A 56,951-nucleotide genomic window follows, 5' to 3' on the forward strand; every position below is an offset into this window, starting at 1 on the left:
CGACAGCAGGCTGGAAAACGGTCACCTGCTGGTGCTGGACAGCGGTGGGCAATATCTGGACGGCACCACCGATATCACCCGCACAATTGCAATCGGCGATGTTGGGGATGAGGAGAAGGCCTGCTTTACACGCGTCCTCAAAGGCATGATCGCCATGTCGATGCTACGCTGGCCTGTTGGCTTGGCAGGACGCGATATCGAATGCGTAGCACGCCTGCCGCTGTGGCTGGCCGGGCAGGATTTCAACCATGGGGTCGGTCATGGGGTCGGTACCTATCTCAGCGTGCATGAGGGCCCTCAGCGCCTATCTCGGGTCAGCCATGTCCCGCTTGAGCCGGGTATGATCCTGTCGAACGAGCCGGGATATTACCGCGAGGGTGCTTTTGGCATCCGGCTTGAGAACCTTGTCGTAGTGGAAGAGGCCCCAAACCTGCCCAGCGGTGACGACGAACGCGCCATGCTGAACTGGCGTACGCTGACTTATGTCCCAATCGACAGGCGTTTGATTGTAGTCGATATGCTGTCACGAGAGGAACGTGCTTGGCTGAACGCCTATCACCGCGACGTGGCGGAAAAAGTCCGGCCAAGGCTGGGCGACGCCGCTCAACTGTGGTTGGATGCCGCAACCGCACCGGTCTGACACCGGATTGATACATAGTTTGGGCAGAGGAGAAGCCCTGACACGACGAGGGAAGGAACAGGAATGACAGACACCATCACGATCCGCAAAGCACCGGGCAAATGGAGCGTCCGTTCAGGCGGCGCGATTTTGGGTGAAACCAACAACGCGCTGGAACTTCTGGAAGGCGACAAAGACCCGGTTATCTACTTCCCGCGTGCGGACATTGCGATGGCCTTTCTGGATCGGACCAACAAAGTCACCCAATGCGCAGGCAAGGGAGACGCCACGCATTTCTCGATCGTAAACAAATCCTCAGTCACCGAAAACGCCGCTTGGAGTTATGAAAACCCGATCGACGCGGTGGCCGAAATCAAGGATCACTTGGCCTTTTATCCCGCAGACTCGATCAAGGTGGAACAACTCTGATCCAAGTATCCGCGCAGGACCGGATCGATCTGCAAAACGGCGAAAATCCTCAGAACCTGCCCTGTCCACAATGTTGCGAGGTGACCATGACAAAGCGTCTATTGAATTCCGCAGGCCCGATTGCGGCCCTGACGATGGCCTTTTCAATGGCCCTGCCCGCCGCAAGCTCTGCCAACACTGGTCTGGCCAATCCCGCGGCAACATATTGCATCGCGCAAGGCGGGCTCTACGGTATACATGACGGCCCGGACGGTCAGAGCGGTATCTGCCAATTGCCCGACGGCACCCGGATCGATGCCTGGACCTATTTTCGCGAACACCATGCGGGCACGGATGGCAGCAAGCCGGTCGGCCTTGCAAATCCCGCCGCCGTGTACTGTGGCTCAATTGGAGGCGAATATGACCTGACCACGTCTCGCTGCGCACTGAGCGACGGTACGTCCGCCGATGCATGGGAGCTGTACCGCAAGGCACATGAAAAAACGCATCAGGTGGTGAACCCAGCAGCAGCCTACTGCCTTGAGATCGGCGGCAGCTACAAGATCAAAGACACTGGTTCGGGTCAGGTAGGCATATGCACCAAGCCGGACGGCACCTCGCAGGACGCATGGGCCCTGTTCCGTGCGGAAAATCCCGAGTGATCCGATCCGGTAATCAAGCCCGACATCCACACCCAAAATGAACTTGAAGCCCCGATTGAGCCGCAGTTTACTGACGATCAGAGCGCGTGTTAGTGACCGTTTTGCGACAGCCTGATCGCGTCCATTAAGTCGCCTTGGCTAATTTTCAGGTTTTCCTGCGACGGAAGCACATCATCTGGCTGTAGATTTCACTAGGATTTGCCTTCCTCGCTTTCGATGAAGGGTTCGAGATTCACGAAAGTCTGGACAGGGCATTTCACCGCTTTTTCGGGATTGCACAAACCAGCCTGACCGACCGGATCGACGACATACCTGATCTCCGGATTTGCCCTTCAGACCGCATCCTTGGTGCTCGATGCCGTTACAAATGACAGCGCCTTGTTTCCGTGAGCCGATATCCCCGGGGCCAATGTTCTTGATGTAAAACTGCCCCTTCGCACGCTTGAAGAACTTGAAAAACTGATGCCCGAGGTGGAGTTCCTTGCCTGTTTCGTTCAGGTTCTTCGATAGGTCAAATCGACCTCTGATCAGCCATTCGATGCAATCTCTGCACCGGCGGCCGAGAAAACCTGCCAATAAACACACACCCGCATCGAAACAGTAAGTCGCAACATAGGTTTCAGAATCACCCGTGCCGCGATTGCAGTAGCCCTGGACGATCTGCTGTTCTAGTGTCGCGCAGCGACCAGACATAGGACTTGGGAATGAAAATCGCCACCGCCGCCTACGACCTCGATTGGCTCGATAGTTGGGCTCAATATGAAGACAAGCTTGAGGCATGGGTTTCCGAGGCCGCAGGACAAGGTGCCGACCTTCTGGTCTTTCCCGAATACGGCGCAATGGAGTTGTCGACGCTCGACGGCCCTAAGGTGGCCGGCGATCTCGAACGCTCAATCCGGGCGGTTTCCGACCGGATGGAAGATGTACAAGTTGTGCATTCGCGCCTTGCAAAGATGTATAACACATACATTCTGGGGGCTTCCGCCCCGGTCATCGACGGACCAGGGCGCCCGGTGAACCGCGCAGTGTTCTACGCTCCTGACGGTCGTCTCGATCATCAGGACAAGCAGATCATGACACGGTTTGAACGCGAGGCCTGGGACATCGCCCCGGGCGGTTCGTTGAAACTGTTTGATACCGCATTGGGTAAAATCGGCGTTCTGATCTGCTATGACAGTGAGTTCCCTCTCTTGGGTCGGGCCCTGAGCGAGGCCGACTTGATCCTCGTACCATCCTGCACCGAAGCCCTGTCCGGGTATTGGCGTGTGCGGATCGGCGCCATGTCTCGTGCCCTTGAAAATCAATGCGTTACGGTAATGTCATCGTTAGTTGGCGGCAATGAATGGTCCGAAGCAGTCGACATGAATACCGGCATGGGTGGCGTGTTTGGCCCGCCCGATATCGGGTTCCCACCGACGGGAGTGCTTGCCGAGGGCACGCTGAATACCGCCGGCTGGACCTATGCCGAGGCCGACCTGTCCACAATTGCAAACGTCCGCGCAGACGGGTGGGTGTTGAACCGCACGCACTGGACCGAGCAAGACGCTCGGGTCGATTCAGTCACAATATCACCCCTTTAGGTGACTTCGCCCTTGAAATAAGGCCGAAATAGGCTCATTTAAGCGCACGATCTGCAGATTCTGCAGGTGCAACCTAATGATGGAGACAACATGGCCAAGGAAGATACGCTCGAATTTCCCGGTGTCGTGAAGGAACTCCTGCCTAATGCGACGTTTCGGGTCGAGCTGGAAAACGGCCATGAGATCATCGCACATACGGCAGGCAAGATGCGCAAGAACCGCATCCGTGTTCTGGCCGGCGACAAAGTTCAGGTCGAAATGACCCCATATGATCTGACCAAGGGTCGGATCAACTATCGCTTCAAGTAACGCTTCGTACATGGCGTTTATCCTCGGATCGGGCAGCCCGCGGCGGCTGGACCTGCTGGCGCAGCTTGGCGTTCGGCCCGATGCGATCCGTCCGCCGGATATCGATGAAACCCCGCTGAATGGCGAACTGCCAGCCCCCTATTGCAGCCGCATCACGCGGCAAAAAGTTCAGGCTGTTCAAGCTGATAGCGATGATATCACCTTATGTGCTGACACAACGGTCGCACTGGGTCGCCGCATTCTTGGCAAACCCGAAGACGCGGGACAAGCTGCAGAGTTTCTGCACGCCCTGTCCGGCCGACGCCATCGGGTGATCACTTCGGTCGCTGTGCGGCGCGGGGATAAAATCCTCCAGCGTGACGTGGTTTCTCAGGTAAAAGTGAAACGTCTGTCCGACAGCGAAATCAATGCCTATCTTGCGACCGATGACTGGCAGGGCAAGGCCGGAGCCTATGCAATACAAGGTCCTGCCGGTGCGTTCATCCCGTGGATTTCAGGCTCGTTCACCGGTATCGTCGGCCTGCCCTTATCCGAAGCGGCTGCACTGCTGCAAGGCATCGGCTATCCCTTATATCGCGAGGTATCATGAAGGGTCGTACCATCATTCTGGATCATATTCAGGGACGCGAAGCTGCAGCTCTGATGGTGGATGGTATTCTCGACGATTTCCTGATCGCCACAGATGCCCCTGCGCCAGGTACGATCTACCGCGCCCGCGCCGATCGCCCGGTCAAAGGTCAGGGCGGCATGTTTCTCACCACACCCGACGGCCCGGCTTTTCTGAGGCAAGTCAAAGGGTTGGCACCCGGCGCTTTGCTACTGGTGCAGGTGACCGGATATGCCGAGCCCGGCAAAGCCATACCCGTCTCGAACCGTATTTTGTTCAAAAGCCGCTTTGCGATCGTGACACCTGACGCGCCCGGCCTGAACATCTCGCGCCGTATCCGTGATGAAGATACGCGCGACCAACTTCTCGAAATCGCGCATGAGCAAATGGGAAACAGCACGCACGGCCTGATCCTGCGCTCGTGCTGTCAGACGGCGGATGCAGATGAAATCGCTGAAGATATCACAGCCATGTTGGCACTTGCCGAGCAGGTATTGGCTGATACGGGCAGTGAACCAGAATTGCTGAGCGAGGGCGATGGTCCGCATATCCTGGCCTGGCGTGATTGGACGGACCCGGCAGAGGTCGTGACCGCATCCGGTGGATTTGAGGACCACGGTGTCGTTGATGCGCTCGATACAGCAAAGGGGATTTCCGAAACGCTTCCCGGTGGAGGACACCTCTATATCCAACCGACCCGCGCGCTGGTTGCGGTGGATGTGAACACCGGCGCCGACACATCTCTCGCAGCGGGAACCAAAGCTAACTTCGCCTGCGCCAAAGCCCTGCCGCGCGCCCTGCGCGTGCGCGGGTTGGGGGGGCAGATCACTCTGGACCTTGCACCGATGCCCAAGAAAGACCGGAGGGGTTTCGAATCGGCCTTGCGGGCGGCATTCAAGTCCGATCCTGATGAGACGATCCTGGCCGGTTGGACCCCGCTTGGCCATTTCGAACTACAGCGCAAACGTGGTCGTATCCCATTGACGGAGATCCTGAAATGAGCTGCCCGATCTGCGGAGAAGATACCCAGCAGGCCTTTCGACCATTCTGCTCCAAACGCTGCGCGGATATCGATCTGGCAAAATGGCTAAACGGTTCTTATGCGGTGCCATCGCAACGTGAAGAAGACGCCGAGACGACCTCGGAACCAACCGAAAGCCCCACGTCTCGCCCGCATTGAAAAAATGTCAAAAAGCCTCTGGACACTGCCTGTGGCAAGTCATAGAAGGCCTCCACCCAATGGCAAACGCCATTCCCGTGCCCGGGTAGCTCAGGGGTAGAGCAGTGGATTGAAAATCCTCGTGTCGGTGGTTCGATTCCGCCCCCGGGCACCATTCCCAACAGGTAAGCTACTGTTTCCCTTCAGCTTTAACTGAAGCTGACCAAGGGCGTAGTACATGCTGGAGAACAAAACCGTTCCCTTCTCATTTGTGAATGCAGAGGTCTTCTACTTCACACGACGGGTCCCGAAAGACCTCGATCACCACTAGCTGCAGAGAAGTGTTGCTTTCCGGCGGTCTCCGAGCGACTCAATGCGATGGCTGAACTCGTGAGGCTGGGGATTCCCGTCTCGGCGAGTCTGCAGCCGCTTGTACCGGACAACGAAGAAGACGCGGCAAGACTAATTCGCGGATTCGCTGATTGTGGTGCGAAACACGTTTCGGTCGAGTAATTGAAACTGCCTATCGAAAAAATGCTTCGCAGTCAAAAGTGTTGGAAAGAGTTCTTCCGAGCGCCCGAAAAGACTACCAATCACGGCAAGCGGTTCGCGCAGCTAGGGAGTATGTGCTACCGCCTTAGCACAAGATTGAGGGCCACGAGTATCTATCAACAACCGCCAAGAAACATGGATTAATCCATGGCTATGCTGATAACGAGTTTTTGCTTCGCAACCCCTTTCGCTCTTGCTGTAATGGTGCAGATTAGTTCCTGAGGGGCTCTGGGTCGCTAACATCACTCATTTCATTGTGGTCAAGATAGCCATAGCTCAGCCCAAAACTCAGATCCTCAGCACCTATTCCTACCGAAAATTGAAGGCATGATCTGCACCTCTCAGACCTAGTTATCACCCATACGTCGATCCATGTCATGCCTATTGCTTCACCAACGCAGGTCCATCTAGCGCGGGGGACGATCTAAATACTGAAGATTATTAGTGCGATCAATTTACACCTTTAACCGCAGAATAAAGTCGGCGAAATTTCATCAACCGTTCGGAAAGTGCAGTCATTTCAGTGGGTTCAAACCTTTCGGTTGTGGGCGGCTGATATGCCAAATCAGCTTTCGTCAACGCGCCGAGACCACACGCCGCCAGCCGGGCTGCGCCATATGCCGGACCGGAATCCGCCCCATCAGATCGTACAATGGGTTTTCCAATCACCGGTGCGATCAAACCAAGCAACAATTCTGATCGGCTGCCGCCTCCTATGGCGGCCAATTCGGGCAGGTCGTCAATTGTGTCACCAAAACTGAGCGCTGCATCGGCAAAGCTAAACGCAATTGCCTCAACTACAGAGCGGCAGATGTCAGCACGTGTTGTTGAATCCTCCAGTCCAAAGAAACTGGCCCGAATACGTGGGTCTCCGTGCGGGCTGCGTTCACCCGTCAGATAGGGCAGAAAAATCGGAACGCGATCACCGTTGACCGTTTCAGCAAGCGCGACAACTTCGGTAGAAGTCAGCCCCAACTGATCCCCAATCCATGAAATGGGCCTTGCCCCGTTCAGCATCGCAGCCATTTGATACCAACGATCGGGCAGCGTGTGTGCAAAAGCATGAACATAGCTTTCAGGGTTAGGCTTATAACTTCGATTAGCCGCAAATAGCTGACCGGATGTCCCAAGTGAGATGAACCCACGCCCTGGCTCGGTAGCACCCAATGACACCGCCCCTGTTGCCGCGTCCCCTCCTCCGGTCACGACGGGAATACCGGGTTTCAGCCTTGTCTCTGCCGCAGCACGTGCGGTCACTTTCCCAACAACCGTTTGACCGTCGAATACTGGCGGTAACCAGTCGGGCTTTACAAATGTGGCTTCGGTAACAGCGGCATTCCATTTGCGCGACGCCTGATCGAGCCACATTGTTCCGGCCGCATCGGACGTATCGGTTGCCAATTCTCCATGCAGGCATAAGCCGATGTAGTCTTTGGGCAGCAGGATATGGGCAAGTCGACCGTAATGTTCGGGCTCATGTTGTCTAAGCCATGCAATCTTAGGTGCGGTAATGCCTGGCAAGGGCAGGACACCCGCAATCTGTCCAATCTTTGGTTCGGCCGCACGCAGTTCATCACACTCGCGTGCTGATCTGCTGTCATTCCAAAGGATCGCCGGGCGGATCGGACGCAGATCGCGGTCCAGCAAAACGGCTCCATGCATTTGACCGGACAATCCGACGGCCTTGATTTCGGACAACTCAATTCGGCCCACAAGTTGGTTCAAAGCGTCTACTGTCGCCTTCCACCAAAGGTCCGGGTGCTGCTCAGACCAGCCGGGTTGGAGTGAAGATGTCTGTATCCCCACCGAAGATGTCGCGAGAATCCGGTCGCTATCCGTGTAGGCAAGCTTGACAGCCGAAGTTCCGATATCGATCCCGAGATACACTCAAACCCCTCGCCCCGTTCAACTACTCGGAGACCGTCTGGCTATTGATTTTTTAGCGCGCGCAAAGAATATGTAAAGATACGATAAAATCAAGGCGGCTATGATCCGCAGGCAGACTAGCATGACCAAGATTAAGAATATGGAAGAGTTCGCGGCCCTCAGCGGCATTTCGCGGCCCACAGTATCCAAATATTTCCATGATCCCGAAAGTGTTCGCCCGACGACAAGGGCGCGCATCGAAGAAGCGCTCGAACGGTTTGATTACCGCCCTAACATTTATGCGGTGAACCAGAACCGAAAGCTGACCAAGAATATCGGCATCGTCGTACCCTATTTGTCTGACCCTTTCTTTGCAGAAATCGCACGGTATCTGGAACAATCCTGCATCGCGGCGGGCTATCGACCGTCTCTCTTCAGCTCACATGGCGAGCAAAAGCTCGAGAACGAAATTCTGGACGGCCTGCAATCCCTGAAACCCGCCGGAGTTTTGCTAGCCCCTTTGGGGCGTATCTCGGACCGATCCGCGATCGAGAAATTCTGTGCCAACGTGCCAACGGTCTTGTTTGACAGTAACCTGGATGGTTTGGGGGCTGCCTTTGTTGGATCGGACAATTTCAGTTTTGTGTCACAAACGGTCGAATACATGACCCGCACGGGCGAACCGCCATCTTTCTTTGAAATGCGTACGCCTGCGAATCCGAACGCCAACAAACGTCGAAAAGCTTATGTTGAGGTGATGGAGCGTCTCGGGTTTGAGCCTCATATCATCAAAGTCGACGGCATAGGCTGGGCATTTGAAGAAATCGGTCACCGGGGCGCGTTGAAAGTTCTGGACGAGCGTCAATTGAGGACGAATTCAGTTCTATGCAGCAATGACCGACTGGCAATTGGCTTTCTTGCGGCCTGTTACGAACAGGGGATTCGGGTCGGACGCAAGAACGATTGCACGCTGCGCGTGGCCTCAAATGACGATCATCCGTTCGCAAAATTCACCTGCCCTTCTCTGACCACAGCTGCGCATGACTACGACAACGTAGCCGGAAGAAGTGTCGAAACGCTGTTCGAACTCATTGAAAACGGGGGAGAATTTGAGGCGCGAACAGAAACCCTTTTCCCTGCGCGGCTCGTATTAAGGAATTCGGCATAGCTCGATAATTTTAACGCGCGTAAAGTTTTTATTGACGGCGCGACAATTTACACTCTACGCTCTCTGCACCACATCCAAGCTCAGGGAGGACAGGGATGTATCTCAAGCACGCACTTCGCGCGGCGACTGCATTGACATTCGTCGCTACGGCCGCAGCCCACGCGCAATCCATCACGATCGCCACCGTGAATAATGGCGACATGATCCGGATGCAGGGCTATACTGACAAATTCACCGAAGCGACCGGTATCGACGTCGAATGGGTAACGCTGGAAGAGAACGTGCTGCGTCAGCGCGTCACCACCGACATCACGACCAAGGGCGGTCAGTTCGACATCATGACCATCGGCATGTACGAGACGCCCATCTGGGGCGCGAATGGCTGGTTGGTTCCGCTAGATGGTTTGTCCGAAGACTACGATGTCGGGGACATTCTGCCCGCAATGGCGGGGGGCCTAAGCCATGAAGGGACGCTGTACGCAGCGCCATTCTATGGTGAAAGCTCGATGATCATGTACCGCACTGACCTGATGGAACAGGCCGGCCTTGAAATGCCCGACGCGCCTACCTGGCAATTCATCCGCGAAGCTGCCGCTGCGATGACGGATCGGGACAATGACATCAACGGTATCTGCCTACGTGGCAAGGCTGGTTGGGGTGAAGGCGGCGCCTTTATCACCGTGACAGGCAATTCCTTCGGCGCGCGCTGGTTTGACGAGGATTGGAAGCCCCAGTTCGATCAGCCGGAATGGAAAGAAGCGCTCACTTTCTTCGTCGACATGATGAATGAATCTGGCCCTGCAGGCTTCGCCACCAATGGGTTCAATGAAAACCTGTCGTTGTTCCAGCAGGGCAAGTGTGGCATGTGGATCGACGCAACCGTCGCGGCATCCTTCGTGACCAATCCTGACGACTCAACAGTGGCAGACAAGGTTGGTTTTGCACTGGCACCGAACTCGGAAGGCGTAGATAAACGCGCCAATTGGTTGTGGGCCTGGGCGCTAGCGATCCCAGCGGGCACGCAGCAAGAGGACGCGGCAAAGCAATTCATCGAATGGGCGACCTCGAAAGACTACATTGAGTTGGTGGCCGAAAATGAAGGCTGGGCCAATGTGCCGCCGGGTGCGCGAACCTCGCTCTATGAGAACCCGAACTACAAGGAAGTTCCCTTTGCGAACATGACCTTAGAGTCGATCCTGATGGCCGATCCACAGAATTGCTGCGCACAGCCGACGCCATACACGGGTATCCAGTTCGTCGCGATCCCCGAGTTTGCCGGTATCGCTACGCAAGTAAGTCAGGAGTTCTCGGCAGTTTATGCCGGACAGCAGTCAGTGGACGAAGCACTCGCCAAAGCGCAGGCCTTCACCACCGAAGAAATGGAAGCCGCAGGCTACTGAGGCATCCCTCCCCGGCGGGCGGGCAGAGGTCTGCCCCCCGCTCTACCCTTCCACAACTCGCGTTTTTCTCGCAGGCTTTGGTTATGCCTGAACAGAGAGGGTTTGCGTCATGGCAACTCAACATTCCCGATCCGTCGCGCGCCTGATGATGGCACCCGCAGTGGTCCTGCTACTTGGCTGGATGCTCGTGCCCCTGACGATGACGCTGTATTTTTCCTTCAAGAAGTATCTGCCCCTTCGCGGTGGCGACTTGGGCTGGGTCGGGTTCGACAACTATGTCCGGTTCGTCTCGTCCAGCTCCTTCTGGCCCGCGGTGCAAGCGACGTTGATGATCGTAGGCGGCGTCTTGGTGATCACCGTAATTCTAGGCATTCTACTAGCGATGCTGCTGGATCAACCCATGTGGGGTCAGGGCGTTGTCCGTATCCTCGTGATCGCTCCCTTCTTTGTCATGCCCACGGTGTCTGCGTTGGTGTGGAAGAACATGTTCATGGATCCTGTGAATGGGTTGCTGGCCCATCTATGGCGCTTTTTCGGGGCCGAGCCGATCTCATGGCTATCCGAGGCCTCGATGACTTCGATCATCATGATCGTCTCATGGCAGTGGCTACCCTTCGCGACACTGATCCTGCTGACCGCAATTCAGTCACTGGACAGTGAACAGCTGGAAGCAGCCGAAATGGATGGTGCGCCAGTCCTGAAACGCTTTTATCACATCGTCCTGCCACATCTGAGCCGCGCGATAACCATCGTGATCCTGATCCAGACGATCTTTCTTCTGTCGATCTTCGCCGAAATCTTCGTGACCACCGGCGGCGCCTTCGGCACCCGAACCCTCACCTACCTGATATTCCAGCGCGTGCTGGAAAGCCAGAATGTCGGCCTTGGATCAGCCGGAGGTGTCTACGCCATCATCCTTGCCAATATCGTTGCCATCTTCCTGATGCGCATCGTCGGCAAAAACCTGGACGCGTGAGGAGGAACGACCATGGCCCGCGCCGTCACATCCCGTCGTAAATCGCTGAACACCGCCCTTGCCTGGGCCGTTGGTCTGCTGATCTTTTTCCCGATCCTCTGGACGATCCTGACCAGCTTCAAAACCGAAGCTCAGGCGATCGCCAGCCCACCGCTGTTCCTGAACTTCGATTGGACGCTCGAGAACTATGCAATCGTACAGGAACGCTCGGATTACATGCGGTTCCTGTGGAATTCGGTGATCATCGCAGGTGGATCAACCATTCTGGGCGTGATCATCGCAGTGCCCGCAGCATGGGCCATGGCCTTCGTGCCGTCCAAGCGTACCAAGGACATCCTGCTGTGGATGCTGTCCACCAAGATGCTGCCCGCGGTGGGTGTTCTCTACCCGATCTATCTGCTGTTCATCCGGTTGGGTCTACTGGACACGCGCGGAGGGCTGGTCGTGGTGCTGATGCTGATCAACCTGCCGATCATCGTCTGGATGCTTTACACCTATTTCCGTGAAATCCCCGGTGAGATTCTGGAAGCCGCCCGGATGGATGGTGCCACGCTGAAAGAAGAAATCCTCTATGTGTTGACACCCATGGCCGTGCCCGGCATCGCCTCGACCGTGCTACTGAACTTCATTCTTGCCTGGAACGAGGCATTCTGGACGCTCAACCTGACTGCCGTTGACGCAGCGCCGCTTACCGCATTCATCGCCAGCTATTCCAGCCCCGAAGGCCTGTTCTTCGCCAAGCTCAGCGCGGCATCGACCATGGCGATCGCACCAATCCTCATCCTTGGCTGGTTCAGCCAGAAACAACTTGTCCGCGGCCTGACTTTCGGCGCTGTGAAATAAGGAAGACGACTATGGGACGTATCCAACTCAAGTCAGTGACCAAAAGCTTCGGTGACGTAGAGGTCATTCCACCACTAGATTTGACTATCGAGGACGGTGAATTCACCGTCTTCGTCGGGCCCTCTGGTTGTGGCAAGTCCACGCTGTTGCGGCTCATTGCGGGGCTAGAGGACATCACTTCGGGCTCCATCGACATTGATGGCGCGGATGCAACCGACGTACCGCCCGCCAAACGTGGTCTGGCAATGGTGTTCCAGTCTTATGCTTTGTACCCGCATATGAGTGTGCGCAAGAACATCGCCTTTCCCTTGCGTATGGCCAAGCTGGATCAGGCCGAAATCGACAAGCGTGTCGAAGGCGCGGCAAGCGTCCTGAACCTGAGCGATTATCTCGACCGCCGCCCGGGGCAGCTTTCCGGTGGGCAACGCCAGCGCGTTGCCATTGGTCGCGCCATTGTTCGTGAGCCCGCGGCATTCCTGTTCGACGAGCCCCTTTCAAACCTAGACGCGGCGCTGCGCGTTGGCATGCGGCTGGAGATCAGCGAACTGCACGAACGTCTGGCGACAACGATGATCTACGTGACGCACGATCAGGTTGAAGCCATGACAATGGCCGACAAGATCGTCGTGCTTCAAGCCGGTGTGATCGAACAGGTCGGCAGCCCGCTTGAATTATATCGGACGCCGCGCAACTTGTTTGTTGCAGGGTTCATCGGCTCGCCCAAAATGAACTTCATCGAAGGACCAGAGGCGGCGAAACACGGAGCACAAACAATCGGTATTCGCCCGGAACACATCGCGGTTTCGGAAACTGAAGGCGAATGGTCCGGGATCGTCAGCGTTTCAGAACACTTGGGATCGGACACCTTTTTTCACGTCCACGAGACCGGCCTGGCCGAAACCATTACCGTCCGCGCAGATGGTGAGGTCGGCTTCCGCCATGGGGATCGAATTCACCTGACACCGCGTGCAGATGTCATCCATCGGTTTGATGCGAAAGGCTTGCGGATCGAATGACACGCTTGGCAGGCAAAACCGCCCTGATCACCGGGGCTGCGCGAGGCATCGGATTGGCCTTTGCCAAAGCTTATGTTGCAGAAGGCGCGCGTGTTGCCATCGCCGACATCGACATCCAGCGTGCGAAAGACGCCGCCGCAGAATTGGGTCAGGTTGCATTCGCCATCGAGATGGACGTGACAAACCAACAAAGCATAGATGAGGCCGTCGCAAGAGCCGCTACACATTTCGGCCCTATCGACATTCTGATCAACAATGCGGCAATCTTCACCGCCGCCCCAATCGTTGAGATTGATCGGGAAGACTACAACCGCGTGTTTGACATCAACGTCTCGGGTGCTTTGTTCACGATGCAAGCGGTCGCCCGGCACATGATCGAGCACGGGACCAAAGGTCGGATCATCAACATGGCATCTCAGGCTGGGCGAAGGGGGGAACCTTTGGTCGCGGTTTACTGCGCCAGCAAGGCGGCGATCATATCGCTGACCCAATCGGCAGGGCTGAACCTGATCGCTCATGGGATCAACGTGAACGCAATTGCTCCGGGTGTTGTTGATGGCGAGCATTGGGACGGCGTTGATGCGTTCTTTGCAAAACATGAAGATAAACCGCTCGGCCAAAAGAAACGCGAAGTGGCGGCAGCTGTTCCCTATGGGCGGATGGGTCGCGCAGAGGATCTGACCGGGATGGCTGTATTTCTGGCCTCTGACGAAGCCAGGTACATTGTCGCCCAGACATATAACGTCGATGGCGGAAACTGGATGAGCTGATGAATCCTGTGGCAAACGCAAATCCTGCAGTACATCTAAGGCGAGATAACCTTTCAAACCTGCCGACAACTGTCAGGACCCCATCTTACAGGTGCTCGGACCTGACGCCCGGCATTGTCCATATCGGTCTTGGGAATTTTCACCGCGCGCATCAGGCTTGGTATATCCATCAGTTGATGCAGCAAGGTCAGGCCCACGACTGGGCAATCATCGGAGCCGGTGTGCGAAGCTACGATTCCGAGATGCGAGGGCGTCTGCTGGCGCAGGACTGCTTGACGACATTGATCGAACTGGACCCGAAAGGGATGTCCGCCCAGGTAATTGGTCCGATGATCGATTATCTTCCGGTCGAGGCAGGCAATGCAGCGTTGATCCGCAAGATGTCCGAGCCTTCCATCAAGATTGTGTCTTTGACAGTGACCGAAGGTGGATATTACCGAGATGCCAACACGGGTGCCCTCGACACAGATCACCAAGAAATTCTTCATGATGCAGCAAATCCAAACCAGCCGCGCACGGCCTTCGGTGCGATCATTGCGGCGCTCAAGCAGCGCAGGGCGCAGGGCATCAAACCCTTCACCGCGCTGAGCTGCGATAACCTTAAGGATAATGGCGTGATCCTGAGGAACTGCGTTGTCGGTCTAGCACGCCTGTCTGACCCTGCTCTGGCCGACTGGATAGACCAGAACGGCGCATTCCCCAATTCAATGGTGGATTGCATCGTGCCCGCTACAACAGACCAAGTGATATCACAATGCCACGCACTTGGCGTCGATGACCAAGCACCCGTATCGCACGAGAACTATCGCCAATGGGTGATCGAGGACGATTTCTGCGCCGGGCGCCCACCCCTTGAACAGGTTGGCGTCACGCTGACCCGTGATGTCCAAAGCTATGAGACGATGAAACTGCGCATTTTGAACGGCGGTCACCAGTTGCTTGCTAATGTCGGCGAAATACTTAATGTCCCGACAATTTCGGATTGCATGCAGGACCGGGATATCCTGGCGTTTTTCAGAAAGGTCCAAGAAGAAGAAATTCTGCCTCATGTCGCAGCCGTCCCCGGAGCGACTGCAAATGAATACCTTGAGCAGGTTGAGACGCGATTTGCAAATACGGCCATTCACGACACGACGCGCCGGGTTGCTTTCGATGGATCGGCGCGACACCCCGGGTTCTTGCTGCCGTCACTTCGTGATGCACTTGCGGCAGGCTCTTCCATAAGCGGGCTCGCGCTGGCCGAAGCTTTCTGGTGCCGGATGTGTGCAGGATACCGTGAAGATGGCTCCGAAATCGCCCCCAATGACCCCCAATGGGAGAGTCTACAGAAAGCTTCGCTGGCTTCCAAAGACGATCCAGAACTCTGGGTCGGCCAGCAACACTATAGCGATGCTTGCGCCCTCGGCGCAGGCTTTCCCAGAGCTTTTGCCTTCTGGCTAACTACGATCTGGAAACACGGCAGTCGGGCAGCTATCGCGGAATATATCAATCGCAGTTGAGCCCTTTTCTGAACGCGCTTTGCAGAGCAGGGTCAGTCGCCGATACGAATATCGAGCGACACAGTATTCAGCCATCCGGCCTTAGCGAAGCCGTTGATTTTGATACGACCCCAATACCCACTACGCGCAAGTTTTGCGATTTTCGCCTATAAGTTCTTCCATCATGTCCACGCATCCGAGAAGTTGTCATCGAATTTAAGCGCAAACCAAGTCGGCGGAGAGCCCTTAAAGGATCAAAATGAGCGACGCCTCATTTAACGCACAGGTCGTGTAGCGGCCCTTCATTCGTGTTATCAATTGTGTCAACCAGAGGATTGGTTGCTTTTTTCGACAATAGTTGCCCGCTTAGACGAGACACTGCTTAAACTAAAAATCAGAATTACTTCGCTTTGCGTCGATGAATAAAGTAGTCAACAAGTGCGAGACCAGAACATCAGCCCAACCTTCTATTTGCTTCGTCACGGCGAGACCGAATGGAACTCCCAAAAACGGAGGCAAGGACGTCGGGACTCGCCCCTGACCGACCGAGGCATTCGTCAAGCATTGGCAAACGCAAGTAAACTACGAAGCCGCCTTTCTTTCGATCATTCGCTTTCAATATTTTCGAGCCCGCTTGGCCGAGCTGCACAGACAGCATCAATCGTGATCAAGGAACTAGGTCTGCCGCCAGAAATCATCGAGTACGAGACCAGTTTGGTGGAATGCAGTTTCGGGCAATGGGAAGGATTGACTGAAAAAGAGATCACTCGACAGTTTCCCAAGGAATGGGAAGCGCGATGCTCTGATCGCTGGAATTATCCACCCCCGGGTGGAGAGTCCTATGCTGACGTGCACAATCGTGTTTCCTCATGGTATTCGAGCAGCTCGTTCGAAGGAACAGTGATAATTGTTGGCCACGGATTAACATCCCGCGTGTTTCGAGGAATCTTCCTGGGCCTATCCGCACAAGAGGTATTTGAATTGAACGAACCTCAAGACGGCTTCATCAGGTTGCAAGACGGACATTCAGCCTACATTGAACACTAAAGCTTCGTTGATTGGGCATTTGTCCCGAGTATCCGGTTTTCCGTTGGTTGCAGGTCCAAATTATTATCTCGATGAAGCGGGGGATATCGGCTCATTCACCGCAAATTCAATACGACACTGAGTTTTCACAAACTGCGCCCCTGTAGTTGAATGCGCCACTTCAAGGATAGATTTGTTTTTCTCGGTATGTTTTTTTGTTAGTGTAACACACTGTTCACGCCGACCTCTCCAAGCGAAGCAATTTCTGCTGCACACGGATCTTAATCGCATCCATTGGCCAGCCTTTCGGCATGATCCAATGCGGCTACCTAACAATTGCACGGTGCTTTAGACGATGGTTCTTTTGCAAATTTAGGCTAGTTGATGTGTCTGATCCTTCCCAACTGCAACTGAAAAGAACATGAACGGCGTCAGCTTTTGTGGCGCGGTGCTCACCGGCAATCGACACTCCACCTCACGCCCAAATCCGACAGATGCCTTTGAACCCGCCCAGGATAATCAGATACAATTGCATCCACGCGCAGGTCGATCATTCTGCCTATTTCTTCGTGCGAATTGACCGTCCATACGGCAACACATAGGCCCAGTTCTTTTGCGCGCGCCACATTTTCAGCCGTTACATCCGTGTAGTATGGGCACCAAAGCGAACCGCCAGCTTGCTTGACCAAATTTGGAATTTCATCACGACGACCACGAAAGTCAGGGCAAACCGCTTTCGAGGAATCCTCACCAACATCCGCCGCGTTTTCCGGAAGCTGCGTCAGGTAGGAAGACGGCATGTCAGGAGCCTGCCGCTGACACTCCTCCAACAGGTTCCAATCAAAACTGTGGAGCACCGCGCGCGAAGACAATCCTTTGTCACGTACTTCTTGAAGAACCCGCCCGACAAATTTCTTCCTATAAAGCGCATCGTGAGCCAAATCCGGATCCGACTTCAGTTCGAGCATCAAATAGGCGTCGCCGTATTTTGGATCATCAACCAAATCCAGCAAATCCTGCAACTTTGGAACACGGATGCCATCCAGTTGAGCCTGGTCCGGAAACCGTTGGCCATAAGCCGAATGACCATCCAACCGCCCGATGTCAAATTGCTGGATTTGCTCGAACGTCAATGACGAGACCTTCGGCTCTTCTCCGGTCAGAAACAGGCCATTTGCGTCACGAAAGCTAGGAGCGTGCAGCCGATGGTTGTGGGTTATGATCGGTACGTCATCGGCCGTCAGGACAACATCAAACTCAAGCAGCGGGACGCCGATAGAGAGCGAAAAGTCAAAGCCAATCATACTGTTTTCGGGCAGCACACCCCGCGCACCTCGATGCCCCACAACCCGGATCAGGTTTTTGCCACCACGAAAGGCTTCAACCTGTGGAAAGACCATCAGCCTTCCAACCTCTTGCCGGATGAATGGTCAAACAGATGCATGTGCTCTGAGGCAACTGAGAACCGCATGCTCGGATGCCGGCCTTCGATTGGGTGGACACCCGGAAGACTTATCGTAATCGCGTCGCCTGCATCCGTGAGCTGGCCATGCAATAAGGTGTTTGCGCCTAGCGGTTCCGCCATCTGAATAGCGGCTTCCAACGGACCATTGTCGTCCAGAAACAGATGCTCTGGTCGGATTCCAAGCTTTAGTGGGATATCAGGCCCCGTGGATGGGCCAATCTCTAAGCCCCCTATCTTAACCGTTCCGTTTTCACGCTGAGCATCAAAGATATTCATTGCAGGGCTACCAATAAACTGAGCCGCGAAAAGGGTTCCTGGTGTTTCATATACCTCCAATGGCGTCCCAATCTGCTCAGCGATGCCTCCGTTCATCACGATCATCCTGTCTGCCATCGTCATCGCTTCGACCTGATCGTGAGTCACGTAAAGCGATGTAATTCCAAGCTTTTCCTGAAGCTCGCGGATTTCTAAACGCATCTGAACACGCAGCTTTGCATCAAGATTTGAGAGTGGTTCATCAAACAGGAAAACCGCCGGCTCGCGAACAATTGCCCGCCCCATTGCCACCCTTTGGCGTTGACCGCCTGAAAGCTGCCGGGGTTTGCGGTCCAACAAAGCTTCCAGCTGCAACAGTTTGGCGGCCTCGGTCACCTTCTGGTCAATCTGGTTCTTTGGAAGCCCCGCGATTTTCAGCCCATACCCCATGTTCTGGCGCACCGACATATGTGGGTAGAGCGCGTAATTCTGGAACACCATCGCGATATCGCGATCCATCGGCTCTTTGTCGTTGGCTCGTTCTTCTCCAATCCGGATTTCACCGGACGTTACGGTTTCAAGGCCCGCAACCATTCGCAAAAGCGTGGATTTTCCGCAGCCCGAAGGGCCAACAATCACAATGAATTCACCGTCCGCAATATCTATGTCGATGCCATGGATAACATCCGTCGGGCCAAAGCTCTTTTTGACATTCTCTAAGTTTACTGTTGCCATTTTTTATTTCTCGCTATCGACAAGGCCGCGGACAAAGAGCTTTTGCATAGACACCACCACGATGACCGGCGGGATCATCGCCAAAATCGAAGTGGCCATGATGACCGGCCATTCCGCTACGTCGTCGCCGGATGGGAACATCTGTTTGATACCCATCACGATGGTGTTCATTTCAGGATCGGTAGTGATGAGCAGCGGCCAGAGATATTGATTCCACCCGTAGATAAAAAGGATCACGAACAGCGCCGCGATATTCGTTCGGCTCATGGGGACCACGATATCAATGAAGAACCGCATCGGGCGGGCACCATCGACGCGTGCAGCTTCGGCCAGTTCATCCGGGATCGTCAGAAAGAACTGCCGGAACAGGAACGTTGCCGTGGCCGAGGCGATTAAGGGGAAGATCAGCCCATAGTAGCTGTTGAGCATGCCGAACCCGGCGACAACTTCGAACGTCGGCACAATACGAACCTCGACCGGAAGCATAAGCGTTAGGAAGATCAGCCAAAAGAACGTCGTTCGCCCGGGAAAACGGAAATAGACGATCGCAAAAGCTGACAGCAGCGAAATTATGATCTTGCCCACTGCGATTCCGATGGCCATCACAAGACTGTTGAACAACATTGTGGCGACTGGGACGTTCACACCGGAGAACAGCGCGGCCTTATAGTTTTCCCAGAATTGATCGCCGGGAAGAATGGGCATGGGCGGCGAAACGATTTCCGGCTGGGTCACAGTCGATGCCACGAACGCCAGCCAGATCGGGAAAAAGATGATTAAGACGCCAAGGATCATCATGGCATGGGTCAACCAGATCCCCATTCCACGTTTTTCGACCATTCCGTGTTGTTGGGCTGCCATCAGTAGTGCACCCTTTTTTCCACGTATTTGAATTGGATGACGGTCAGCAGACCAACGACAATAAGCAGGATGACGGACTGAGCGGAGGACGAACCGAGATCTTGTCCAACGAACCCATCCGAGAAGACTTTGTAGACTAGAATGGTCGTCGCCTGCTGTGGGCCACCGCCAGTGATCGTGTGGATGACGCCAAAGGTCTCAAAGAATGCGTAGACAACATTCACCACCAACAGGAAGAACGCGGTTGGTGACAAAAGCGGCAGCACGATTGTGAAGAACCGGCGCCAGAAGCGCGCGCCGTCAATTGCCGCAGCCTCGATCACCGATCTTGGGACCGACTGCAGCGCTGCGAAGAAGAACAAGAAGTTATAGCTGATTCGCCCCCAGGCCGAGGCTACAACCACCAGGCCCATGGCCTCGGTGCCGTTCAGAACGTGGTTCCAGTCATAACCAAGCTGGCCGAGGTACCACGACACGACACCAACACGTGTGTTGAACATGAACAGCCACAGCACGCCTGCAACAGCGGGGGCAACGGCGTAGGGCCAGATCAGCAGCGTCCGGTAAATACCCGATCCTTTGATCAGGCGGTCCGCTATGACGGCCAGAAACAACGCCGGGATCATCGAACACAGCGTGACGAGCGTTGAAAACACCGCCGTCGTCACGAAAGAAGCACGGTAGAATTTATCGCTCAGCAGGAATTCAAAGTTGCCGAACCCCACGAATTGGGACGACAGCCCAAAGGGATCAGGTATGAACAAAGACTGCCAAACCGCCTGTCCGGCCGGATAGAAAAAGAAAACGGCGGAGATAATGACCTGAGGGGCGATCAGAGCCAATGGCAGAAGCCAGCCGCGAAAGGTGACGCGTTTTTCCATCCCGATAAACCACCGAATAAAGAAGATGCGGGCCCGAAACAGGCCCGCATCGAATTAGGACTTATTGATTGGCAGACTCGAACCGGCGCAGTAGGGCATCGCCGCGTTCTTTCGCACTGTCCATTGCTTCCTGAGCGGTCTTTTCACCGGACCAGACAGCCTCGAGCTCTTCGTCGATGATGCCGCGAATCTGGTCAAACGACCCCAGACGCAGACCCTTCGAATTCGCAGTCGGCTCTTTGGCGGTCATCTGTATGACAGCAATGTCAGTACCTGGGTTTTCTTCATAGAAACCAGCATTTCGGGTCGCGACGCCAGCTTCGGCGGTGATTGGAAGATACCCTGTGTTCTGGTGCCAGTTCGCCTGAACGTCCGAAGATGACAGGAAGCTCAGGAATTCACCGACACCTTTGTATTCTTCAGGATCGTGACCCTCCATCACCCAAAGCGAAGCGCCACCAATAATGGTGTTTTGCGGCTCGCTTACGACCGCCTCCCAATAGGGCAATGGGCGCACGTCGAATTCGAACTCAGCCTCAGAGCTAATGCCGGCATAACCTGCCGAACTTTCGGTGAATAGCGCGCATTCACCTGCCCGGAAGTTCGCGCCACCTTCATTTCTGCGGCCGGTATAGATGAATTTACCATCTTTGGCCCAGTCACCCATCGCGGTCAGGTGCGCCACCTGCGTCGGTCCATTCAACATCAGTTCGGTATCAAGACCGGCAAATCCATTATCCTTCGAAGCGAATGGGACGTCGTGATAGGCCGAAAGGTTCTCAAGGTGGATCCAGCTTTGCCAAGCAGTGACCAGCGGACAGTCTTCACCCCCAGCCTTAAGCTGGTCAAGAACGTCACCAACTTTTTCCCAGGTCGACAAATCCGTGTCAGGGTCAACACCCGCCGCTTCCATAGCATCGCGATTGACCCAGAGAACGGGTGTTGACGAGTTGAAGGGCAGCGACAGCATGTCCCCGTCAGTGGTCGTATAGTAGCCTTTGACGGCACCAATGTAGGCATCAGGATCGAATGATGCACCGCTTTCAGCCATCACTTCATACACGGGTTTGATAGCCCCTTCGGCCGACATCATCGTTGCCGTGCCTACTTCGAAAACCATCAGGATATGTGGTTGTTCACCTGCTCGGAAAGCAGCAATACCCGCATTCAAGGTTTCCGAATAGTTGCCTTTATGGCTTTCTACTACAGTGAACTCATCTTGGCTGGCATTGAACTCTTCAACCTGAGCCTTCACAAGATCGCCTAGTCGACCGGTGAAGGCATGCCAGAACTGAATTTCGGTTTGCGCCATAGCCGCCACCGGCGACAGAGCAGTTGTTAAGGCGAGAGCGCCTAGAAAATTCTTTTTCATGATTCCTCCCATGCATCAGGGGTTGATGCTTCGTTGAATACCGACCGCAACGCGTAATCAGCACACATGACGATTTCACGACGTTAACGTTACAATTTTATAATTCAAGCATTTAATTTTTGAGAAAAACATAACATTACATTATAAACCAACCAGGCAAACAACGAACCAGGTTCAAAATATGAGTCAAACTTTGCGGATCCGGCAATTGGAAGCGCTCATGGCCGTTTCCACCAATGGGTCGGTCACTGCTGCAGCAACGGATCTTGGGATAAGTCAGCCCGCAGTCAGCAGACTGCTTTCTGATTTGGAAAAATCACTTGGCTTTCAGCTTTTTGATCGCCGCGAAGGTCGCTTGGTGCCCTCACAGGAGGTACGATATCTGCAACCCAGCGTAGAGCGCGTTCTGGAATTGATGAAGCAAATCTCGGATGTCAGTCAGGACATCACACAGCGCAAAGCGGGTCACATCCGCGTCGCTTGCTTACCGGGGTTCGCCACAAGTCATCTTCCCGATGTCGTCGCCAAGTTTTTGCAGGATCGGCCCGGCGTCACCCTGACGATTGAACCAGATCGACCGGAACGGATTCTCGAGTGGATGATAGGTGAGCAGTATGATTTCGGGATCACGGACAGCTTTAACGGTCACCCGGCCGTTGAAAGCAGAAACATCAATGTCCGCACAGTTTGCGTGTTTCCCACCGGGCATGAATTGGAAAGCCTCGCTGAGGTGACACCAGCGGATATTAAAGATGCTAAAATTATCCATACACGACGCGACAGCGACTTTTTTGGGCGGCTTTCCAAAGCGTTTCAGAGCGCCAACGTAGAGTTGAATTCCCACATCGAAGTCAGGCAGTTCACCGCAGCTTGTGAGTTGGCACTAAAAGGTGTCGGAGTTTCCGTGGTAAGCGAGTTGGACGCCATCCAGTATTCAACGCGTGGATTGAGCTATAGGCCGTTCAAGCCATTGCTTCCACATACACTATCGCTTGTGCGCCCAATATTGAAACAACCGTCACTGGTGACACTCGAATTCATCGAACAGTTTCAAGAAAGCTTAAAACCGTTCAAAGCCCAATGAGCCCGTCAAAAAACCACGGCACATGAAAGAGCCTTTGCGCTGCCGACAAATCACCTACCCCTTTCTGCATAAGAAACATCAGAGTTTTGAGACCTCTGGGCATCATCCGGATCCAGCACCAAAGCGATCCACACCCATTCAGCCATGATCAGTGAAACAGCCATAAATTTCGCAAAGGAGCATCAATTGCAAGCTTCCTAATCCTTGCTCGCCAAAGTCCATTTGACCGCGCAAATAGCATTCGTCTGACCAACGTGCTAGCGCTGCAGTAAGAGGCAGGCTTATCCGTAGTGCAGGTTGATCGAAATGCGGGGACCGATGTTATCGAAGGTTAAGTTTGAACAACGTAAACGCACTTATGCTGAACCAGCGCACTGTACACGAAATGATCGAGCCAGTTCAGATGCAGGTTTTACGCAGCACCAACAAAACTGTGTCCAGATAGTTCAGTTTCTCCGATCATTGGCCACCCTTAAACTTCCGCCACTAGAGCAAGGAGCAGAATAATGGACATAAGACCACTGACAGGCGGTTTGGGAGCTGAGATCATGGATGCTGACATCCGCGACAGTACCCAGTTTGAAGATATTCACGCCGCGTTTGCAAAGTACTCTGTGATCGTCGTCAGAGATCAGCAGGTCAGCCCAGACGATCACCTGGAATTTGCCCGTCGCTTCGGTCCGATCAATGTCAATCGATTCTTCAGACCTGTCGATGGCCATCCTGAGATCGCCATGGTGCTTAAGGAAAAGGATCAAAGAGAAGCGGTCGGCGAAGGATGGCATACCGACCATTCGTACGATCAAGAACCCGCCATGGGTTCTATTCTCCATGCCATCGAAATGCCGCCATACGGCGGGGACACGCTTTTTGTTTCAATGGGCGCAGCCTATGACGCACTGTCCGTGCCGGTGCGCCAGTTTCTGCATGGGCTTACAGCCATTCATTCATCGCGGCATGTCTTTGGTGCAGCTGCGCAAGAAAGCGAGGCTGCAACGAGCGGGCGTCTGAGCAACGCAGAAAACGCCGTTCAAGACGCACGCCATCCAGTAGTCATCACGCATCCCTTGAGTGGGCGTCGCGGATTATTCGTGAACCCGGTGTTTACCACGCATATCGAGGGCCTCTCCCGTGAGGAGTCCGATGCAATCCTTGCCTTGCTCTATGAACATTGCAAACAACCTGAATTCCAATGCCGCGTCCGATGGCGGACTGGAGACATCACCATGTGGGACAACCGAGCGACATGGCACAAGGCCATCAACGACTATCACGGATTTCGACGCCTGATGCATCGAGTAACTGTGGAAGGCTCAGCTGTTTCCGCCATTCAGCCGATATAGAATACAGCCCCGAGGGTGCGCAAAATTGCCTATGGTGTGAGTTCGGACCATTAAATTGCCAATGTCGCGAATGCCTGATTTGACGGACCCAACCGTCACAATGGCAACCTCAAGCAAATGGTGGGTTCGGGCTGTTCTCGATTTTGGTGTTTGCGCCCGGAAGGACAAGTTGTTGCTGAACCGCAATCAGCAGCGGGGAGCTGTCCCAATCAGGTTCCCCATAGTAACAGACGCCGGCTTTCTGTAAACTGCTCAAGTGCAAACAGGTAAAGCCTGATTTCAAGCAGAATTCGCCGCCAGGGACCGAAGCCCCTGACAGATGTTGAATTTACCAGGTTGAGTCCGGGTCAACTTTGAAAAGATGCTCCATAAACACGCGAGTGACGGCCTGCAGTTTATCGGTGCGCGCGTGGTCGCGTTGCAGTTCGGCTGGAACCACATTCCATGTTATAGGTTCAACACCAGCCTCGATCATGCGGCGCATGCCGTTTGCGTGGCTGGTCTGAGTGATCGATCCAACGGCGTCTTCCGGAACGTAGACGTCATATCCGGCCAACTCGGCCTCAATCGCGGGATAAGCCAGACACACATCCGTCCAAAGACCGCCCATTATCAGCTTCTTTCGGCCCGTTGCTTCAACTGCAGCTACAAATTCAGGCTCTTCCCAAGCGTTCACATTGGTCCGGTCAACAAATACCGCGTTCGGGGCCAGTTCGCGCAATTCTTCGATCATAGGATCATAGCCGTTCAATCCTACGGCTACATGGCTGAATATGATCGGGATGTCGTAGATCACGGCGGTCTTTATCAGACCAGTGGTGTTGTTGATCAGCTCTTCGTGGTTGATATTCTTAACCCCAGCCAAAATCGGCGGCTGGTAGTCGATAAGGATCAGCGCCGAGTTAGTCGGTGACAGAAACGGGTCATTATCTGCGGCTCGGACAGGCGTGCCTTGATAGCCGTCTGGGTATGTTGCGACACCATCCACTGTTTTGATCATAGGTATTTCTGCGGTTGCAGGGAGTGCTACGGCGCTGATCGTCAAGCTCAGGGCAGTGGCGAACGGTTTGATGAAAGTGGTCATGGGAGCATCTCCATTAATGATGGGGGTTCAACCGTGCACATGCTCGGCGATCAGTTGCGCGACAGATGGTCCGGGACCAACAAGTTCCAGGACATTACGATCCGGATCGCGGATGAAAATTGTCTTGGTACCGCGAAATTCTCGACGACCTGTTATGGCTATGCTGTGTTCGGTAACAAAGGCCTCGGTTGCTTCGGCGTCCCTTACCTTGACGGCCAGGTGCGTGATGCCGGGAAACTTCTCGACCTCATCCATCAAGACGTTTTCACCAGCTTTTGCTGTAGCGGGGCCTAACAGGTTGATGTTGATCCCGGACGGATGCAGCATCACCAACGGATGGCCATGGTCATAGCCGCCATCCGCGATCAACTCGAATCCCAGCAACTCATAGAAGGCGACTGATGTATCGCGGTCGCTGATGCGGATGCCAATGTGATCGAAGTTTCTTATATCCAACATGGTTTGGCCTTTCATTACACTGCAACCAATGTAACTATACTTGCATTGATGCTTAATAGCTCATCTGGAAGGTAATTTTTTCCAAATGGATCATAATAAGGATTTGTTCGACGGCGTGGTTCTGTTCTGCACAGTAGTGGAACAGGAAGGCATGAGCGCCGCCGCAAAACTGCTGGGCCATACGCCTAGCCATGTCAGTAAAGAAATCGGACGGCTTGAGGCCCGGCTTGGCGCCCGGTTATTGAATCGGACCACGCGTCGGATCAGCCTGACGGAATCCGGGCGCATATACTATGAAAACGCCCGCCGGATTGTGGATGACGCCCGCGCCGTACAAAACAGGTTGCATTCCATCGGCGACAGACCCTTTGGAGAGCTTCGGATGAGCGTTCCTGTGGTTTTTGCACATGGATGGCTGAACGATCGGTTGCCCGAATTTCTGCAGCGATACCCCGAAGTTGATCTGAACATTGACATATCCGAGCGCCGGGCCGACATGATCGGTGAAGGCATCGATCTGCTGGTGCGCATCGGTGATTTGCCTCCGTCCGATTTGATTGCACGCGAACTTTTTCGTACACAAGGTCTTACATTGGCTTCCCCCGCCTATCTGAAACGAAACGGCACGCCCCGCCACCCCGATGACCTAAAGGGGCATCAACTAATTGATTTTTCGTTTCACGGGGCCACCCAAAACTGGACCTACCCAGGACCAGATGGTGAGGCAATCGCGGTTCCAATCGCTCCTCGTATTCGATGCAACGATGGTCATACCGAAAAGGTGCTGGCCCTTGCTGGTCGTGGGATTACACGTCTGCCTCAGCTTTCCTGTCAGACTGAACTGGATGCCGGGGCATTGGTGGCGATCTTACCCGATTTCAGCCCGCCTTCTATCGGAGTCCATGTGATCTATGCCAGCCGCGACAACCTGCCCGCAAAGACCCGCGCTATGATCGATTTTCTGGTCGAAATGAGCGGCTGAAGTCAGGTGCCGCCGAAGTTTCACAGTCCTTCGTTTGATGTGAGCAGTCTTCTTGCAGACAGTATCGCACCTTGCAGCAATGTCTGATTTGTTCAACCACGTCATAGTTTTAGTTACGCCACGATAGGCAGCAATGAGCTGATTGATGGGAAGTAATGGGTAGAAAACTGCAATCATTACATCTTTCCCGTAAGTCCCAATCTGTCGAAACATGGAGTCCGGCAGACAGGGTCATTGAACACGTTCAAGCGTCGGGCTTAGTTGAGCCAACGCGTTGACCACGCCAAACAACTCTTTTTCGAATGAAAGCAAGGCATCGGACTTCGCATCCACGATCGGGTAAAGCAGGCCAAACGTCATCCAGCGTTCAGGCGTCACCGGTACAAGTGCTAGTTTGTCCGAATTGGTTTGGGCGACGACCAACTCGTCCGCAACAGTTACACCAGCACCCTCTGCAACAAGCGAGCACGCGAGTTGAGATGCTGCCACTTCGCAAGTTTGCTTTGGTGTGACACCAGCAGAGTGAAAAATATCGTCCAACTGGTCGCGCAACAACAGACCGTGCATCAAGCGTATGATAGTTTCTTCCGCGAGATCACTCGCCGTAATTTCTTCTCGGATGGAAAGAGGATGATCCAATGGTAAGACCGCTTGTGCTCTCACTCTCAACAAAGGTTTAGTGACAATGCCCGGATGATCGACGGGCAAAGCACCAATACCGATATCGTATTCTCGTCCGGCCAACCATTTCCCCGCTTCACGTCTTGCCCGGACATCAAGGTTGATATTGGTGCCGGGGCTGGCCTTCATGAATCGCGCTACGGCCGGGGCTGACAGCGACTGCGCAATTCGGGGCATGGTTACAATCCTCAGAGTTTCCGTGCGACCTGCCCGGATTTCGGCAGCGATCCGAGGAACTTCATCAAGGTTGTCCAGGATGCGGCCTGCCTCGCGGTAGAACGCCAACCCTTCGGGTGTCGGGGTCAGATTGCGGCCGCTGCGGTCAAACAGCGTCAGCTTGAGTTCGGCCTCGAGCCCCGAAATCAAGCGGCTGATCGCAGGCTGGCTAAGGTGCAGAATCTCGGATGCGGCGACTAGCGAGCCTTCGGACAATGTTGCGCGAAAGGCGCGTAGGGCCTTGATGTTCATCAATCCATACTTTCAATTTTTGCAAGAGTAGATAACATATTTGCATTTTTTACAATTGATGTTTTCGCGTAATTTGATCCCAAGCGAATTTGGGAGGTTACTCATGAAACGCAGAACGCTTCTTGGTGCTGTTATTGCCGCCATAGCCGTCACCACGACTGCCACCGCAACCTTTGCAGCGGATTGGCCAAAACGACCAATCAACCTGGTTGTTCCCTACAAGGCCGGGGGCGGTACTGACGCCTATGCCCGCGCCATCTCGGCCGCAGCGGAAGGCACGCTGGATGTGCCCGTTGTTGTGGTCAACAAGCCGGGGTCGGGCGGCCTGAATGGGGCCAATGCGGTGGTTGGCGCACGGCCCGACGGGTATACTCTGATGATGACATCCGGAGGATCGTTCCTTTTGTCGACGATGACCCGAGATACTGACATTGATGCATTGGAGAGCTTCGATTTTGTCGCTCAGGTAGGACAATTGCAGACGTCGCTTATGGTACCAGTCAAAAGTCCGTATCAGACCGTTCAGGATTTAATTGACGCGGCCAAGGCCAATCCCGGCGAGCTGCGTTGGGCACACTCGGGGCGTGGTGGATTCCACCACGTCGGTGGGTTGGGCTTTCTGGCCAGTAACGGGATTGACGCCCAGGATGTGCCGTTCAAAGGCGGCGGGCCGACCCGGGCTGCCCTGATCGGCGAGCAGGCTGATTTCGGGTTCCTTGGCGTTCAGCAACTTGCTGGTTTTCAAGAGCAGTTGAGGGCACTGGCCGTCAACAGTCAGGAGCGGGATGGGATCATGACTGATGTCCCCTCGTTTGGTGAGCTGGGCATTCCATTCGCTGCAGTATCATCCCCAGTGATCGTCTTTGCACCTAAGGGCACACCGGTAGAAGTGATTGCTGCGTTGGAGACCGCGCTGGAAGAAATTGCCGCCAAGCCAGAATTTGCGGAACTCCTTGCCTCACGCGGAACCGGCCCGGTCTACCAGAATGGAGCGGACGCAAAAACAACCCTATCCGCAATGAAAGAGGACGCCACTCCCTTGGTCCAAAGCCTGACCAACTAATGTCCTCATGGTCGGGTGAACAATGGTCACCCGACCCCCTTGTTCATGTTGATATCTCGGAGGAAAGACATGCGTGCCTATGCAGAAGGTCTGGTGCTTGCCCTCATCTCAATCTTTGCAATCTGGGGGGCCTGGCAAGTACCGGCCGCATCTCCGGGCGATACATGGGCCGGGATTGTGCCATTCTCCGCCGCTCTCGCTCTACTTGCTCTGTCCGGTGTTATGGTGTTGATCGCAACGCGCCAGACGGCGGGTGATACAAGTGACGATCAAGACAGCAACGCGACTTTACAGATCATAGGTCTGTTTATCATCGCTATGCTGTACCAGCAGTCGTTCCGCTGGTTCGGCTACCTGCTGCCGACTGCGATCGTGACGCCGATCGTCCTCTACATTTTCGGCGTACGCAGTCGGATCGGATTGGTTTTGTCGATCGTTCTTTGCCCGCTGGTCTTCCATCTCATCTTTTTTGTCCTGCTGGGTGTGTACCCGCCATATGGCGAAGTTTTCGACCTTCTCAGCTGGATTCAGGGGTAAAACATCATGGAGATCTTTCCTGCACTTCTGTCGGTGGTGACTGACCCTACATTGCTCTTTGCCATAGTACTTGCAGCGGCGGTTGGGATGGTGGTTGGTGCGACACCTGGCCTGACTGCCTCTGCGGCTATCGCGATGTTGCTTCCAATCACCTTTTATATGTCGCCGATCTTTGCGTTGGCATTTCTGTATGTGATCGGCAAGTCCGGTCGGTACGGCGGCTCGATCGCAGCAATCCTGTTCAACACACCCGGAACAGCGGCCAGTGCAGCGACTCAGATCGATGGCTATCCGTTGGCACGAGCGGGCAAAGCAGGAAAAGCTATGAAAGTGGCGACAATCTCGTCCGTCATCGGCGACCTGATGGGGGATGTCCTGCTGGTCATCGGTGTAGGTTTCATTGCGGCCGTCGCACTGAAACTCGGCCCGCCTGAGACTTTCGCCATCTACTTTGCCGCTTTTGTCGTAATAGGTTCTGTCATTGGCACTTCCATCGTCAAGGGTCTGGCATCGGCCTTGATGGGCATCCTGATCGCCATGGTCGGGCTGGACCCGATTTCGAGCGAAGAGCGCTATACATTCGGATCGTTCGATCTATCCAATGGCATCGGCTTGGTACCCCTGATGATAGGTGTTTTTGTATTGGGCGAAGTATTCGCGCAGCTAGAATCCCGCCGCAAGGCTACCGGAGAGACCAAAGAGAATGAAACCACAGCGGATGGCAACAGTCTGACCTGGGCGGAATACAAACCCTGTCTTCCGCACGCATTGCGTGGTGGGTTTATCGGCGCAGGCATCGGAGTATTGCCCGGCCTGGGATCGGCGATCGCGGCGTTCATCTCTTATGGAGAAGGCAAACGCCGCGCAAACAACTCCGAGATGTGGGGCAAGGGGGCACTAGAAGGCGTTGCCGCACCTGAGGCTGCCAATAATGCTGTGTCCGGTCCATCAATGGCTCCATTGCTGACGCTGGGCATTCCAGGTTCGACCATCGGGGCAATATTGCTGGGCGTTTTCCTGATCCACGGCATTCAGGTTGGTCCGACCTTATTCCTGACGGATAAGGAGCTGGTGTACAAACTTTTTGCATGCGGCATGCTGGGTATTCTGGCTTATGGCTTGATCGGTTACTTCGGCGCCACACGAGTTGCCCGCCTGATCCTGAAGATTCCGACCAATGTGCTGTATCCACTGATCTTCCTAACCGCGTTTGTGGCGGCCTATTCAGCCCGTGGATCGATGTTTGACGTAACCGTCATGACCGTAGCGGGGTTCGCCGGCTGGCTGATGCGGAAATACGACTTCAACGTTGCAGCGTTCGTAATTTCCTTCGTGCTGGCTAAGGGTGCCGAGGAAACCTTTCGCCAATCCCTACTGATGTCCGAAGGCGGCGCACTGATATTTGTCGAACGCCCCATAGCTCTTGCGTTCATCATCGTCGGCTTTGCTGCCATGGCGTTCCGAATCCGAGTTATCGTCAAGGAACGCCGCATCTCTCGTGGAGGGCTCGAAGATGCTTGAATACAGTATCTACCGAGATTGCTTTTCCAGCGCCCATATGCGGTCGATCTGGTCTGAACACGCCACGATATCCGCCTGGCTCAAGGTCGAACAGGTTCTTGCGGCGCATCAAGCTGCGGCTGGTCTAATCCCGATTGAGGCTGCTGAGGCAATTGAGGAGATTTCGATCTGCGATCTGAACCATGAGGAATTGCGGAAAGAGATGATGTTTGTTGGCCGCCCCATCGTAGGACTGGCCAAACAGTTGCGCCAACTATTGCCAGAACACTCGGCCCATGTGCACTATCGTACGACCACGCAGGATGTGATGGACACGGCGTTGGCGATGCAGATGAAACTGGGGCTTGAGCAAATACAAAGCACCCTCGGCGATGTCATGGCTGCGATCGCTCATCATGTTTCCGCCCATCCAGACACAATGATGATGGGAAGAACCAATGGTCAGCATGCTGTGCCCATTCGTCTTGCGACGAAGCTTGAAGTCTGGAGATCTGAACTGGGTCGGCGGTCTGAGGCACTTCAAGAGGCAGCAAAACGTGGATTGAATGTTCAGATTGGTGGCCCCGTCGGAGACTTGCGCGGATATGAAAATGGCATTGGTCGCCAGATTAAACAGGATGTTGCTCATTCACTCGGTCTGAGCGTCGTCGAACCGCACTGGCAGAACGCTCGTGACGGTATCGCTGACATCGTCACCGCCCTTGGCTCGCTTTGCGGGACGCTGTGCAAAATCGCCCACAACGTCAATCAACTGTCATCATCCGACATCGGTGAATTCGCCGAAGTTCATGAACCTGGCAAAGGATCGTCTTCAGCGATGGCCCACAAACGAAATCAACGCGCATCGGAATTTGGGGAGGCCGTCGCTCGGCTGGGACGCCAACGGGCCGGACAAATAGGTGAACTGACCCATCATGAGCATGAACGATCCGGTGGCGTCTGGATTGGGGAGTGGATCGTTGTTCCCGAGGTCTTTCTTTTGACTTCCGGCGCGCTGCATTGGTCGGAACGGATGTTCAAGAGTTTAGTGACCGATACTAACGCGATGGCGCTGCTGGTTTCGTCTTATCGCTCTGTGAATAGTATCTATCATCTAGATAGATCATAACTAAACACATCGCATCCTGACTTGTAGAAGCGTGGCAGAACAGGGATGCCACTATGACCAAGAAGATCACAATCATCGGTGCCACAGGCCATTTGGGGCATCGCGTGACCGCGAAACTTGTTGAGAAAGGTGCAGAAGTAACTGCCATCGTGCGTGATCCTGAGGCGGCAAAATCAATGCTTCCCACGCAGGTTCGGCTTATCCAGGGCGACGTGTCGGACTTGGCCAGCCTGAGATCAGCCCTTCACGGCACTGAGACGCTGTACATTACGCTGAATAGCGAATCTCTGGACACCACCGCACCATTTCACACAGAGCGGGAAGGCGTAATCAACATTATCGCGGCAGTAAAAGAGATCGATGTTCAGCACATCATGCAAATTGCAGGGGTCGACTACGCTTATCCGCAGTTTTCGACCGAGGGCATGGCCTATGGCACCAACGCGATACGCACGGGCGGGATCAATGCCATCAAAGCATCTGGCATTCCTTATACTTTTTTCTTTTGCTCCTTCTTTTTGGATTCATTGCCCAAGCTATTGATGGACAATCAATTGGCCGTAATCGGAAATCACATTCATCCAATCTGGTTCACCAATTCCAGCGATCTTGCAGAACTCGTCCACAATGCCATCGGTAACGATGCTGCCAAAAACATGGAATTTGCCGTGAAGGATCAACAGGCCGTCACGTATACCGAAGCGGCCAAAGAATTCTTCGATTCTTTCGCCCCCGAGGCGGAGGTGTATGAGTTACCCATGGATGCTCTTGATGAAATGGGGCTGCCGGAAGAGCAGGCCGTTTTCATCGAACACGTTTTGACGTTTGTGCAACAGTTGCGGGAAGAGCAAGTGGACAGAGAAACCCGTGGGATTCTTGGAGCGCCAAAACACACCATTACCTCATTCGCCGAGGAGCTTCGAAATGAGGCTTAAGCCACGTTGGAATTTTGAATAACGGCTTTTTCAGCGAGCAACTCCTTAAGCCTTACCGTCGCTCGACCTATAGGCCTTTCGAAAGACCAGATCATATCCACCGAGCGTTCGGCGTAGTTCTTGGTCTCGAATTGCAGTGGCAGGATTTTTAACGCTCCGGTCTGAACAAAGACGTCCACCGCGTGCAATGGCAGCGCCGACCACCCTAGGCCGGCCTGCACAAGATCAATGGCTTCCGATGCAGTGCTGACCTGCCAAATAGACGACGATGCCTTAAGGATAGCGCTGTTGGGATTATCGGCTTCCTTCAATAATATCTGACGATGTCGTCGCAATTCTTCCCAAGAGACTGACGACATTTGAGCAAGCGGACCTTCGGGATGGCTGACACACACCAGCCTGAGCGTGCCCAATGAGCAAAAGTCTAGTGCCTGGGGGATGCCCTCAGGTTCCAGAATAACCCCCAAATCCACCACACCATCGACGATCAATCGCTGAATCTCAGCGGCAGTAAAGGCACGTATCTCCACATCGACAGAAGGAAATTCTTCACTGAAGCTGCGAATGATCTCTCCCAGATTGGCCAGTTTGATGTGCGGCGCCATGGCGAGGGTAACGCGGTTTTCCAATGTCATGGACTAGGCATCTGCAACCGCTAGAAAACGGCTGCGCCGTTCCAACAGAATTTCGGCCGGTGAGATCAACGCCTCTCCTGCTTTGGTAAGCGAGGGATATCTTCGGCTGCGATCAAAAAGCTCGACATCCAGATCGACCTCTAGATTGGCGACCAAAGTGCTGATCACCAATTGTGCTTTGTTGCATTTTCTGGCTGCGGCGGAAAAGGAAACTTCATTAAGGGTAGTAACGAACGCCTCCAACTGCTCGAATGACGCGCGCATCAGAACCCTCTTTCCATCTATCTATCATCATTATGGTAATCAGCTTTATGGATCGCAACAACAGACCGTTACTTGCCCAACGACATGAATTGAGGAGAACATTCATGAGCTTTGCCGGTCGGATTGTTCACGCGGCGTTGTTCGAGATCTTTGTGCTTATAAGTATTGCCCTACTACTTCCGCTAATCACATATATCGACGCGCAGAAAACATTGATGCTTGGGGTGTTCTTCTCCTTGGCAGCGATGCTTTGGAACGTTGTCTTTAATATCACGTTTGATTGGTCGCATTTCAAACTGGTCAATCAGTCCAATTCTTCTGTTTCGAGCTATCGCAACTGACCAGTGATTACGCCCAATGCGTATGCCTTTATGCTGATGAAGGGATTCTCATCATCAGCTAAAGGAACAGATATGGGGAACCATTGGGCCAGTGATCTTCGATCCTGGTCCGTTGAGCGTCGTCAAAGTTCAGGTGTGCGACCTGAGCATTTGTGAACTCTTCTCGCATGGCATGGATTAATCCTGCGGGTTTTATGGCATCGGGAATCTCTGCCGCCTTTTCAACATGGGGCTCGACTGCTGTTTCGCCCAATTTGATCGCGGGCCCGAGCAGTGCGAATGCAGGATTGATCGACAGTGCTGCAATCGCACCAATGAATTCAGCGATGCCCGCGCCCCATTTCAATCTGACTGGTATTTTGGTGGCTGCAACAGCCTTTGCGTAGGCCTTAACCAGCGTCTCCATGCGCTCGCGCGCCTCTTGTTTGCTGGTTCCTCTCAAAGCTTCGACCGATGTCCAGGCACGCAAGGCGTTGCGGTGTTCCTGCACCTCAGGCATTGCGCAAAGATCAAGCGCGGCCTTGATCTGGTCTTGATGAGAGCGTGTCTTGCCCTCAGCAGTTTCGTGATGTGGAACCAGAAATTCCCAACCAAACGCGCGCAGCAAAGGTTCCTGCTCTGGAGTGTCATCAAGGAAAGCCTGAGGGCCATCATAGGCCGGGATAACTGCGACCTCGGTGAGAGGTATTCCCTTGATCAGCGCCCGGTTCCGTTTGGCATCCACGAAATCCTGAAGAACCCGACGGGTTAGGTGAAACGCAGGCGCATCGAAATCCTCTTCCTTTTGCGCTGCTTCGAATCCGGGCTGTTGCTGAAGATCGGCCACATCCATTTCGGCGTCCGTAGCGATCTTTCGTTTTTTCCACTCCATGTGGTGCGTGTTGTCCCAGGAAACCTCCATCAAACGTTCACTGGGAATCCAGCTTAGTATCTTGTCCTGGCGCACCGGGTTCCATTTTGCAGGCCAGGTCGTTCCTTGCGGTGGCCGGGGGATCACCAGTGTCTCGAAAAGCACCAACTCGGCGACGAAAGCGCTCGGTCGAAGGTGATCGCGCACTGACATAGTGCCCCAAAGCTGCGACGAATTGTTCATGGCATTTCTCCTGCAATCGTCTTGCAGATCAGGTTACCATCTTTGTGCACCAACCCAAGATGGTTGCTTGGGTATGCCCAAACAAAGCTGATGTAGCTTATGCAACAGGAATGCGGAAAACTCATCTCGCCGCGCTCGCAATTCCGCGCCACCATTTCTAATAGCGCCCAAAATGCCAAGCGTTGTCGCGAACGACTGGTCAGGCAATGCAGCGGTGCGATAGGACGGTATTTCCCGAAAATCCGGTCGCACCATTCTAGGCCATCAATGTGAATGTCCGCGTAGAGGATATTCATGGCTTCCTAGTCTGATGGCTCTCTTCTTCAGCAACACAGTGATTACATCCGTGATGGCGTTGCAAATTCGATGCCAGTCGTACGGCGCTAACCGTTACATACCTGCAGCTACAGCTCCGCATTGACCGAGAGCCTCGGGTGAGCGGCGATAGCAAAGCAAAGGTGACCGCGCCTTCCGATTTAGCTGGCAGATTTTTGCGGGAATCGGCAATAAATGCTACGATAGCTTTGTTGGCAGGATCGCCGCTGGGTCTCTCCGGCCATCGCGCTTCGTTATTCTTTTTTTATTACAACAAGTTCTTTTTTTGCCGTTCGGCCGGGCGATCCGGGGCTTCTGGCCCAGCGTTTTAGAATGATTTTGAACGGAGGCAGACATGCCCGAAACAGTATTTGAACGCGCGCCAGACGGCGCAATCATTGGACTTCAGCATCATGGCGACCCTCTTGGAGGGCGTTCAAAAGGAACCAGCGCGCTGGATGTGGCGCAGGCTTATGCCGCCGAAGTGGCGGGGCTTTACCGGATAAAGCCTGATTTTCTTGACAGGCTCGGCGAGAGTGTTTCAGGCAAGTACAATCGCGAGGAGGGCAGCAAGCTACGGCTGGAAGAAGCCAAGGCAGTACAGTCTTTTCTGGTCTACACCTTTCGTCAGACCCATCACGGTGTTCCGGTCTGGGAGCGCGGTCTGACACTGCGCATGGCCGGCCCAGACAATGTGGTCACCGGTTCGTCCTCAAGTGTTGCTGCCGATATCGAACTCAGCAACGCCCCTACTGCGCCTGCTGGCCGCGACAAACAAGCTGGCACGGTTCTGCGCGAAGCTGTGAAAGGGGCCAAGTTCACAAAATTCAAGGTTAATGACACCCGGGACTTTGTCTATCGCTACGACGCAGAACATCGCCTGCCACACAAAGAACCGGGCGAGATCGAAGGGGCCGAGTTAACCCCGCTGCCAGAGATTGGTCGTGTACCAAAGGGCATCAAGGACGGCGAATGGCGTTTCGTAAGCCTTGTGCATTTTGGCTGCAAAATTCCCGACTACGGAGAGCTGAACTGGCGAGCATTGGTCGATTGGGAAACCGGCGCGGTGCTTTACATCCGGCCATTGGTGGGGTGTGTTTCGGGTTACGTCTTCACAGACGACCCGATATCACTTTCAGGAGATTCAGAGCTTGATCCGACGGCCCCGGTTGCGCTTTTGGATGCGCAACGCGAACTGGTGGCGCTGGAACGGTTGATATTACCGGGCGGTGGCGCACCGGTGGAACTAAGCGGCGAATTGGTGGCGGTACGGGATCTCGACACACCAAACATCGCCCCACCGACTGAAAACGCCGGTGCAGCATCGATCTTTGATTATCCCGCCGACAGCGACGATTTCGCGGCGGTCTGTGCGTACTACAACCATGATTTCCTGTATCGCTTCGTCCAGTCTTTGGGCTTCGATCTGCCCAGCTATTTCGACGGGGTGACCTTCCCAGTGGATGTTGATCACCGCTGGTTCAATCCCATTGCAGGACCGGTGAATGCTCAGGCGCCAGGCAATGCCATAGGCAATGGTGTGCTACGCTTTCGTTATGCGCTTGCGGCAAATGGCTCCACAGTCGGCATGGCCACAGACTCGCGCGTATCGGCGCATGAATTCGGGCACGCGGTGCTATGGGATCATCTCAATTGGCCCAATTTCGGCTTTTGTCATGGCTTTGGTGACGCGCTGGCGGCAATACTCTACGATCCTCAAGGTATTGCGCCGGATCGTTTCCGTACCTTCCCCTTCAGCAACCTGATCACCCGGCGATGGGATCGGTCGGTCGCCTCGGGTTGGGGCTGGGGTGGCACGATGGACGTGGGCGGATATCGGTCAACCGAGATCAATGCCACTACTTTGGGCCGAATCTATCGATCTCTCGGAGGTGATTCCACAGAACTAGACGACAGGCTGCATGCCAGCCGCTACACGATCTATCTGATCCTGCAGGCGGTGCCGCTTTTGGCCGGGATCGTGCCCAACACAGTCGAAGGTTTTTCCCGCGCCTTGCAGGAATCAGACGAGAACACCGCTCAATTCGACGGTGCAGCCGGAGGCTGGGCACACAAAGTGGTACGCTGGGGCTTTGAGAAACAGGCGCTCTACAACGGATCCCCGCCTGATGTTGACGTCTTCATTGATGACGGACGACAGGGTGAATACCCTTGGCACCAACCGGGCAACAATGCTCCCGGCATCTGGAATCGGCACCGTCCTGACGGCGGCACCGACCACGAGACTCCGCGCCGCTGCGTCGAGAATTATCTGTATTTCCGGATCGGCAATCGCGGCAACTACCCAGCCCAATCAGTGACTTTGTCACTAGCCCGCGCGACCGAAGGCAAGGGCACCACATGGCCGGATGACTGGGATCCGCTGATCGTAGGCGAGCCCATCGGCCAGTCAGTGCATTGTGGCGACGAAGTGATCGTCGGCCCGATCCCATGGTGCCCCGAGGACCTGTGTGAGGAATACATTCTTGCCAGCGTGGATACGCCAGAAGACCGCAGCAATGTCGAGACGATCGCAGGCAGTCTGCCTGTCGATCGACTGGCGCTTGGTGACAACAACGTCGCCCTTCGCCGAATGGAGGTTAACCGTGCCGAAGATGACACCCCTTGCTGCGAGGAGGAAGAACCGAAGATGACCTATCGTTACGCTGTCAAGTTCGTCTGCGGCTGTTCCAAGGGCCGCATTTTGTCCCAGGGCCGCTATCACACAGCAATCAACATCGGAAACGGCAGCGGCGATGCTGTGCGTTTTCGTAAACGGGTGTCGTCGGCCTTGCCAAACGAAAAACCGGGCAACGTCTCGGCCAGAACGAAGAACAAACTCGGTCCCTGGGAATCGATGGAGATCGATTGCGAAGATGTGGCACGACACCTGCGGGTGGCCGAATGCTGTTTCTTGAAAGGGTTTGTCTTTATTGACAGCGAGACACCGCTGGACGTGGTCGCGGTCTACACCGCTGCCCATGGTGAAGGCGAAGTGGAAACCATCGATGTCGAACCGGTCGTGCCTCGGCTGATCAAAAAGGTACCGCCCCCGCCACCGCCACCTCCGCCGCCGCCCCCACCCGAGGACAAGCCGGACCTGATCCCGGTGCAGCCCTTCCCTCCCGGCCCGCCACCCTTCCCGGCTTGGTATTGTGAGGAGCCGCGCAAGTTGAGGATCATTGTGCGTAACATTGGTGCAGGGGCTGCCGGGCCTTCCACCACGCGGGTCGATTTCTTCCAGAGCGGCGTGGTGGTCGATCTGCCGACACCAGCACTGGGGCCAAACGGGGATGAGACCACGCTATCGCTCGAATTCCCGGACGAGGTCAAAGGTGGCGAGCAGATCCCCTTCAAGATCACCGTCAATGCCAATCCGGCCGATGGTGTGACGGAGACAGACACCACCAACAACAGCGACTCTTCCTCCTGCGGCCTGGCCAGCTAAAGCAAACTGGGGGTGGCCCGGGCCATTATCGGCCCGGGCTGCGCGATCTAGAGGTGCCGGTCGCTAGGCTGAATCATGATCGTGATTGCGCTCTACATACAGGAGGGCAATTTGCTTCAACGACACCAAGATGGGACCGCCCTGTCTGATCCCAAAGTCAGACCTCAAGCTGCGATTTAACTTTACTTTTCCACCGCTTCCCAAGGGGCGACAGGGTCGCCGCAGCCTAGTAACTATCTCTTCTCCGTTGCGCATCCTTGATAAGAGCAGCAAGCCGATAGAAACCGTGGGCCATCTTGGTGTAGGGCGTCAGCAGGAAGAATGTCAGGACCGATCCAAGATGAATAGCAAGCAACGCGGGCATCAAAGCCGTTGATCCGAAAGCGTAAAGAGCAAGTCCGCTAAAACCGACGAATCCCAGCAACAGGATGAAACCGATATCGCCGCCCCATGCCGAAGCATCACCGAGATTACGATCGGACCTTTGCTTGAGAATTACCATGGCGCAGCAACCCACTGTCAACATCACACCGCCGGAAATTCCGAATAGTTTGGGCAAAGACCAGAACCCGTAGGGCGCGTGAATTCCAAAGCCATAATGCATAACCGTTGCAATCGAGGTCGACGCGAAGCAAAGCAGGAAGCCATACATGATCGCGTGGTGAATATGACGTCGCGCCTGACTGAACCGGTCTTCGTCTTCAAAATTACAACCTTCACCATGACCTGCGGCAAGATCCTGCATTTTACCCGCTCGTTTGAAGGCGGTCAGCAGGTCCGCCATTTTGATGGGTTTTCCCCCCACCTCGGCCCAATAGCGCCTTAGGCTGATAGCAATGCTAAAGAGTGGCAGCAAGAATGCTGGAGCAAAAATCGCAACCATCGCATTATGCGACAGAACGGCATAAAACCCGTCCCCTCCGCTGGAACCTATCGCGCGAATTGCCCAGAACAACAGGGCAAATCCGACCACAAGTGCCAGCGCGATCGCCCCGCCATGGGTGTGAAATCGGCGCGCCAACGGCTGCGGCCATGCGAAGCTTTCCCAGCTGTCCCTCCGTACCTCGGCCAGAGCCTTCGGCAAATTCAGGTCGAACTCGTGCGGGGCTGTGTACTGGCAGGCGTAGTAGCAGCCGCGGCAGTTGTGGCACAGGTTGGCCAGTTGCGTGATGTCCCCATCCGAGAACGCGCGTTCCGCATGAAGCGACGGAAAGACCGAGCAATAGCCCTCGCAATAGCGGCAAGCGTTGCAAATTTCAGCCTGACGGCGGGCTTCCTGTATCAATTCAGTTTGCATAAGCGGCGGCCTCACGTCCTGCGATGCGTCCAAAGACGGTTCCGATGGTCATGCCGAAACCGGCTAGATAGCCTTGCCCAAGGATCGAGCCCGCCATGGTTTCGCCAGCCGCCCACATGTTTTTGATCTTGCCGTCGGCGCTCGAACATTGCGCGGCATCGTCGACTTTGAGGCCCAAATAGGTGAAGGTTACGCCCGTACGCAGCGAATAACCGTAAAATGGCGGCTCGGTGATCGGACGCGCCCAGTTGGTCTTGGGCGGGTTCAAGCCAGATGTTGAAACGCCGTCCAGCTCTGTCGGATGAAAGGCGCTGGTGTCTCCGCAGGCGGCGTTGAATTCAGCGATTGTTGCGGTCAACTTTTCGGCAGGCAGGCCCATCATCCCGGCCAGTTCTTCCAACGTATCTGCCTTCAGCGGTGGAAACACCGACGGCATGAACAGATTCAACGAATTGGCGTCGATGATCACATAGCCAACTTGATCCGGTTGGGCTGCCACCAAGCGTCCCCAGATTGCATAGCGCTTGGGCCAGACATCCTCGCCCTCATCGTAGAAGCGCTCGGCATCCTTGTTCACGACGATCGAAAACGGCACGCAATCCAGACGGGTGACAATACCACCGTCAAATTTCGGTGCACGCCCATCGATAGCAACGGCGTGGCATTGGGTCGGGTCGCCAACACTCTCGACGCCTTGATCCAGAAGATCAGCTAGGACCACGCCTCGGTTATAAGGAGTGCCTCGGATCAGAAAGTTTTTTGCAGGCTCACCCCATGCACGGGTCAGCCAATCCGTATCGGCCTGAAACCCGCCCGAGGCGACGATGACTGCTTTTGGCATTATCCGGTGGGTTTGACCTTCATAGGTATAGTCGACCCATTCGATCCGATCCCCGTTCAGCTCCAAATGCGTGACGGCGGCTTCATACAAAACATCGATACCCAAACCCGCCGCAGTTCGGTAATAAGCATTCACCAGAGACTTCCCGCCTCCCATAAAAAAGGCATTTGTCCGTGCCAAAGAAAGTGTTCCGGAAAGAGAGGGTTGAAACCTGACACCGTGCTCTTCCATCCATGGCAGGCATTCCTCGGAAGTGCGGATCGCAAGGCGGGCCAGATGCTCGTCAGTTTTGCCGCCGGTGACCTTCATCAAGTCCGCGAGATATTCGTCTTCGCTATACTCTTCGATCAACGGGCCCAAAGGGCCACCATGCATGCAGCGAAAATTGCGCGTATGGCGCGAGTTTCCTCCGCGATAGGGTTTTGGCGCGGTTTCCAGTATCAGAACGCGGGCACCGGCTTCGGCGGCGGTCATCGCGGCGCATAGAGCAGCGTTCCCGCCACCGATCACAGCGATATCGTAAGCTTCCTTTTGGGTGGCCATATCCTGTCTACCTAGTGATTTTCGTCGGTTGTCCGATCGCGTTCCTGCAACGCCCGGATACGCATTCGTTGTGCGGCCTGAATATGCCCGCGCATTTCTGTCTCGGCCGCCGCGCCATCACGTGCCTTCAGCGCGGCCATGATACGCCGATGTTCAGCGACTGCCGCTTCGGCCCGATCCCCGTCCAACAATTGCGACGGCCCAAGGATCAGCAGCGCCTTCTGCAAGGACAGCATGGATTTCGCGAGAAATCGGTTCTTGGCTGCATCCAAAAGCGTGGCGTGAAATATCCGGTTGATCCGAGCCGCGTCTGGACCTGTGCCAGCCTCGGCCAATCGATCATTCAAAACATCCAACTCGTCCAATTCGACATCCGACGCCGCACGCGCTGCTAGACGGGCCGCAGTGCCCTCGAGCACTGCGCGCATCTCATAGAGTTCCATCACCTCGGCGTAATCCAGACTGCGGACGGTCGCGCCCTGCCGCGGTACATGCGTGACCAGGCCGTCGGTCTCCAGCTGCCGGATCGCCTCGCGCACCGGTGTTCGGCTGACACCCAACCGTTCAGACAGCTCAATCTCGCGCAGGCGCTCGCCGGGCAGAAGGGTGCCCTCGCGAATCTCATCCAACAAGCGTTGATACGCCGAATTGCCTTGCGGGCCAGGCTGTAAGGGGTCGTCCTGAATGGTCATCGCGTGCTCACTTGTCTTCTTGCGTCCATTTGTATACATTTGGATACATAGTGAGTCAATATTGTCGGAAGCTGCACTTTGCCCACCCAGAACAAAACACCTTCTCTCCTCGCAAAGCGGGCCCTAACACTGGGCTTGGCACTTCTTGGCACAGGGCTATTCTGGGCGTTGGATCTGCCATTGCCTTTTCTGTTCGGCCCGATGAGCGCGTGTCTGATTGCGGCTCTGGCTCATGCGCCAATGGAAGGCTTTGGTCAGGTCTCGATTGCGGCGCGCACCATACTTGGCGTGGCTGTGGGGGCTTCGATTACCCCAGCCCTATTTGCAGAACTGCCGAAGATGGCAGCGTCGATTGCACTGATCCCGTTCTTTATCCTGCTGATCGCGCTGGTCGGAGTGCCATTCTTCCGCAAGGTCTGGGGCTTTGATACCACGACCGCGTTTTACGCGGCCATGCCCGGCGGATTGCAGGATATGATCATCTTCGGGGCCGAGGCTGGCGCTAACCCGCGAACGCTGTCCCTGATCCACGGAACCCGCGTTCTGATTATTGTAACGCTGGCCCCTCTGTTTCTTACGGTGTTTTACGACGCCCAACTCACTAACCCAATCGGAGAACCCGCGCGCAACCTGCCGATACATGAATTGGCGCTGATGGTTCTTGCTGCCTTTGTCGGCTGGAAAGGCGGTGAGCGGATCGGCTTGTTCGGAGCGTCGATTCTAGGGCCAATGATCCTGACGGCTGCGTTGTCACTGGGCGACTTCATTCACACCCGACCGCCTCGCGAGGCCATCCTTGCAGCTCAGTTCTTTATCGGCTGCGGTATCGGCGTGAAATTCGTAGGTGTCACATGGGTCGAACTACGCCGTGTGGTAGCGGCGGGATTCGCCTATGTCATTGTCCTCGCCGTTCTGGCGGCCGCTTTCACTGCCGTTGTCACCACCTTGGGGCTGGGCCAACCGGTCGAGGCATTTTTGGCCTTTGCCCCCGGCGGGCAGGCAGAAATGACAGTTCTGGCCATCGTCTCAGGCGCGGATCTGGGCTTTGTGATCACGCATCATCTGACAAGGATCGTGTTGGTAATCATCGGTGCGCCGATAGCGGCCAACCTTATCCTGCGCTGGTCCAAACCTCGGGGTTGATCATGTGAACCGGAGCGCCTGCAGCGTAGGCGTTCACTTGATCGAAAATGTCCGAAAATTGCAGATCGAACTCATCCTCGGTCACAAAGCCGATATGCGGCGTCGCAATCAGATTTGGATGCGAAAGCAAGGGGTCTTTCGGATCATTGAGGGGTTCGGAATCGAAGACATCGATTGCGGCCTTCCCGGGATGACCGGCATTCAGCGCCCCAAGCAATGCCCCTTTTGCAATAAGGCCAGCACGAGATGTATTCACAAACAGTGATCCCGGCTTCATGTGTGCGAAGTCCGACGCAGTAATGATGCCGTTTGTGCCTGGCTTCAGGCGAACATGGATCGAGACAACATCGCTGTTGGCAAAGAAAGCTTCGCGGTTCGCGGCGACCTGAACACCATCTGCCTGCGCCCGAACCCGACCTTCATCTGAGGACCACCAGACTACATTCATTCCAAATGCCTCGGCGTAGCCCGCGACAGCGCGTGCGATACGGCCATAGCCGTACAGTCCCAGCTGCCGCCCTCTCAGCGTCTTGCCAACTCCGGCCTGCCACCGCCCCGCTTTGACCGAGGCCATCTGCGCCGGTAAATCGCGCATCCCGGCCATGATCAGCGCCCAAGTGAGTTCGGCTGCAGCATACGAAGGCGTTCCACCATGCATGTTTGAACACAGCAGAACACCGTTGTCCGAGCATGCCTGCACATCAACGTGCGGATACACGCTGCGCTGACTTATCAATCTCAGGTTCGGCAGCTTTTCGATCAAGTCGCGGGTTACCTTGGTGCGTTCGCGAAACAGAACCAACGCCTCGGCCTCCTGCAACCGTGCCGCCAATTCATCGGTATCCTCGACATGATCTGTCCAGATCTTCACTTCGTGGTCGGATAGCTTTCCAAAACAAGGCAAGCCCTGCAGTGTATCAAACCAATCATCCAGAATGTGAACCTTCATCGACTTTCCACACCTTGCCCGGTGTTCAGTTTTCTTGGCGTCGGCACAAAATGCAGCGTATCGAGTGCTGCAAGCGCATTGCGGACCCGCTCGCTTTGATCCAGCAAATGGTTGAACTGCTCATCGCACCCGGCGATCGGCGTCGGGTATTCCGCAATATCCCGCCGCAGGACCGACTGCGCCAGCCTGAGTTCCTGACGCGCAATATCGAGGCATTCAGAATAATTGTTCATCGTGGCACCTTCATATTGTATACCTTAGTATACATAACAGAGATCCCAGTTTCAACTGCCGCTCCACACAGAGCCGGGTATGTAAACATGCCCATCTGCAAGCTTTCGCGCAGTCCGCACCAGACCAGCAGAGTTTACGTTGAAGTCCCCGTCATTCGAGAAGTCCACCAGCACATCAATCTTTCCAGAAGCGTGTTCCAGCACAACTTCAGCTGGGCTTGCCTTAGGTCGGTCCAACAACCCATCAGCGACGGTTCCGGGCGTCAAAGCACAAGACGCCATGCACTGCGCACCCGTAACGGCCATTGTCGGGTGAGTTTTCCATGGCATGAAATACCGAACTGCAAGGGTTCCGCCCTCTTTGGCTGGTGCCAACAGCCCGAATTTGGGGGTTACCGATTTCGATACATCCCCCATACCCATCAGTTCCCCGGCTTCGATCCGAACTGCCTCCATCCGGGCAAAGAAAGAGCGGTTGGCGTCCAGTTCTTCCGCGCTTTCATACCCAGTTAGTCCAAAATCGGTGGCGCGGGCCATAGCCATAGGCATGGCAACATCCATACAGGTTAGCTCGACCCCTTGCACCGTATCGCGCAGATTTCCGGTGGGCAGAAATGCACCCGTTGCCGAACCCACAACTCCCATAAAACTCAGTTGTACCGGTGCAGATTGCCCAGGAACTCCGGCAATCTCGGCATCGCCCTCATAGGCCAGTTCACCACCCGGGGTCTGCACTTTGGCAACCACTCGCGCACCCGTATTAACTGCGCGTATCCGGACCACGGTCTCATCGCCTTGAGGCTGAAACAAACCCATTTCAATTGCGGCAGGAGCGACGCCGGAAAGAATGTTTCCGCAAGTTGGCTTGAAGTCGACCAGCTTTTCCTCAACCGAAACCTGCGCGAAGAAATAATCGATATCGGCCCATTCATCATCGCTGACAGATAACATGGCTACCTTGGTCGTCACAGCAGTACCGCCACCGATTCCGTCAATGTTAAACGCCTGCCCGGCCCCTAGGGCAGCGACCAGCACATCAGCCAACGTGTCCATATCCACGGGCAGGTCAGAGCGACGAAAATAGGGCCCCCGCGAAGTACCGCCACGCATGAAAATATACGGGATTGCTGTCTGGGTCATCTCGAACCCCTCCTCTACAAACCGTCAAAAACTGTTGTGTTTTCAGCTTTGTCCGACCTGACTGCTTCGCAGGCCGGACCTCTGTGGAGCATTCATTTCAGTGGCCATGGCAGGCTCACCATGTCTTGCAACAGTCCCGGTGGGAAATCCCGGTTCAGAGCGCCTGCCATGACGCACATTAAACCGATGCCGCAGGCTGTCAGGATCAGCGTCATCTGCCAGCTTGAACCGGCTCGAATGCGGAAGAAGGCAATCAGAAACCCGATCAGGGCTAGGATGAAACCAACAACCCACGTTGCCGCGATAAGACCTGCAAACCACGCCAACGTCGACCAAAGCCCATGCGGAGCGCTCGCATCTTCACCGGCAATTTCCTTATCGGCAAAGATTGCATCACCCTCGGGTCTCCGCATCATCTGGATCAGCAGGATCACGCAGCAGAACAAGGACACACTGCCGATCACCAACGGGATGATCTTGTCGGTCATGTTGTAGTCTGGGATCATGTTGGCGTTGATCAATGCCGCGATTAGGTAGGCCATGATCACCAGCAGGAAGATCAACGGCGCGCGCTTGCTGCCAGACTGGACTTCACCTTCGGCCATGATCATCTTAGCCTGCCGAATTCCTAAAATGACCGAAGCCACGGTGACCAAGATCAGAACAATCACGATCGGGCTGAAGACATACTCCATGCCCTCACCAAAGCTTTTGCGGAACCGGAATGAGGCAATCTGGAACGCCTGATTGGTAAACTTCTCAACCGGGTTCGACAGCACGAACCCAATAAGAAAGGCCGGACGCGACCAATCGAACCGGCGCAGGAAGATCCCGATCAGGCCAATCACGAACAGCGCCAGAAGGTCTTCGAAGTTCTGACCGGACTGGAAGGCTGCAAAGCTGATCAGCATGAACAGGAAAGGTGCCAGATAGGTGAAGCGGATCGTTGTCAGCTTAGCGATGCCTCCGGAAGCCGCGATGCACAGGATGGTGCCCACGACGTTAGCAAGCGCCAAAAGCCAAACGATCGAATAGGTGATGTCGAGATTGTCCTTGAGCATGCTTGGACCGACCTCGATGTCGCCAGACCCCAACAGAGCCACTGCGCCGATGAAGATCGCCATCGAGCCCGAGCCGGGAATGCCGAACAGTAGCGTAGGCACCAGCCCGCCGCCTTCCTTGGCGTTGTTTGAGCTTTCCGGCCCGATGACGCCACGCACTTCGCCCTTGCCGAAGTTGCTTTTATCTTTGGTCGATTGAACCGAATGGCCGTAAGCGATCCAGTCGACGACCGAACCGCCTAGGCCGGGAATGACGCCAACGACCACCCCGATGATCGAGCAGCGAACAGACAGCCAGATATTCGCGGCCCAGTCTTTGACGCCGTCCAGCCAACCCGCCCCCAGCGAAGCCCCTTTGGCAATCGATCGATCCTGCCGCAGCAGCGAGACGATTTCGGGAACGGCAAAGATGCCCAATCCAACGATGACCAGCTTCAAACCATCTGTCAGATACGGAATGTCATAGGTTGCCATACGGAGCGAACCGCCAGCGTCCGCCTCACCAATTGTGCCAACCATCAACCCAAGCCCAGCAGCTGCGACGCCCTTTAAGGGGATGCGCCCAGCCAGAATGGCAACCATGGAAAGGCCGAGGATGGTGATCATCAGCATCTCTGGTAGACCAAACGCCAGAACGATGGGCCGCGCGACCAGAATGAACATTGTTAGGAAGGTTGCGCCGACCAAACCGCCAAACAGCGATGAAGCGAACGCGGCAGATAGTGCCCGCGCAGCCTCACCCTTCTTCGCCATTGGGAAGCCGTCCAGGACAGTTGCCTGAGAGGCGGAACTGCCGGGGATCCCCATAAGAACAGAAGCAAAGGTGTCAGAGGTCGGAACAACGGCGACCATCCCGATCATCAGCGCCAAACCAAGGATTGGGTCCATCCCGAACATGAAAGGCAGCAACAGGGACAAACCGGCAATACCGCCAAGTCCCGGGAAAACACCTACGGCCAGTCCCATAACGACACCGAGAACAAGATATCCCAGTACGATAGGTTGCAGGATCAAACCCCACGCATCATTGAGCGCAGGAAGAGCGGTGGCGAAAACCTCCATAGCGGCCGCCTTTCATATACTGTCTTGTGTTTGAAAAAGCGCGCACCCGACATTGGGGTGCGCGCTGTGGTGTGTGGGTTTAGTTCAGCTCGACACCGTAGGCTTCTTTGAGCCAGTTCAGAACGTAGCCTTTGGCATTGTCGTCGACGTTTGTCGCGGTTTGCAGCGCCGCCTTGGAACCGTCGCCCACAAATACCGGGTACTTACCGACGCGTTTGGACGAAATATCAGCAAAGTCGCCGCGCTCGGTCACAGCCTGAAACGCTGCGGTGTAGGCGTCGACCACTTCCTGTGGTGTATCACCAGGCAGAAAAGCCAACTTCTGAACCGGGAAACCCGCGACAAAGAACGCTTTCCAAGCGTCCCACGCCTCGCCACTGGTTTCACAACCATCCGTTGCCTCGCAAACCTCTTTGAAGGTTGGAATATCAGGGAAGGTCGGGTCGCGGACGATGTTTCCATCGGCATCCAGCGCCCCCCAGGTCATCATCGGCACAGCCTGACCGGCCTCAACCAGCGGGGCGGATCCACCCAAATAGCCGGATGAGGTCTGATAGTCGATGTTAGCTTCGCCACGTTCGAACATCAGACGACCATCGCCACGGCCTTTGATGCCGAAGACTGGCTCAACGTTCATACCCAGCATTTGCCATGCCAACAGCGGCACGAGATCCAGACGCGTTGCGCCCTGCGAGCCGTAGATGAAGTTCGTGTCTTTCAACGCATTTGCGGAGCCATCAAACTTGGCACCATCTTCTGCGTTCAAATAGGCGACACCTCCTGTCCCGGACGCCATAACCGGGATCCAGTCGTTGTATTCATAACGCACGCGCGGATCGCTCAGTAGATAAGGGAATTGAGTTGAACCGGAAGTGCCGAACAACAAGGTTCCATCATCGTGGCTTTGTTCCTGGAACCAGTTTGCGCCTTTGGTCGAACCAGCACCTGGCATGAATTTCACGACCACGGTCGGTTGACCCGGAAGAGCTTCGGACAGAAGCGGCGCAAAGAAGTTGGCCCATTTCGCCGAACCACCCGTTTCCGAGAACGGGATGACCCATTCGATGGTCTTGCCCGAGAAATCAACCTCGGCAGCGGCAGGTGCAGCGATACCGGCGGCGGCGATCAGCCCCACGACGGCGCGACGGGTGAAGTTGGAAATGGTCATTGGTTCCTCCCTGTTGACCAGACAATCACGTCATCGCCCCCGGCGCTACCGTGATCGCAAATAGAACTGTGGGGTTGATTCCCCCTCCCATCTGGCAATCATGGAGCGCCAACCTTGCGCGAAACTTGCGGGAGACCCGATGCGGATCGTCATAGTCGAGGACAATGAGCCACTCGCCAATGCCATTGCTTATCGCCTTCGTGACCGAGGTCATGCGGCAGATATACTGACTGACGGAGATGCGGCTGACCTTTACCTTCAACAAGAAGGCGCGGATTTGATCGTTTTGGATATCAACCTACCCGGCCGGTCAGGGTTGGACATCCTGAGGTCGCTTCGCGAACGTGGTGACAGTGCGCCCGTGATCCTGCTAACAGCGCGCACCGAAACAAGCGACCGGGTGACCGGTTTGGATATGGGCGCAGATGACTATCTGGTCAAACCCTTCGAAATGGACGAGTTAGAAGCACGCGTCCGAGCGCTTTCTCGGCGCAAAGAACTTGACTACGGAGCGCGGGAGAGCATCGGTAGCCTCGAATTCGACCGCGCATCGCGTCAGGTTAGTGTTCAGGGCGAAGTCATGGATATACCACGGCGGGAAATAGCGGTGCTTGAATGCCTGTTGGAGCGTCGGGGCAGAATTGTTCCTAAAAGCCAACTCACAGATTATGTCTATGGCGTTGGGGCCGATGTCGATGACTCAGCTGTTGAACCTCATGTGTCGCGGTTACGAAAACGCCTTCAGAATCTCGGCATTAAGATCAAGACAGCGCGCGGTCTGGGGTACCTTCTTGAGGTGCAGAAGTGATCAGGCACGGCTCCCTCAGGCTACGACTCTTCATTCTTATCCTGACGCCCTTGGTGTTGCTTGCGATCCTTCTTGGGCTTTGGCGCTTCATGATTGCCCAGGAAACGGCTCAGGAGCTGTTTGACGACAGCCTGCTATCTGCCGGTCTTGCAATTTCACGAGATGTCGCGATTTCAGGAGGTGACGCACTTTCGCCCACCACGCGCAGCTTGATCCGCGACGCGTCGGGCGGAGAGATCTTTTATCATGTTACGGGCCCGGGTGGCATCTACGTGACCGGCTATGCATACCCTCCGGCACCCGCGAACCCGTCTGCTCAAGAGGCGAACAGGCCGCAGTTTTTCGAAGCACCCTATCGCGACGAGCCGGTGCGAGTTCTTAAGCTGACAGAACGTGTGACCATAGAAAATTTGATAGGAGATGCGACGGTCACAGTTTGGCAACGTATGGCGGATCGCAACGCGTTTGCAAATGAGCTGTCAATCCGCGCAGGAATTCTCATGGGAATCCTACTTGCCACTCTGGCATTTGTGGTATGGTTCGGAGTTGCTCGCGGCCTGCGGCCCCTCCTGGATTTACAGGACGCAATCGACCTGCGCTCCCCAGATGACCTGAGTGAGATCAAACGCCCTGTACCGGTCGAAGTTCAAGGTGTCGTCAAAACCTTGAACCGACTCTTTGGACAGGTGGAAAAAAGTATCAATGCCCATCAGGTGTTCATATCCGAAGCCGCACATCAGCTACGGAACCCTGCGGCCGCCGTTCAGTCGATGGCCGAAGCGCTTCGAGATGCGAAAACCGATGAAGACCGCGATAAACGCATCATCGAGCTTGTCGCAGCGGCAAAGAACTCAGCAACAGTCGCTGAACAACTGCTATCACTTGAACGGCTCAGGCAACCGACGCACCAAGATCAAATGGTTGAAATTGATTTCCGCTCGGTTGTCGAAGAAGCCTGCGCAGAAATGGGAGTTCACATTCTTGCAAAAGGCATCGAGTTTGATGTCACGATGCCCGAGACGGCGGTCATAGTATCAGGTGATCAGGTGTTTCTAACTGAAGCTCTAAAGAACCTGTTAGACAATGCTGTTAAGCACGGTGGCGCTAAACTGAGCCGCATTTCAGTCGTCCTGCGTTCTGACGGCGGAAACGTTAGGCTTACTGTCGCTGATGACGGCGCTGGCCTTTCGCCCGACCAAAGCGAAGCTGCATTTAGTCGGTTCTCCCAGTTGGAATATTCCGAAGGCAGTGGCCTGGGTTTGTCAATCGTCTCTGCGGTGGCGCAGCGCCACGACGGATCAGTCTTAATCAACCAAGTCGAAAGAGGAGCGAGCGTTACGCTTGAGCTTCCGATAATCCTTTGAATTGTTTCGTTTTTGACAAATCCGGCACCTATCAGGAATGAAGTACATTATTTAAAATTGCTGCGAATGTAGGCTTTCCGCGCCCTTTTTTGCTGCGCCTGAGATGTTTACTAAACGAGCCGGCCCAGCGTGAGTTGGGGGCCCGCTTTGACGATGCGTGTCGTGCCAAGATCATCGTCATCAGGCCTACCGGTACTTTCAACTGCGACAAATGCGAGACCCTTTGGGATCAAACACTTGATCGATGAACATTTGACTGGATTTCGATCAAACGACTGATAACTTGCCTCGCAGCGGTTTTTGGTTGCAACAGCGTTGCACAGAAAATCTATTGGAGCGCGCTATTGGTAATTCCGTTTCATGTCCGGGAAATGCTTCAACGCATAAAAGCACGATTTGATGCTGACCAGATACCTCAGCAGATGGCGCCAAGCGATGCAGAGTTTTCAACCTTACGCCCATCTCGCAAGCCGACCAAGGAGATGGTCGCACGATTCTGGGAAAAGTTGAAACCAACGGCCAGCGACAAGGATCAGGCACAAATTGCAGATTTGGCGGCTATCGAAGATGCCGAAACCTATGGCGCCAATATCGAGAATTTCATCGGGACGGTTAAGCTTCCAGTCGGGGTTATTGGCCCCTTACGCCTGAACGGAATGAACGCCAACGGCGACTTTCATGTCCCCCTCGCAACAACCGAGGCAGCGCTGGTCGCATCTTATGCCCGGGGCGCCTACGCCGCCACTCGGTCGGGCGGTATCAGTACCGCTGTTTTATACGAAGGCGTGCTGCGGACCCCGGCCTTTGTGTTCGATAGCCTGCTAAGAGCGGGGCAATTTGTGGATTGGGTGGTGACCAATGTTGACAGGCTCAAATCTGCGGCCGAAGCGACGACCCGTCATGGCAAGCTTGTATCGCTGGAGCCATTCATTGACACCAACGTCGTTTTCCTGATTTGCCGCTATACCACTGGTGATGCTGCAGGTCAGAACATGGTGACCATCGCCACCGACGCCCTTTGCCACGCAATCACGGATAGCTGTCCTGTTGCGATTGAGAACTGGTATGTCGAAGGTAATTTCTCGGGCGACAAGAAGGCCTCGGCGCTGGGGTTGGTGACGGGGCGCGGGCGGAAAGTCAGCGCCTCGGTTACGCTTCCGGCTGAGATTGTCGAAAAGACACTGGGAACGACGGTCGAGGCGATGCTGGACTATGGCCGTGTCGCCAATCTGGGCGCACATTTGTCTGGCCAGTTTGGCGCACAGGCGCATTATGCCAACGGGCTGGCTGCGTTCTATATCGCAACCGGACAAGACGCGGCCTGCGTTGCCGAAAGTGCAATGGGCGTCACGCGTATGGAACCTAGGGGCGGCAATCTATTCTGCTCGGTCACGCTTCCGAACATCCTTGTCGGCTCGGTCGGCGGCGGAACCGGTTTGCCAAGCCAGGCAGCAGCGCTGAACATACTCGGTCTACGGGGCAGCGGGTGTGGCACGGCTTTGGCCGAAGTTGCTGCGGCCACGTGTTTATGCGGCGAAATCTCCATTGTCGCCGCGATTGCTGCCGGTCATTTCACCCGCGCCCATGAAAGTCTGGCCCGCCACAGATGAGCTTTCAGAACCGATTTTGGATTTACCAATCCGAGCGCTTTCCGCTTAAGAAAACCGTCCCCCTGCTGCTGGTGTTTTCCTCGGCCAGCATTTGTGTGTCTGCCCGTCTGGCAGATCGCCCCTTGCCCGAGTGGCCCGCCTTTGCCGCCGGTTTTGTGCTGGCCATGGCGCTGTTCTTCCAGATGCGGGTCTGTGACGAGTTCAAGGACGCCGAGGATGATCGACGTTACCGGCCCGACAGGCCGATCCCACGCGGATTGGTCTCACCAGGCGAAGTTTTGAGCTTGGGCTTACTGACCATTCCAATTGCACTTGCGGCTGCCTGGTTCTGGCACCCGTCGGTTTTGTGGCTGTTGGGCACGGTTTGGATCTGGCTCGCTGCGATGACAATTGAATTCGGTGTCCCGGCCTGGCTGAAGGCCCGGCCGGTTTTGTACCTGCTCAGCCATATGGCAATCATGCCCTTGATCGATCTATTGCTGACTGGCCTCGAATGGCTGCCGGCAGGCGGCGCGGCACCCTCACTATGGCTGTTCCTGGCGTTGTCCTTTGTGAATGGCTGCGTCCTTGAGATCGGGCGGAAATTGTGGGCGCCCGAAAACGAGATTGAAGGGGTCGACACCTATTCCTCCCTATGGGGTCCGCGCCTAGCAGGACTTATCTGGATCGGCTGCGTTCTGCTATCCTACGCGCTTCTCGTCGGCACAGGACGCGCCACCGGAGTTGGCTGGCCAAGCGCCCTGATCGGCGCACTAGCGCTGGTTCCCTGCGGGGTTGCTGTATTCCACTACAGTCAGACACCCACTGAGAAAGCACAGAACAGGATGGACACTGTTTCCGGTCTGTGGGTATTTTTCTGCTATGCCACGGCTGGTTTCCTACCCTACCTGATCGGAGCCGTAGCATGACTTTCATCGTCGACCAAATGGATGCCAATGACATCTCTGTGGTTGGAGGCAAAGCGGCAGCCCTGTCGCATCTGACACAGCACGGGTTTTCCCCGCCCGCATTCTTTGTCATCACAAATGACGCGTTTCGTATGGGGCAATCGGGCCCGATCGCGCAAAAAGGCCTGCGACTGGCTGTGTCCACCGCGCTCGAAACACTCGGGTCCGGGCCTTACGCGGTACGCAGTTCTGGCCAGTCCGAAGATGGCGTGGACCACAGCCATGCAGGACAGTTCGCAACGGTCCTGAATGTTCCCGGCAAGAGTGTGATCGCGGCGGCCAAGCAGGTTTGGCAATCCGGTTTCTCATCAACGGTCGAAACCTACCGCGCGGTCAAATCCGGTGGCGAGGCCGAGGCCCCCGCAATCATCGTGCAACGCATGATCGATGCCAAAGCGGCCGGGGTAGCCTTTTCCGCCGATCCGGTCAGTGGCCGGCGCGATGTGGTCGTGATCTCAGCGATTGACGGGCTTGCAGAGCAGCTTGTGTCGGGGAAAGCGGACGGAGAAGACTGGGTCATCGATGCAGATGGCGTACCGGAAAGCGCTCCTGACGCCCCTGCACATTTGACCGTCACGGAGGCGCGATCCATCGCGGCCCTCGCCCGAAAGGCCGAGGCGTTATTCGGTTCTCCTCAGGACATCGAATGGGCCATTGATGCGCAAGGGCTGCATATTCTGCAGGCCCGCCCGATCACCACGGCCCTGCGCCCTGCCCCGCTCGAAGATCAGACGCTTACCATTTTCGACAATTCCAATATCGTCGAAAGCTATCCGGGCATCGTCAGTCCGCTGACTTATTCCTTTGCCCTGCACGTGTATTCTCAGGTATATCGAGCTTTCGTTAGGCTGCTGGGCGTGTCCCGGTACACGGTCGCGCTGAACCCCACTGTGTTTGACAATTTACTGGGGCGGGTGGACGGGCGCGCCTATTACAATCTGATCAACTGGTATCGCGCGCTGGCACTGTTGCCCGGGTTTTCACTGAACCGCGACTATATGGAAACGATGATGGGCGTTTCTGAACCGATGCCGCGTGAGGTCACGGATGCTCTTGCCCCACCCCCCACCACCGGCTGGCGCAAGATCGTGGAGTACGCGAAACTGGCCAAGGTTGCGGGCGGCCTGATCTGGCAGGCCATCCGCCTATCGCAGACCCGGCGTGATTTTTACCGCAGGCTGAACGACATATTACAGACGGGGCTGAACGTGGATGCCTCTAACGCGACCCAACTGGCTGCGGAATACCGGCGCATTGAAAGCACTCTGCTGGATCGGTGGGATGCCCCGCTGATCAACGATTTCCTGTGCATGATTGCCTTTGGCGGCTCGCGCAACCTGCTGCAAAAGTGGCTGGGCGAGGCCGGGTTGAGCCTGCACAACGACCTCATGATCGGGCAAGGTGATATCGTTTCGGCGGAACCCGCGCAACGCATCGCCCGGATGGGAGAGTTGGTTCGGCAGGCAGGGCTTGCCGCTCCTTTGAAGGCCAATGCAAATCTGTCGGTTTTGTCAGGACACCGACAAATCGCAGCCGAGGTTGATGCGTATCTTGAGAAGTTCGGCGACCGGTGTACGGAAGAGCTCAAGCTGGAAAGCGTACCGTTACGCGATGACCCGACCAGTCTGTTGCTGGCCATTGCAGCCAGCGCTGAACGTCCACCTTCCGGGCGTCAGGACGGCGATGAACCGGACTGGAAGGCTCTGTTTCCGTCAAACCCACTCAAACGGTACTTCGCCAAATGGATTTTGGGCTGGACCAAGGCGCGGGTGCGCGACCGAGAAAACCTGCGCTTTGAACGCACGCGCATATTTGGTTATGCGCGGCGCGTGTTTCTGGGCATCGGCCGCGAATTCGCTGCGCGTGACCTGCTTTCATCGCCAAAGGATGTATTCTTCCTGACAACACATGAAGTTCTCGGAGCAGTCGAAGGTTATAGCCTGTCACCCGATCTGAAAGGCATCGTTGCGCAGCGCAAACTGGAAGACGAAGCCTCGTCCCGACGCCCAGATCCGCCGCAACGCATCGAAATCCGTGGCCCCGCCATCGCCCCGGTTTGGTCCGAGAACGCAGAAGCGGAGGCGGACACTGCTCGGATGAAGCACGGCACGGGCTGTTCCGCAGGTCAGATCAAGGCGCGCGCGCGCGTGATCCGCGACCCGCGCACCGAGGCCTTAAACCCCGGAGATATACTCGTGGCGCGCCACACCGATCCGGGCTGGATCGCCGTATTCTCGAACGCATCTGCCATCGTCGTCGAACGGGGATCTCTGTTGTCACATTCTGCGATTGTCGCACGCGAACTAGGTATCCCCTGCGTGGTTGGCCTGAAAGGCGCCACCAACTGGATCGAAGATGGTGAGATGATCCGGGTCGACGGGGCAAGCGGCGCGGTGGAGCGGTGCGATGGATAGCAGTGAGATTGAGAAAAAGGCGGATTTCGACCATATCCGCTATGCCCAACTGTGGGAAGACGCGGATGTTCTTACCTCCGCCCTGGGCGATTGTGCGGGCAAGACATTGGTCTCCATCTGCTCTGCCGGGGATAATGCGCTGGCAATGCTAACACTCGATCCCGCGCGCATTGTCGTTCTGGATCTTTCACCGGCCCAGATCGCCTGCCTTAAGCTTAGGATCGCGGCCTACAAAGTGCTGACCCATCCCGAATTCATTGAACTCACCGGCTCGCGGCGAAGTAGCCGACGGGGCGCATTGCTGAACCAG

54 protein-coding genes and 1 tRNA gene (2 of these 55 only partly in view) are annotated in these 56,951 nt (G+C 55.3%); 34 read left to right on the forward strand and 21 right to left on the reverse strand.

Features of this window, described 5'->3' with window-relative positions; genetic code table 11:
* The 9 genes from I5192_RS12540 to I5192_RS12580 form a co-directional block, all read left to right on the forward strand.
* Positions 1-640 carry the 3' end of an aminopeptidase P family protein gene (locus tag I5192_RS12540; protein WP_223116962.1) on the forward strand. The gene continues 1,151 nt to the left of window position 1, outside the view, so only the last 640 of its 1,791 coding nucleotides appear in the window; its start codon lies beyond the left edge, outside the window; the stop codon is at positions 638-640.
* A gap of 63 nt (positions 641-703) precedes the next feature.
* A complete protein-coding gene (locus tag I5192_RS12545) occupies positions 704-1,048 on the forward strand; it encodes a DUF427 domain-containing protein (protein ID WP_170392698.1) in 345 nt (114 codons plus the stop codon).
* An 86-nt stretch (positions 1,049-1,134) separates the two neighbouring features.
* Entirely contained in the window at positions 1,135-1,689 is a 555-nt protein-coding gene (locus I5192_RS12550) for a DUF333 domain-containing protein (RefSeq protein ID WP_170425066.1), read from the forward strand.
* Between the two features lie 704 nt (positions 1,690-2,393).
* The gene (locus tag I5192_RS12555; RefSeq protein WP_170402459.1) at positions 2,394-3,269 is read left to right on the forward strand and encodes a carbon-nitrogen hydrolase family protein; all 876 of its coding nucleotides are present in this window, start codon (positions 2,394-2,396) and stop codon (positions 3,267-3,269) included.
* A gap of 90 nt (positions 3,270-3,359) precedes the next feature.
* On the forward strand, positions 3,360-3,578 hold the full coding sequence (infA, locus tag I5192_RS12560) for a translation initiation factor IF-1 (RefSeq protein ID WP_005978431.1): 219 nt from the start codon (positions 3,360-3,362) through the stop codon (positions 3,576-3,578).
* 10 nt (positions 3,579-3,588) lie between these two features.
* On the forward strand, positions 3,589-4,167 hold the full coding sequence (locus tag I5192_RS12565; protein WP_223116963.1) for a nucleoside triphosphate pyrophosphatase: 579 nt from the start codon (positions 3,589-3,591) through the stop codon (positions 4,165-4,167).
* Entirely contained in the window at positions 4,164-5,186 is a 1,023-nt protein-coding gene (locus tag I5192_RS12570) for a ribonuclease E/G (protein ID WP_223116964.1), read from the forward strand. Before I5192_RS12565 ends, I5192_RS12570 begins: the two co-directional genes overlap by 4 nt.
* Positions 5,183-5,365 (forward strand): DNA gyrase inhibitor YacG, encoded by a 183-nt coding sequence (locus I5192_RS12575; RefSeq protein ID WP_170513305.1) that lies wholly within the window; start codon positions 5,183-5,185, stop codon positions 5,363-5,365. Before I5192_RS12570 ends, I5192_RS12575 begins: the two co-directional genes overlap by 4 nt.
* Before the next feature lie 79 nt (positions 5,366-5,444).
* Positions 5,445-5,519 (forward strand) — tRNA-Phe (locus I5192_RS12580).
* An 827-nt stretch (positions 5,520-6,346) separates the two neighbouring features.
* Here the strand turns inward: I5192_RS12580 and xylB are convergent.
* Entirely contained in the window at positions 6,347-7,783 is a 1,437-nt protein-coding gene (gene xylB / locus I5192_RS12585) for a xylulokinase (RefSeq protein WP_223116965.1), read from the reverse strand.
* Positions 7,784-7,904: 121 nt separating this feature from the next.
* Between xylB and I5192_RS12590 the strand changes: the two genes are divergently transcribed.
* The 8 genes from I5192_RS12590 (at position 7,905) to I5192_RS12625 (ending at position 16,460) form a co-directional block, all read left to right on the forward strand.
* Complete coding sequence (locus I5192_RS12590; RefSeq protein ID WP_170392704.1) at positions 7,905-8,930, forward strand: LacI family DNA-binding transcriptional regulator; 1,026 nt, start codon at positions 7,905-7,907, stop codon at positions 8,928-8,930.
* A 95-nt stretch (positions 8,931-9,025) separates the two neighbouring features.
* Positions 9,026-10,330, forward strand: a complete 1,305-nt coding sequence (locus I5192_RS12595; RefSeq protein ID WP_170392705.1) for a sugar ABC transporter substrate-binding protein — start codon at positions 9,026-9,028, stop codon at positions 10,328-10,330.
* Between the two features lie 109 nt (positions 10,331-10,439).
* The gene (locus I5192_RS12600; protein ID WP_170392706.1) at positions 10,440-11,306 is read left to right on the forward strand and encodes a carbohydrate ABC transporter permease; all 867 of its coding nucleotides are present in this window, start codon (positions 10,440-10,442) and stop codon (positions 11,304-11,306) included.
* Between the two features lie 12 nt (positions 11,307-11,318).
* Positions 11,319-12,149 carry a carbohydrate ABC transporter permease gene (locus I5192_RS12605; protein ID WP_010443328.1) on the forward strand — a complete coding sequence of 277 codons (831 nt, stop codon included), beginning with the start codon at positions 11,319-11,321 and terminating at the stop codon, positions 12,147-12,149.
* Between the two features lie 11 nt (positions 12,150-12,160).
* Positions 12,161-13,165 (forward strand): ABC transporter ATP-binding protein, encoded by a 1,005-nt coding sequence (locus tag I5192_RS12610; protein WP_170392707.1) that lies wholly within the window; start codon positions 12,161-12,163, stop codon positions 13,163-13,165.
* Entirely contained in the window at positions 13,162-13,935 is a 774-nt protein-coding gene (locus I5192_RS12615) for an L-iditol 2-dehydrogenase (protein WP_223116966.1), read from the forward strand. Before I5192_RS12610 ends, I5192_RS12615 begins: the two co-directional genes overlap by 4 nt.
* Positions 13,935-15,434 carry a mannitol dehydrogenase family protein gene (locus tag I5192_RS12620; protein ID WP_223116967.1) on the forward strand — a complete coding sequence of 500 codons (1,500 nt, stop codon included), beginning with the start codon at positions 13,935-13,937 and terminating at the stop codon, positions 15,432-15,434. The genes I5192_RS12615 and I5192_RS12620 overlap by 1 nt, the downstream gene beginning before the upstream one ends.
* Positions 15,435-15,851: 417 nt before the next feature.
* Positions 15,852-16,460 carry a histidine phosphatase family protein gene (locus tag I5192_RS12625; protein ID WP_170392710.1) on the forward strand — a complete coding sequence of 203 codons (609 nt, stop codon included), beginning with the start codon at positions 15,852-15,854 and terminating at the stop codon, positions 16,458-16,460.
* Positions 16,461-16,891: 431 nt separating this feature from the next.
* Here I5192_RS12625 and I5192_RS12630 read toward each other — a convergent pair whose 3' ends face one another.
* The 5 genes from I5192_RS12630 to ugpB all read right to left on the reverse strand — a co-directional run bounded on the left by I5192_RS12630 (position 16,892) and on the right by ugpB (position 22,008).
* Positions 16,892-17,839, reverse strand: coding sequence for a glycerophosphodiester phosphodiesterase family protein (locus I5192_RS12630; protein WP_255611817.1), 948 nt, complete (start codon positions 17,837-17,839; stop codon positions 16,892-16,894).
* Positions 17,839-18,894 carry a sn-glycerol-3-phosphate ABC transporter ATP-binding protein UgpC gene (gene ugpC / locus I5192_RS12635; RefSeq protein ID WP_223116968.1) on the reverse strand — a complete coding sequence of 352 codons (1,056 nt, stop codon included), beginning with the start codon at positions 18,892-18,894 and terminating at the stop codon, positions 17,839-17,841. Before ugpC ends, I5192_RS12630 begins: the two co-directional genes overlap by 1 nt.
* A gap of 3 nt (positions 18,895-18,897) precedes the next feature.
* A complete protein-coding gene (ugpE, locus tag I5192_RS12640) occupies positions 18,898-19,734 on the reverse strand; it encodes a sn-glycerol-3-phosphate ABC transporter permease UgpE (protein WP_170392936.1) in 837 nt (278 codons plus the stop codon).
* A gap of 20 nt (positions 19,735-19,754) precedes the next feature.
* Positions 19,755-20,636: a sn-glycerol-3-phosphate ABC transporter permease UgpA gene (gene ugpA, locus I5192_RS12645; RefSeq protein WP_223116969.1), complete on the reverse strand. Its 882-nt coding sequence runs from the start codon at positions 20,634-20,636 to the stop codon at positions 19,755-19,757.
* Positions 20,637-20,697: 61 nt separating this feature from the next.
* Complete coding sequence (gene ugpB / locus I5192_RS12650) at positions 20,698-22,008, reverse strand: sn-glycerol-3-phosphate ABC transporter substrate-binding protein UgpB (RefSeq protein WP_170392713.1); 1,311 nt, start codon at positions 22,006-22,008, stop codon at positions 20,698-20,700.
* A 181-nt stretch (positions 22,009-22,189) separates the two neighbouring features.
* Between ugpB and I5192_RS12655 the strand changes: the two genes are divergently transcribed.
* Positions 22,190-23,092 carry a LysR substrate-binding domain-containing protein gene (locus I5192_RS12655; RefSeq protein ID WP_223116970.1) on the forward strand — a complete coding sequence of 301 codons (903 nt, stop codon included), beginning with the start codon at positions 22,190-22,192 and terminating at the stop codon, positions 23,090-23,092.
* A gap of 506 nt (positions 23,093-23,598) precedes the next feature.
* Positions 23,599-24,435 (forward strand): TauD/TfdA family dioxygenase, encoded by an 837-nt coding sequence (locus tag I5192_RS12660; protein WP_223116971.1) that lies wholly within the window; start codon positions 23,599-23,601, stop codon positions 24,433-24,435.
* A gap of 328 nt (positions 24,436-24,763) precedes the next feature.
* Here the strand turns inward: I5192_RS12660 and I5192_RS12665 are convergent, their stop codons facing one another.
* Positions 24,764-25,519 carry an isochorismatase family protein gene (locus I5192_RS12665; protein WP_223116972.1) on the reverse strand — a complete coding sequence of 252 codons (756 nt, stop codon included), beginning with the start codon at positions 25,517-25,519 and terminating at the stop codon, positions 24,764-24,766.
* Positions 25,520-25,546: 27 nt separating this feature from the next.
* Positions 25,547-25,978 (reverse strand): VOC family protein, encoded by a 432-nt coding sequence (locus I5192_RS12670; protein WP_170392717.1) that lies wholly within the window; start codon positions 25,976-25,978, stop codon positions 25,547-25,549.
* Positions 25,979-26,063: 85 nt separating this feature from the next.
* Here I5192_RS12670 and I5192_RS12675 point away from each other — a divergent pair, with 85 nt between their 5' ends.
* A complete protein-coding gene (locus I5192_RS12675; RefSeq protein WP_223116973.1) occupies positions 26,064-26,960 on the forward strand; it encodes a LysR family transcriptional regulator in 897 nt (298 codons plus the stop codon).
* 231 nt (positions 26,961-27,191) lie between these two features.
* On the opposite strand, the gene I5192_RS12680 is transcribed toward I5192_RS12675, so the two are convergent.
* A complete protein-coding gene (locus I5192_RS12680) occupies positions 27,192-28,109 on the reverse strand; it encodes a LysR family transcriptional regulator (protein ID WP_170818911.1) in 918 nt (305 codons plus the stop codon).
* A gap of 103 nt (positions 28,110-28,212) precedes the next feature.
* On the opposite strand from I5192_RS12680, the gene I5192_RS12685 reads away from it, so the two are divergent.
* The 5 genes from I5192_RS12685 (at position 28,213) to I5192_RS12705 (ending at position 33,273) form a co-directional block, all read left to right on the forward strand.
* Positions 28,213-29,172 carry a tripartite tricarboxylate transporter substrate binding protein gene (locus I5192_RS12685; RefSeq protein WP_170392720.1) on the forward strand — a complete coding sequence of 320 codons (960 nt, stop codon included), beginning with the start codon at positions 28,213-28,215 and terminating at the stop codon, positions 29,170-29,172.
* Between the two features lie 69 nt (positions 29,173-29,241).
* Positions 29,242-29,709, forward strand: coding sequence for a tripartite tricarboxylate transporter TctB family protein (locus I5192_RS12690; RefSeq protein ID WP_170392721.1), 468 nt, complete (start codon positions 29,242-29,244; stop codon positions 29,707-29,709).
* Positions 29,710-29,715: 6 nt separating this feature from the next.
* Positions 29,716-31,230 (forward strand): tripartite tricarboxylate transporter permease, encoded by a 1,515-nt coding sequence (locus I5192_RS12695; protein WP_223116974.1) that lies wholly within the window; start codon positions 29,716-29,718, stop codon positions 31,228-31,230.
* Positions 31,223-32,338 carry a lyase family protein gene (locus tag I5192_RS12700; protein WP_223116975.1) on the forward strand — a complete coding sequence of 372 codons (1,116 nt, stop codon included), beginning with the start codon at positions 31,223-31,225 and terminating at the stop codon, positions 32,336-32,338. The genes I5192_RS12695 and I5192_RS12700 overlap by 8 nt, the downstream gene beginning before the upstream one ends.
* A gap of 53 nt (positions 32,339-32,391) precedes the next feature.
* Complete coding sequence (locus I5192_RS12705) at positions 32,392-33,273, forward strand: SDR family oxidoreductase (protein ID WP_223116976.1); 882 nt, start codon at positions 32,392-32,394, stop codon at positions 33,271-33,273.
* Here I5192_RS12705 and I5192_RS12710 read toward each other — a convergent pair.
* Both I5192_RS12710 and I5192_RS12715 read right to left on the reverse strand, forming a co-directional pair.
* Positions 33,270-33,908, reverse strand: coding sequence for a substrate-binding domain-containing protein (locus I5192_RS12710; RefSeq protein WP_223116977.1), 639 nt, complete (start codon positions 33,906-33,908; stop codon positions 33,270-33,272). The genes I5192_RS12705 and I5192_RS12710 overlap by 4 nt on opposite strands.
* A 3-nt stretch (positions 33,909-33,911) precedes the next feature.
* Positions 33,912-34,172 (reverse strand): LysR family transcriptional regulator, encoded by a 261-nt coding sequence (locus tag I5192_RS12715; protein WP_223116978.1) that lies wholly within the window; start codon positions 34,170-34,172, stop codon positions 33,912-33,914.
* Between the two features lie 104 nt (positions 34,173-34,276).
* Here I5192_RS12715 and I5192_RS12720 point away from each other — a divergent pair, with 104 nt between their 5' ends.
* Complete coding sequence (locus tag I5192_RS12720) at positions 34,277-34,513, forward strand: chlorhexidine efflux transporter (protein ID WP_223116979.1); 237 nt, start codon at positions 34,277-34,279, stop codon at positions 34,511-34,513.
* A 58-nt stretch (positions 34,514-34,571) separates the two neighbouring features.
* Here the strand turns inward: I5192_RS12720 and I5192_RS12725 are convergent, their stop codons facing one another.
* Together I5192_RS12725 and I5192_RS12730 are read right to left on the reverse strand one after the other, a co-directional pair.
* Entirely contained in the window at positions 34,572-35,606 is a 1,035-nt protein-coding gene (locus I5192_RS12725) for a hypothetical protein (protein WP_223116980.1), read from the reverse strand.
* Positions 35,603-35,902, reverse strand: a complete 300-nt coding sequence (locus tag I5192_RS12730) for a hypothetical protein (RefSeq protein WP_170402481.1) — start codon at positions 35,900-35,902, stop codon at positions 35,603-35,605. Before I5192_RS12730 ends, I5192_RS12725 begins: the two co-directional genes overlap by 4 nt.
* 374 nt (positions 35,903-36,276) lie before the next feature.
* On the opposite strand from I5192_RS12730, the gene I5192_RS12735 reads away from it, so the two are divergent.
* Entirely contained in the window at positions 36,277-39,369 is a 3,093-nt protein-coding gene (locus tag I5192_RS12735; RefSeq protein WP_223116981.1) for a hypothetical protein, read from the forward strand.
* A 226-nt stretch (positions 39,370-39,595) separates the two neighbouring features.
* On the opposite strand, the gene tcuB is transcribed toward I5192_RS12735, so the two are convergent.
* From tcuB to I5192_RS12750, 3 genes are read right to left on the reverse strand one after another with little or no spacing between them, the layout of a single operon-like run.
* Entirely contained in the window at positions 39,596-40,666 is a 1,071-nt protein-coding gene (gene tcuB / locus I5192_RS12740) for a tricarballylate utilization 4Fe-4S protein TcuB (protein ID WP_223116982.1), read from the reverse strand.
* Positions 40,656-42,050 carry an FAD-dependent tricarballylate dehydrogenase TcuA gene (gene tcuA, locus I5192_RS12745; protein ID WP_223116983.1) on the reverse strand — a complete coding sequence of 465 codons (1,395 nt, stop codon included), beginning with the start codon at positions 42,048-42,050 and terminating at the stop codon, positions 40,656-40,658. The genes tcuB and tcuA overlap by 11 nt, the downstream gene beginning before the upstream one ends.
* An 11-nt stretch (positions 42,051-42,061) precedes the next feature.
* Positions 42,062-42,742 carry a GntR family transcriptional regulator gene (locus I5192_RS12750; protein ID WP_170392730.1) on the reverse strand — a complete coding sequence of 227 codons (681 nt, stop codon included), beginning with the start codon at positions 42,740-42,742 and terminating at the stop codon, positions 42,062-42,064.
* Positions 42,743-42,820: 78 nt separating this feature from the next.
* Here I5192_RS12750 and I5192_RS12755 point away from each other — a divergent pair, with 78 nt between their 5' ends.
* Positions 42,821-43,885, forward strand: coding sequence for an AbrB family transcriptional regulator (locus I5192_RS12755; protein ID WP_170424977.1), 1,065 nt, complete (start codon positions 42,821-42,823; stop codon positions 43,883-43,885).
* Here the strand turns inward: I5192_RS12755 and I5192_RS12760 are convergent.
* The 5 genes from I5192_RS12760 to I5192_RS12780 all read right to left on the reverse strand — a co-directional run bounded on the left by I5192_RS12760 (position 43,854) and on the right by I5192_RS12780 (position 49,498).
* Positions 43,854-44,834 carry a D-2-hydroxyacid dehydrogenase family protein gene (locus I5192_RS12760; protein WP_170392732.1) on the reverse strand — a complete coding sequence of 327 codons (981 nt, stop codon included), beginning with the start codon at positions 44,832-44,834 and terminating at the stop codon, positions 43,854-43,856. The two genes, I5192_RS12755 and I5192_RS12760, sit on opposite strands and share 32 nt — an antisense overlap.
* Positions 44,831-45,067 (reverse strand): hypothetical protein, encoded by a 237-nt coding sequence (locus I5192_RS12765; protein WP_170391780.1) that lies wholly within the window; start codon positions 45,065-45,067, stop codon positions 44,831-44,833. Before I5192_RS12765 ends, I5192_RS12760 begins: the two co-directional genes overlap by 4 nt.
* A 51-nt stretch (positions 45,068-45,118) precedes the next feature.
* Complete coding sequence (locus tag I5192_RS12770) at positions 45,119-46,207, reverse strand: 4-oxalomesaconate tautomerase (protein WP_170597544.1); 1,089 nt, start codon at positions 46,205-46,207, stop codon at positions 45,119-45,121.
* Positions 46,208-46,299: 92 nt separating this feature from the next.
* Positions 46,300-48,330 (reverse strand): tripartite tricarboxylate transporter permease, encoded by a 2,031-nt coding sequence (locus I5192_RS12775; protein WP_223116984.1) that lies wholly within the window; start codon positions 48,328-48,330, stop codon positions 46,300-46,302.
* 79 nt (positions 48,331-48,409) lie between these two features.
* Positions 48,410-49,498 (reverse strand): tricarboxylate transporter, encoded by a 1,089-nt coding sequence (locus tag I5192_RS12780; RefSeq protein WP_170402506.1) that lies wholly within the window; start codon positions 49,496-49,498, stop codon positions 48,410-48,412.
* 139 nt (positions 49,499-49,637) lie between these two features.
* On the opposite strand from I5192_RS12780, the gene I5192_RS12785 reads away from it, so the two are divergent.
* From I5192_RS12785 to I5192_RS12810, 6 genes are all read left to right on the forward strand, one after another.
* A complete protein-coding gene (locus tag I5192_RS12785) occupies positions 49,638-50,306 on the forward strand; it encodes a response regulator transcription factor (protein ID WP_170424968.1) in 669 nt (222 codons plus the stop codon).
* Between the two features lie 53 nt (positions 50,307-50,359).
* Positions 50,360-51,670 carry a sensor histidine kinase gene (locus I5192_RS12790; RefSeq protein ID WP_255611829.1) on the forward strand — a complete coding sequence of 437 codons (1,311 nt, stop codon included), beginning with the start codon at positions 50,360-50,362 and terminating at the stop codon, positions 51,668-51,670.
* Positions 51,671-52,041: 371 nt separating this feature from the next.
* Entirely contained in the window at positions 52,042-53,280 is a 1,239-nt protein-coding gene (locus I5192_RS12795; RefSeq protein ID WP_255611830.1) for a hydroxymethylglutaryl-CoA reductase, read from the forward strand.
* A complete protein-coding gene (locus I5192_RS12800; RefSeq protein WP_223116986.1) occupies positions 53,277-54,188 on the forward strand; it encodes a UbiA family prenyltransferase in 912 nt (303 codons plus the stop codon). The genes I5192_RS12795 and I5192_RS12800 overlap by 4 nt, the downstream gene beginning before the upstream one ends.
* Positions 54,185-56,641, forward strand: coding sequence for a PEP/pyruvate-binding domain-containing protein (locus I5192_RS12805; protein WP_223116987.1), 2,457 nt, complete (start codon positions 54,185-54,187; stop codon positions 56,639-56,641). Before I5192_RS12800 ends, I5192_RS12805 begins: the two co-directional genes overlap by 4 nt.
* Positions 56,634-56,951, forward strand: the start of a protein-coding gene (locus I5192_RS12810; protein ID WP_223116988.1) for a DUF3419 family protein. 783 nt of this gene lie beyond the right edge of the window; 318 of the gene's 1,101 nt are visible here — the first part of the coding sequence; its start codon is at positions 56,634-56,636; its stop codon lies off the right edge, out of view. The genes I5192_RS12805 and I5192_RS12810 overlap by 8 nt, the downstream gene beginning before the upstream one ends.

It is taken from the genome of Ruegeria sp. SCSIO 43209, from assembly GCF_019904295.1.
Lineage (GTDB): Bacteria > Pseudomonadota > Alphaproteobacteria > Rhodobacterales > Rhodobacteraceae > Ruegeria.

Excerpts from the sequence above, each read along its gene's own strand:
- I5192_RS12765 (WP_170391780.1), bottom strand. The coding sequence starts at position 45,067 with ATGAACAATTATTCTGAATGCCTCGATATTGCGCGTCAGGAACTCAGG.
- I5192_RS12670 (WP_170392717.1), bottom strand. The coding sequence starts at position 25,978 with ATGTTGGATATAAGAAACTTCGATCACATTGGCATCCGCATCAGCGAC.
- I5192_RS12760 (WP_170392732.1), bottom strand. The coding sequence starts at position 44,834 with ATGAAGGTTCACATTCTGGATGATTGGTTTGATACACTGCAGGGCTTG.
- I5192_RS12570 (WP_223116964.1), top strand. The coding sequence starts at position 4,164 with ATGAAGGGTCGTACCATCATTCTGGATCATATTCAGGGACGCGAAGCT.
- I5192_RS12785 (WP_170424968.1), top strand. The coding sequence starts at position 49,638 with ATGCGGATCGTCATAGTCGAGGACAATGAGCCACTCGCCAATGCCATT.
- tcuA (WP_223116983.1), bottom strand. The coding sequence starts at position 42,050 with ATGGCCACCCAAAAGGAAGCTTACGATATCGCTGTGATCGGTGGCGGG.
- I5192_RS12600 (WP_170392706.1), top strand. The coding sequence starts at position 10,440 with ATGGCAACTCAACATTCCCGATCCGTCGCGCGCCTGATGATGGCACCC.
- I5192_RS12700 (WP_223116975.1), top strand. The coding sequence starts at position 31,223 with ATGCTTGAATACAGTATCTACCGAGATTGCTTTTCCAGCGCCCATATG.
- I5192_RS12590 (WP_170392704.1), top strand. The coding sequence starts at position 7,905 with ATGACCAAGATTAAGAATATGGAAGAGTTCGCGGCCCTCAGCGGCATT.
- I5192_RS12620 (WP_223116967.1), top strand. The coding sequence starts at position 13,935 with ATGAATCCTGTGGCAAACGCAAATCCTGCAGTACATCTAAGGCGAGAT.
- I5192_RS12575 (WP_170513305.1), top strand. The coding sequence starts at position 5,183 with ATGAGCTGCCCGATCTGCGGAGAAGATACCCAGCAGGCCTTTCGACCA.
- I5192_RS12735 (WP_223116981.1), top strand. The coding sequence starts at position 36,277 with ATGCCCGAAACAGTATTTGAACGCGCGCCAGACGGCGCAATCATTGGA.
- I5192_RS12610 (WP_170392707.1), top strand. The coding sequence starts at position 12,161 with ATGGGACGTATCCAACTCAAGTCAGTGACCAAAAGCTTCGGTGACGTA.
- I5192_RS12720 (WP_223116979.1), top strand. The coding sequence starts at position 34,277 with ATGAGCTTTGCCGGTCGGATTGTTCACGCGGCGTTGTTCGAGATCTTT.
- I5192_RS12795 (WP_255611830.1), top strand. The coding sequence starts at position 52,042 with ATGCTTCAACGCATAAAAGCACGATTTGATGCTGACCAGATACCTCAG.
- I5192_RS12770 (WP_170597544.1), bottom strand. The coding sequence starts at position 46,207 with ATGACCCAGACAGCAATCCCGTATATTTTCATGCGTGGCGGTACTTCG.
- I5192_RS12555 (WP_170402459.1), top strand. The coding sequence starts at position 2,394 with ATGAAAATCGCCACCGCCGCCTACGACCTCGATTGGCTCGATAGTTGG.
- I5192_RS12730 (WP_170402481.1), bottom strand. The coding sequence starts at position 35,902 with ATGAATATCCTCTACGCGGACATTCACATTGATGGCCTAGAATGGTGC.
- infA (WP_005978431.1), top strand. The coding sequence starts at position 3,360 with ATGGCCAAGGAAGATACGCTCGAATTTCCCGGTGTCGTGAAGGAACTC.
- I5192_RS12800 (WP_223116986.1), top strand. The coding sequence starts at position 53,277 with ATGAGCTTTCAGAACCGATTTTGGATTTACCAATCCGAGCGCTTTCCG.
- I5192_RS12565 (WP_223116963.1), top strand. The coding sequence starts at position 3,589 with ATGGCGTTTATCCTCGGATCGGGCAGCCCGCGGCGGCTGGACCTGCTG.
- I5192_RS12780 (WP_170402506.1), bottom strand. The coding sequence starts at position 49,498 with ATGACCATTTCCAACTTCACCCGTCGCGCCGTCGTGGGGCTGATCGCC.
- I5192_RS12685 (WP_170392720.1), top strand. The coding sequence starts at position 28,213 with ATGAAACGCAGAACGCTTCTTGGTGCTGTTATTGCCGCCATAGCCGTC.
- I5192_RS12545 (WP_170392698.1), top strand. The coding sequence starts at position 704 with ATGACAGACACCATCACGATCCGCAAAGCACCGGGCAAATGGAGCGTC.
- I5192_RS12675 (WP_223116973.1), top strand. The coding sequence starts at position 26,064 with ATGGATCATAATAAGGATTTGTTCGACGGCGTGGTTCTGTTCTGCACA.
- ugpB (WP_170392713.1), bottom strand. The coding sequence starts at position 22,008 with ATGAAAAAGAATTTTCTAGGCGCTCTCGCCTTAACAACTGCTCTGTCG.
- I5192_RS12725 (WP_223116980.1), bottom strand. The coding sequence starts at position 35,606 with ATGAACAATTCGTCGCAGCTTTGGGGCACTATGTCAGTGCGCGATCAC.
- I5192_RS12660 (WP_223116971.1), top strand. The coding sequence starts at position 23,599 with ATGGACATAAGACCACTGACAGGCGGTTTGGGAGCTGAGATCATGGAT.
- tcuB (WP_223116982.1), bottom strand. The coding sequence starts at position 40,666 with ATGCAAACTGAATTGATACAGGAAGCCCGCCGTCAGGCTGAAATTTGC.
- I5192_RS12690 (WP_170392721.1), top strand. The coding sequence starts at position 29,242 with ATGCGTGCCTATGCAGAAGGTCTGGTGCTTGCCCTCATCTCAATCTTT.
- ugpE (WP_170392936.1), bottom strand. The coding sequence starts at position 19,734 with ATGGTCGAAAAACGTGGAATGGGGATCTGGTTGACCCATGCCATGATG.
- I5192_RS12705 (WP_223116976.1), top strand. The coding sequence starts at position 32,392 with ATGACCAAGAAGATCACAATCATCGGTGCCACAGGCCATTTGGGGCAT.
- ugpA (WP_223116969.1), bottom strand. The coding sequence starts at position 20,636 with ATGGAAAAACGCGTCACCTTTCGCGGCTGGCTTCTGCCATTGGCTCTG.
- I5192_RS12595 (WP_170392705.1), top strand. The coding sequence starts at position 9,026 with ATGTATCTCAAGCACGCACTTCGCGCGGCGACTGCATTGACATTCGTC.
- I5192_RS12805 (WP_223116987.1), top strand. The coding sequence starts at position 54,185 with ATGACTTTCATCGTCGACCAAATGGATGCCAATGACATCTCTGTGGTT.
- I5192_RS12665 (WP_223116972.1), bottom strand. The coding sequence starts at position 25,519 with ATGACCACTTTCATCAAACCGTTCGCCACTGCCCTGAGCTTGACGATC.
- I5192_RS12655 (WP_223116970.1), top strand. The coding sequence starts at position 22,190 with ATGAGTCAAACTTTGCGGATCCGGCAATTGGAAGCGCTCATGGCCGTT.
- I5192_RS12695 (WP_223116974.1), top strand. The coding sequence starts at position 29,716 with ATGGAGATCTTTCCTGCACTTCTGTCGGTGGTGACTGACCCTACATTG.
- I5192_RS12630 (WP_255611817.1), bottom strand. The coding sequence starts at position 17,839 with ATGGTCTTTCCACAGGTTGAAGCCTTTCGTGGTGGCAAAAACCTGATC.
- I5192_RS12775 (WP_223116984.1), bottom strand. The coding sequence starts at position 48,330 with ATGGAGGTTTTCGCCACCGCTCTTCCTGCGCTCAATGATGCGTGGGGT.
- I5192_RS12750 (WP_170392730.1), bottom strand. The coding sequence starts at position 42,742 with ATGACCATTCAGGACGACCCCTTACAGCCTGGCCCGCAAGGCAATTCG.
- I5192_RS12710 (WP_223116977.1), bottom strand. The coding sequence starts at position 33,908 with ATGACATTGGAAAACCGCGTTACCCTCGCCATGGCGCCGCACATCAAA.
- I5192_RS12715 (WP_223116978.1), bottom strand. The coding sequence starts at position 34,172 with ATGCGCGCGTCATTCGAGCAGTTGGAGGCGTTCGTTACTACCCTTAAT.
- I5192_RS12680 (WP_170818911.1), bottom strand. The coding sequence starts at position 28,109 with ATGAACATCAAGGCCCTACGCGCCTTTCGCGCAACATTGTCCGAAGGC.
- I5192_RS12550 (WP_170425066.1), top strand. The coding sequence starts at position 1,135 with ATGACAAAGCGTCTATTGAATTCCGCAGGCCCGATTGCGGCCCTGACG.
- ugpC (WP_223116968.1), bottom strand. The coding sequence starts at position 18,894 with ATGGCAACAGTAAACTTAGAGAATGTCAAAAAGAGCTTTGGCCCGACG.
- I5192_RS12615 (WP_223116966.1), top strand. The coding sequence starts at position 13,162 with ATGACACGCTTGGCAGGCAAAACCGCCCTGATCACCGGGGCTGCGCGA.
- I5192_RS12605 (WP_010443328.1), top strand. The coding sequence starts at position 11,319 with ATGGCCCGCGCCGTCACATCCCGTCGTAAATCGCTGAACACCGCCCTT.